42 protein-coding genes (1 of these 42 running past the window's edge) are annotated in these 57671 nt (G+C 59.8%); 18 read left to right on the forward strand and 24 right to left on the reverse strand.

The window, feature by feature from the left end; genetic code table 11:
* The first annotated feature begins 456 nt into the window (after positions 1-456).
* Together E4O98_RS09305 and E4O98_RS09310 are read left to right on the forward strand one after the other, a co-directional pair.
* The gene (locus tag E4O98_RS09305; protein WP_248134816.1) at positions 457-2487 is read left to right on the forward strand and encodes a HAMP domain-containing methyl-accepting chemotaxis protein; all 2031 of its coding nucleotides are present in this window, start codon (positions 457-459) and stop codon (positions 2485-2487) included.
* Between the two features lie 125 nt (positions 2488-2612).
* Positions 2613-3041, forward strand: a complete 429-nt coding sequence (locus E4O98_RS09310) for a hypothetical protein (RefSeq protein WP_032877832.1) — start codon at positions 2613-2615, stop codon at positions 3039-3041.
* Here the strand turns inward: E4O98_RS09310 and E4O98_RS09315 are convergent.
* Both E4O98_RS09315 and cra read right to left on the reverse strand, forming a co-directional pair.
* The gene (locus E4O98_RS09315) at positions 2988-3764 is read right to left on the reverse strand and encodes a TatD family hydrolase (RefSeq protein WP_032877831.1); all 777 of its coding nucleotides are present in this window, start codon (positions 3762-3764) and stop codon (positions 2988-2990) included. The genes E4O98_RS09310 and E4O98_RS09315 overlap by 54 nt on opposite strands.
* A 2-nt stretch (positions 3765-3766) precedes the next feature.
* Entirely contained in the window at positions 3767-4762 is a 996-nt protein-coding gene (cra, locus tag E4O98_RS09320; RefSeq protein WP_032877829.1) for a catabolite repressor/activator, read from the reverse strand.
* A gap of 293 nt (positions 4763-5055) precedes the next feature.
* Between cra and ptsP the strand changes: the two genes are divergently transcribed.
* The 4 genes from ptsP to E4O98_RS09340 all read left to right on the forward strand — a co-directional run bounded on the left by ptsP (position 5056) and on the right by E4O98_RS09340 (position 12238).
* Positions 5056-7914, forward strand: a complete 2859-nt coding sequence (gene ptsP / locus E4O98_RS09325; protein WP_228309336.1) for a phosphoenolpyruvate--protein phosphotransferase — start codon at positions 5056-5058, stop codon at positions 7912-7914.
* Positions 7915-8835, forward strand: a complete 921-nt coding sequence (gene pfkB, locus E4O98_RS09330; protein WP_223017578.1) for a 1-phosphofructokinase — start codon at positions 7915-7917, stop codon at positions 8833-8835.
* An 11-nt stretch (positions 8836-8846) separates the two neighbouring features.
* Positions 8847-10565 (forward strand): PTS fructose-like transporter subunit IIB, encoded by a 1719-nt coding sequence (locus E4O98_RS09335; protein ID WP_248134818.1) that lies wholly within the window; start codon positions 8847-8849, stop codon positions 10563-10565.
* 131 nt (positions 10566-10696) lie between these two features.
* A complete protein-coding gene (locus E4O98_RS09340) occupies positions 10697-12238 on the forward strand; it encodes an alkaline phosphatase D family protein (RefSeq protein ID WP_032877824.1) in 1542 nt (513 codons plus the stop codon).
* A 69-nt stretch (positions 12239-12307) separates the two neighbouring features.
* On the opposite strand, the gene E4O98_RS09345 is transcribed toward E4O98_RS09340, so the two are convergent.
* The gene (locus tag E4O98_RS09345; RefSeq protein ID WP_148853453.1) at positions 12308-14833 is read right to left on the reverse strand and encodes a sulfite reductase flavoprotein subunit alpha; all 2526 of its coding nucleotides are present in this window, start codon (positions 14831-14833) and stop codon (positions 12308-12310) included.
* Between the two features lie 136 nt (positions 14834-14969).
* Positions 14970-17255 (reverse strand): TonB-dependent siderophore receptor, encoded by a 2286-nt coding sequence (locus tag E4O98_RS09350; RefSeq protein ID WP_248134820.1) that lies wholly within the window; start codon positions 17253-17255, stop codon positions 14970-14972.
* Between the two features lie 205 nt (positions 17256-17460).
* On the opposite strand from E4O98_RS09350, the gene E4O98_RS09355 reads away from it, so the two are divergent.
* Both E4O98_RS09355 and E4O98_RS09360 read left to right on the forward strand, forming a co-directional pair.
* Positions 17461-18141 (forward strand): Fe2+-dependent dioxygenase, encoded by a 681-nt coding sequence (locus E4O98_RS09355; protein WP_032877821.1) that lies wholly within the window; start codon positions 17461-17463, stop codon positions 18139-18141.
* 1 nt (position 18142) lies between these two features.
* Complete coding sequence (locus E4O98_RS09360) at positions 18143-18892, forward strand: tetratricopeptide repeat protein (RefSeq protein ID WP_248134822.1); 750 nt, start codon at positions 18143-18145, stop codon at positions 18890-18892.
* 49 nt (positions 18893-18941) lie between these two features.
* On the opposite strand, the gene E4O98_RS09365 is transcribed toward E4O98_RS09360, so the two are convergent.
* The 5 genes from E4O98_RS09365 to E4O98_RS09385 form a co-directional block, all read right to left on the reverse strand.
* The gene (locus E4O98_RS09365) at positions 18942-20105 is read right to left on the reverse strand and encodes a type III PLP-dependent enzyme (RefSeq protein WP_005784717.1); all 1164 of its coding nucleotides are present in this window, start codon (positions 20103-20105) and stop codon (positions 18942-18944) included.
* Positions 20106-20579: 474 nt separating this feature from the next.
* Positions 20580-21737 carry an ABC transporter ATP-binding protein gene (locus E4O98_RS09370; RefSeq protein WP_005784718.1) on the reverse strand — a complete coding sequence of 386 codons (1158 nt, stop codon included), beginning with the start codon at positions 21735-21737 and terminating at the stop codon, positions 20580-20582.
* The gene (locus tag E4O98_RS09375; RefSeq protein ID WP_005784720.1) at positions 21734-22387 is read right to left on the reverse strand and encodes an ABC transporter permease; all 654 of its coding nucleotides are present in this window, start codon (positions 22385-22387) and stop codon (positions 21734-21736) included. The genes E4O98_RS09370 and E4O98_RS09375 overlap by 4 nt, the downstream gene beginning before the upstream one ends.
* A gap of 12 nt (positions 22388-22399) precedes the next feature.
* Positions 22400-23293 carry a glycine betaine ABC transporter substrate-binding protein gene (locus E4O98_RS09380; protein ID WP_032877818.1) on the reverse strand — a complete coding sequence of 298 codons (894 nt, stop codon included), beginning with the start codon at positions 23291-23293 and terminating at the stop codon, positions 22400-22402.
* A gap of 19 nt (positions 23294-23312) precedes the next feature.
* Entirely contained in the window at positions 23313-24029 is a 717-nt protein-coding gene (locus tag E4O98_RS09385) for an ABC transporter permease (protein ID WP_248134824.1), read from the reverse strand.
* Positions 24030-24360: 331 nt separating this feature from the next.
* Between E4O98_RS09385 and E4O98_RS09390 the strand changes: the two genes are divergently transcribed.
* Together E4O98_RS09390 and E4O98_RS09395 are read left to right on the forward strand one after the other, a co-directional pair.
* Entirely contained in the window at positions 24361-25944 is a 1584-nt protein-coding gene (locus E4O98_RS09390; RefSeq protein WP_005784726.1) for a peptide chain release factor 3, read from the forward strand.
* A 225-nt stretch (positions 25945-26169) separates the two neighbouring features.
* Positions 26170-26424 (forward strand): hypothetical protein, encoded by a 255-nt coding sequence (locus E4O98_RS09395; protein WP_032877817.1) that lies wholly within the window; start codon positions 26170-26172, stop codon positions 26422-26424.
* Positions 26425-26497: 73 nt separating this feature from the next.
* On the opposite strand, the gene E4O98_RS09400 is transcribed toward E4O98_RS09395, so the two are convergent.
* The 12 genes from E4O98_RS09400 to E4O98_RS09455 all read right to left on the reverse strand — a co-directional run bounded on the left by E4O98_RS09400 (position 26498) and on the right by E4O98_RS09455 (position 45671).
* The gene (locus E4O98_RS09400) at positions 26498-28756 is read right to left on the reverse strand and encodes a TonB-dependent siderophore receptor (RefSeq protein ID WP_248134826.1); all 2259 of its coding nucleotides are present in this window, start codon (positions 28754-28756) and stop codon (positions 26498-26500) included.
* A gap of 331 nt (positions 28757-29087) precedes the next feature.
* The gene (locus E4O98_RS09405) at positions 29088-30059 is read right to left on the reverse strand and encodes a peptide ABC transporter ATP-binding protein (RefSeq protein ID WP_005784734.1); all 972 of its coding nucleotides are present in this window, start codon (positions 30057-30059) and stop codon (positions 29088-29090) included.
* Positions 30059-31027: an ABC transporter ATP-binding protein gene (locus tag E4O98_RS09410; RefSeq protein WP_005784736.1), complete on the reverse strand. Its 969-nt coding sequence runs from the start codon at positions 31025-31027 to the stop codon at positions 30059-30061. Before E4O98_RS09410 ends, E4O98_RS09405 begins: the two co-directional genes overlap by 1 nt.
* A 10-nt stretch (positions 31028-31037) precedes the next feature.
* Positions 31038-31949, reverse strand: coding sequence for an ABC transporter permease subunit (locus tag E4O98_RS09415; protein WP_005784738.1), 912 nt, complete (start codon positions 31947-31949; stop codon positions 31038-31040).
* A gap of 10 nt (positions 31950-31959) precedes the next feature.
* A complete protein-coding gene (locus E4O98_RS09420; protein ID WP_003171721.1) occupies positions 31960-32970 on the reverse strand; it encodes an ABC transporter permease subunit in 1011 nt (336 codons plus the stop codon).
* A gap of 76 nt (positions 32971-33046) precedes the next feature.
* Positions 33047-34645, reverse strand: coding sequence for an ABC transporter substrate-binding protein (locus tag E4O98_RS09425; protein ID WP_032877815.1), 1599 nt, complete (start codon positions 34643-34645; stop codon positions 33047-33049).
* Positions 34646-34725: 80 nt separating this feature from the next.
* Positions 34726-36126, reverse strand: a complete 1401-nt coding sequence (locus E4O98_RS09430; RefSeq protein WP_032877814.1) for an OprD family outer membrane porin — start codon at positions 36124-36126, stop codon at positions 34726-34728.
* A 171-nt stretch (positions 36127-36297) separates the two neighbouring features.
* Positions 36298-37902, reverse strand: coding sequence for an ABC transporter substrate-binding protein (locus E4O98_RS09435; protein WP_032877813.1), 1605 nt, complete (start codon positions 37900-37902; stop codon positions 36298-36300).
* A 304-nt stretch (positions 37903-38206) separates the two neighbouring features.
* Positions 38207-39835 carry an ABC transporter substrate-binding protein gene (locus E4O98_RS09440; protein WP_005784750.1) on the reverse strand — a complete coding sequence of 543 codons (1629 nt, stop codon included), beginning with the start codon at positions 39833-39835 and terminating at the stop codon, positions 38207-38209.
* A gap of 258 nt (positions 39836-40093) precedes the next feature.
* On the reverse strand, positions 40094-41695 hold the full coding sequence (locus tag E4O98_RS09445; protein WP_032877812.1) for an ABC transporter substrate-binding protein: 1602 nt from the start codon (positions 41693-41695) through the stop codon (positions 40094-40096).
* A gap of 116 nt (positions 41696-41811) precedes the next feature.
* Complete coding sequence (locus E4O98_RS09450) at positions 41812-44610, reverse strand: hypothetical protein (RefSeq protein WP_248134828.1); 2799 nt, start codon at positions 44608-44610, stop codon at positions 41812-41814.
* A gap of 350 nt (positions 44611-44960) precedes the next feature.
* Positions 44961-45671, reverse strand: coding sequence for an SIMPL domain-containing protein (locus tag E4O98_RS09455; RefSeq protein WP_032877810.1), 711 nt, complete (start codon positions 45669-45671; stop codon positions 44961-44963).
* 205 nt (positions 45672-45876) lie between these two features.
* Here E4O98_RS09455 and E4O98_RS09460 point away from each other — a divergent pair, with 205 nt between their 5' ends.
* The 3 genes from E4O98_RS09460 (at position 45877) to E4O98_RS09470 (ending at position 49517) form a co-directional block, all read left to right on the forward strand.
* A complete protein-coding gene (locus tag E4O98_RS09460; RefSeq protein WP_032877809.1) occupies positions 45877-47139 on the forward strand; it encodes an ATP-binding protein in 1263 nt (420 codons plus the stop codon).
* A complete protein-coding gene (locus E4O98_RS09465; protein ID WP_003171731.1) occupies positions 47132-47692 on the forward strand; it encodes a response regulator transcription factor in 561 nt (186 codons plus the stop codon). Before E4O98_RS09460 ends, E4O98_RS09465 begins: the two co-directional genes overlap by 8 nt.
* Positions 47693-47792: 100 nt before the next feature.
* Complete coding sequence (locus E4O98_RS09470) at positions 47793-49517, forward strand: ABC transporter ATP-binding protein/permease (RefSeq protein WP_248134830.1); 1725 nt, start codon at positions 47793-47795, stop codon at positions 49515-49517.
* 191 nt (positions 49518-49708) lie between these two features.
* Here the strand turns inward: E4O98_RS09470 and E4O98_RS09475 are convergent, their stop codons facing one another.
* Positions 49709-50146 carry a DUF1043 family protein gene (locus E4O98_RS09475; protein WP_005784763.1) on the reverse strand — a complete coding sequence of 146 codons (438 nt, stop codon included), beginning with the start codon at positions 50144-50146 and terminating at the stop codon, positions 49709-49711.
* A 146-nt stretch (positions 50147-50292) separates the two neighbouring features.
* Here E4O98_RS09475 and E4O98_RS09480 point away from each other — a divergent pair, with 146 nt between their 5' ends.
* From E4O98_RS09480 to zapE, 3 genes are all read left to right on the forward strand, one after another.
* Positions 50293-50922 carry an alpha/beta fold hydrolase gene (locus E4O98_RS09480; RefSeq protein ID WP_248134832.1) on the forward strand — a complete coding sequence of 210 codons (630 nt, stop codon included), beginning with the start codon at positions 50293-50295 and terminating at the stop codon, positions 50920-50922.
* Between the two features lie 16 nt (positions 50923-50938).
* Entirely contained in the window at positions 50939-52294 is a 1356-nt protein-coding gene (locus E4O98_RS09485) for a tryptophan--tRNA ligase (protein ID WP_248131816.1), read from the forward strand.
* 79 nt (positions 52295-52373) lie between these two features.
* A complete protein-coding gene (zapE, locus tag E4O98_RS09490) occupies positions 52374-53468 on the forward strand; it encodes a cell division protein ZapE (protein ID WP_005784768.1) in 1095 nt (364 codons plus the stop codon).
* 152 nt (positions 53469-53620) lie between these two features.
* Here zapE and E4O98_RS09495 read toward each other — a convergent pair whose 3' ends face one another.
* Entirely contained in the window at positions 53621-54517 is an 897-nt protein-coding gene (locus tag E4O98_RS09495) for a GlxA family transcriptional regulator (RefSeq protein ID WP_177327423.1), read from the reverse strand.
* A gap of 244 nt (positions 54518-54761) precedes the next feature.
* Here E4O98_RS09495 and E4O98_RS09500 point away from each other — a divergent pair, with 244 nt between their 5' ends.
* Positions 54762-55898 (forward strand): acyl-CoA dehydrogenase family protein, encoded by a 1137-nt coding sequence (locus E4O98_RS09500; RefSeq protein WP_032877806.1) that lies wholly within the window; start codon positions 54762-54764, stop codon positions 55896-55898.
* Positions 55899-56011: 113 nt separating this feature from the next.
* Here the strand turns inward: E4O98_RS09500 and E4O98_RS09505 are convergent, their stop codons facing one another.
* Positions 56012-57052 (reverse strand): NADP(H)-dependent aldo-keto reductase, encoded by a 1041-nt coding sequence (locus tag E4O98_RS09505; protein ID WP_032877805.1) that lies wholly within the window; start codon positions 57050-57052, stop codon positions 56012-56014.
* 249 nt (positions 57053-57301) lie between these two features.
* On the opposite strand from E4O98_RS09505, the gene rplM reads away from it, so the two are divergent.
* Positions 57302-57671, forward strand: the 5' portion of a protein-coding gene (rplM, locus tag E4O98_RS09510) for a 50S ribosomal protein L13 (protein WP_003171742.1). It continues 59 nt past the right edge of the window; 370 of the gene's 429 nt are visible here — the first part of the coding sequence; the start codon lies at positions 57302-57304; its stop codon lies beyond the right edge, outside the window.

The following is a 57671-nucleotide window of genomic DNA, read 5'->3' on the forward strand; positions in this document are numbered from 1 at the left end:
ACGGTTGGTTCCGCTTTTACAGCGGGTCACTTTGGAAAAGAGCCCCAAAGTAACCAAAGGGCTCTTGCCCCACCACTCGGCACCTCGCTTAGGCTCGGTGTGCCCGTAATCCGACATTGATTTGGGGGGCCGCCGCCACGCGCCATCCATGGCGCGGGGCGGCTAAACCGGCATCCCTGCCGGTTTACCCCCCAAATCCATGTCGGATTCCGGCCAGCGTGGTTTAACGGGGCGCTTAAGATCAAGATCAAAAGCAGATCAAGATCAAGATCAAGAGCGGCTCGCTTCGCATCGTGGTTACGGGGGCAAGCCCTCCTACATGTGCTCTCCGGATCTGCCGTTAACCTTACGTTACAAAACTTCCCTTCGAATTGAGCTATACAGACAGAGCGCCAAATAGTGGCTATCTGCCGCCGCCCTGCGCCTCAATAACAATAAAAGAAGGGGAGATCACCTGTGATGAGCTTGCTCTATCCTGCCGTCGCGCTGATGAACCGCCTGAGCTTCGGCATGAAGTTCAGCCTGATCAGCGTACTGTTCCTGCTGCCGATGCTGGCGACCAACTATTACCTGGTGCGTGACTCGTGGCGCGAATTTCAGGGCACCCGTATCGAACTGCAAAGTCTCGACCTGCTTGGCAGCAGCCTGGCATTGCGTCGTGAATTGGAAACGCTCAACAACCAGGTGCAGATCAACGTCATCCTCGGACAGTCGGGCAAGGCGGCTGATCTTGAAGCGCAGATCACTGCCCTGGAGCAACGTGTGCTGGAGCGGTTGCAGGGGCTGCACGCCATGGCGACGCAGCCCGAGCAAGTCGAGGTTTTTGAAAACAAGCGCGACGAGCTGATCGCCGCGTTCAAGGCGCAGCAACAGGAAACCTCGTTGCTCAACAAAGCGGCGTTGATCGGCAAGTTACTCAACCAGGCCCAGATGCTCAGCCAAATCATCGCCAGCCAAGCCGGCTTGAGCCGTGATGTGCAGAGTGACCTGCGCCAACTCAGCGACCTGGTCACTGCGGTCACCCCACAGGTCACCCAACTACTCGGTGAGGGCCGCGCGATGGGCGCGTATTCCCTGGGCCAGGGCTTTATCAATTCCTCCTCCAGTACGCGCTTTGATGAGTTACTGCAACAGGTGGAAAAGCTCCAGGGCGAATACGGCTTGAAGCTGCAGGACGCGCTGGGCGCCAGCAACGCCGCGCACGCAGCACTCGATAGCTTGGCGCAAGCCAGCCAGGCCAGCCTCAAGCAAGGCAGTGAGTTGTTCGAAGAACAGGTGGTGATGGCCGAGACCCTGGATACACCGTGGCAAGGTTTTTACGACGGCGTCAGCCAACTGATGGCCAAGACCTATCAACTCGATGACGCCACTTTAGCGTTCATCGGCCAGCAACTGGAGCAGCGTCTGGCGCAAAACCGCCTGCACATGGTGTTGCTGGTCGCGGCCCTATTGGCAGTATTTGCGCTGATCTTCTACTTGTATGCAGGTTTCTTTGTCTCCACCCGCACTACCTTGCGCAGCCTGGGGGCGATGATGGACAAAGTCGCGGCCGGTGACATGACGGTCACTTTCGTCGCCCACAGCCGCGACGAGCTGGGAGACCTGGGCCAAGTATTCAATGGCACCGTGGCCAAGATCCACGACCTGATTGAGCGCGTCGGGCATACGGTCAGCCAGGTCGAGTTGCAGGCCAGCCAGGTGCAGACGATTTCGGCACAGAGTAACCAGGCGGTATCCGGCCAGCGCAGCCAGATCGAACAAGTGGCAACGGCGATGAACCAGATGTCTGCCACCGCACAGGAGGTGGCGCGCAGCGCGGCGGCGGCGGTCAACAGTGCACAGAGTGTCAATGATGAAACCGTCAGCGGACGGGCGCTGGTGCAATCTCAACAAAGCGGCATCGCACGCCTGGCTTTGGAGATCGATGAGTCGGTGCGGGTGATCAATCAGTTGGCGGCCGATAGCCAGTCCATCAGCAGCGTATTGGAGGTGATCAAGAGCATCGCCGAGCAAACCAATTTGCTGGCGCTCAACGCGGCCATCGAAGCTGCGCGTGCCGGTGAGCAAGGACGCGGTTTTGCCGTAGTGGCCGATGAGGTGCGCACCCTGGCCCGGCGTACCCAGCATTCCACCGGAGAAATCGAACAAATGATCAGCCGCTTGCACAGCGGCGTCGGCGCAGCGGTAAAGGCGATGGGCAGTAGCCATGAAATGGCGAGTGGCACGGTAGGGCAGTCGGAAAAGGTCCAGCACGCCCTGGAAAATATCCTCGGTGCCGTAGGCATGATTGTTGACCAGAACCAGCAGATCGCCGCTGCCGTGGAGCAGCAAACGGCGGTCGCTCACGACATCGACCAGAATATTGTCCAAATCAACCGCGCCGGTGAACATGCAGCACAAGGCGCCCAACAGACCGAAGCGGCCAGCCGGCAGTTGTCGGCGCAGGTCATTGAGCTGAAGCAATTGATTGGTGCGTTTCGGGTGTAAGAACTTTCTGTGGGACTGGGCCATGAATCACGTGGCATTTGTCCTGATTTGCCGGGCTGTGTTTTATCGCGACGTGAATGGGTGAGAATTTGTTTCATCAGTCACGGTCACGAGGGGATACGACGATGGCCGCTGCAATCGGCATCAAAGGGCATTGTGCCCAGTGCAACATGACGTTTGAACTCAAGCCTTGGCAACTGAACGCCATCGCCATGGAAGTACCGTTTGACTGTGCGTACTGCCACTCGGGCCTGCAGTTGTGCTGCCACAAGCAGTTGCGTCAGTTTCGCGCCCTGGACCAGTGGGCGCTGGTGCGGCCCGGCATGATCATGCTGACGTGCGCGACCTTGCTGATGGCGTTGTTCGCAGAGTGGTTGGGGCTGCTCAGCGTGATCGGGCAGCTGAACATTTCGCTGGTCGCGGTGTTGATTTATCTGCTGGTCGTGCGCTACGCCCGTTATCGGCAAAGGATGACCTTGAACTTGCAGGTCATCAGCCCGCTACCAGTTGAACAGCTCGCACGCATTGCGTGTGCTCGTCTCACCCAGCAATAAAGGGCTGATGCCCATACGCTCAGCCAGGGCGGTGCAGATATCCGGCAGGTGTTGCGGGCAATTGCGCTGGTTGGGATACATGGCCGGGGCCATGTCCGGCGAATCGGTTTCCAGTACCACGGCTTCAAGAGGCAATTGTGCCAGTACCTTGTGCATGCGCAGGGCCTGGGGCCAAGTGGCGGCGCCGCCCAGACCGAGTTTGAAGCCCAGTTTGATGTACTCGCGGGCCTCTTCAATGCTGCCGGCGAACGCATGAATGATCCCGCCCCTCGGTAGACGGATGCGCTTGAGCGTAGCAATCACGACGGCGTGGCTGCGGCGTACATGCAGCAAGGCGGGGAGTTGGAAATCCGCCGCGAGTTTCAGCTGGGCTTCGAACAGGCTTTGCTGGCGCTCGCGATCCAGGTGCTCAAGGAAGTAATCCAGACCGATTTCGCCCACGGCGCAGAGTTGCCGATGGCCGTGCAAGCGCGTCAACCAGTCACCCAGCTCCAGCAGGTCGGCAGGGCGATGCTCATCGAGATACACCGGGTGCAAACCAAAGGCAGCGAACAAACCGTCGTCCTGCTGCACCAGATCCCACAGCCGCTGCCAGTTTTTCTGATACACCCCCAGTACCACCAGACGCCGTACCCCGAGTTCACGGCTATGGGCGAGGACTTGCGGGCGGTCGTGATCGAAGTCCGCAAAGTCCAGGTGGGTGTGGGTGTCGATCAGCTCCACGTTCAGACCTCGTGAATGCGCTGCTTGAACGTGCGGCCAATCGCATGCACACCCGGTTGGTACTGTTCTTCTTCAATGGCCGCCAGGGCCAGGCGCAGAGCTGTCTCGGCGATCAGTTGATGTTGCTGGGCCATGGCGTTGACTGGCAGCGGCAGGAAGTCCAACAGTTGGGTGTCGCCAAAGGTGCCCAGGCGTAGCGGCCGCGACCGGAGCGGGAAGTCATGCAGCGCATCGAACACGCCTTGCAGCAGCACGTAGGAGGTAGTCACCAGCGCGTCAGGCAAATGCCCCAGGCGCTGCAGCAGTTGCTCCATCAGCTGTCGGCCACAGTCACGGCTGAAGGCTTCGCCCTGTTCGATGATCACTTCGCCGGTGAAGTCTTGCAGCGCTTCACGAAAACCCGCAGTACGTTCCTGGCTGATGCTCAGCTCGGGACGTGCGCCGATCAGCGCGATTTGCTTGGGCAGCGGTTGTAGCAGGCTGCTGGTGAGTTGCTGACAGGCCTGGTGATCATCGCTGACCACTGAGCAGAACTGGTCAGGCTCCATCACCCGGTCGATGGCAATCACCGGCAACCCCTTGGCTTGCAAGTCTCGATAGCTGTCATCGCTGGCCGGCAGGCAACTGGCGACGAACAACGCATCGCAACGCCGCGCACGGAACAGTTGCAGCAGTTGGCGTTCGCTGTCGGCTTCGTCATCGGAGCTGGCAATCAGCAACTGATAGCCCCGTGCCCGGGCGCCTTGCTCCAACAGTTTGGCAATGCGTGCGTAGCTGGGGTTTTCCAGGTCTGGCAGGATGAACCCCAGGGTGCGCGTATGCCGGCTGCGCAGCCCGGCGGCTTGAGGGTTGGGGGTAAAACCATGGGCCTGGACCACGGCACGCACACGCTCAACGGTTGCGTTGCTGATGCGCTGCTGTTCGGCCTTGCCATTGATGACATAGCTGGCGGTGGTCACGGACACACCGGCCAGACGTGCAATATCACTGAGTTTCAAACCGGGATTTCCTTGTTTTTTAGAGCGTGCCCCGACATTTTGTCCAATCGTAACCGATTCCAGCCCACGACCAATGTCCCACGACAGGTGCCGAGTGGTGCTTCAAGCTTGCGCAATTAACGCGTAATCTGCCATAAATTCTAGATTAAACGTTTCAGCAAGCGTATTTTTACGATGTTCGCCGCTGAGTGGCTACTGCCAATTGACCACTCAGTCAGTTATTTTTGAACGTCCCGCGCTGATTTATTCAAAACAATACCTAGTGCGCACATCGCACTAACTAGGAGAACGGCATGCTTGAGCTCACTGTAGAGCAGATATCCATGGGCCAGGTGGCTGTGGATAAATCTGCTGCCTTGCACCTGCTCGCTGACAAACTGGTGGCCGATGGCCTGGTTGCCGAGGGGTATCTGAGCGGCCTGCAAGCCCGTGAAGCCCAGGGTTCGACCTTTCTCGGCCAGGGCATCGCCATTCCCCACGGTACGCCAGAGACCCGCGACCAGGTGTTCACCACGGGTGTGCGCCTGCTGCAGTTCCCCGAAGGGGTGGACTGGGGCGATGGCCAGATCGTCTACCTGGCGATTGGCATCGCCGCCAAATCCGACGAACACCTGCGCTTGCTGCAACTGCTGACCCGTGCCCTCGGTGAAACCGACCTCGGCCAGGCGTTGCGCCGTGCCGGCAGTGCCGAAGCGTTGTTGAAGCTGTTGCAAGGTGCGCCCCAGGAACTGGCGCTGGATGCGCAGATGATCAGCCTGGGCGTGTCTGCCGATGATTTTGAAGAGTTGGTATGGAGGGGGGCGCGCCTGCTGCGCCAGGCCGACTGCGTGAGCAATGGTTTTGCTGCGGTGTTGCAACAGGTCGACGCGTTGCCCCTGGGCGATGGCCTGTGGTGGTTGCACAGTGAACAGACAGTCAAGCGTCCGGGCCTGGCGTTTGTCACGCCGGACAAACCCATGCGCTACCTCGGCCAGCCGCTGCACGGCCTGTTCTGCCTGGCGAGCCTGGGCGAAGCCCACCAAACCTTGCTTGAACGCTTGTGTGCCCTGTTGATTGAAGGGCGCGGCCAGGAATTGGGGCGTGCCACCAGCAGCCGTGCGGTGCTGGAAGTGCTGGGCGGCGAATTGCCACCGGACTGGCCCAGCGCCCGCATCAGCCTGGCCAACGCCCACGGCCTGCACGCCCGTCCGGCCAAGATCCTTGCGCAACTGGCGAAAAGTTTTGACGGCGATATCCGCGTGCGCATCGTTGATGGACCGGTGGGCGCGGTATCGGTCAAAAGTTTGAGCAAGTTGCTCAGCCTCGGTGCGCGTCGTGGCCAGGTGCTGGAGTTTGTCGCCGAGCCGACGATTGCCGGCGATGCACTGCCTGCACTGTTGGCCGCGGTCGAAGAGGGCCTTGGCGAAGAGGTCGAACCATTGCCGGCCCTGAGCGCCCAGCCTGCTCCTGTGGATATCGAGCCGGTGCTCAGCGCGCCATCGAGCGGCAGCCAGATCCAGGCCATCGCCGCCGCGCCGGGCATCGCCATCGGCCCGGCGCATATCCAGATTCCACAGCTGTTCGATTATCCCCTGCGCGGTGAGTCTGCCGCCACTGAACGCCAGCGCCTGCACGCCGCCCTGGGCGATGTGCGTAAGGATATCCAGGGCCTGATCGAGCGTAGCCAGGCCAAGGCCATCCGTGAGATTTTCATTACCCATCAGGAGATGCTCGACGACCCGGAACTGACCGACGAAGTCGATACCCGCCTCAAGCAGGGCGAAAGCGCCGAAGCTGCGTGGATGAGTGTGATCGAAGCCGCCGCCAAGCAGCAGGAAGCCTTGCAGGACGCCTTGCTGGCCGAGCGCGCCGCTGACCTGCGTGACATCGGCCGTCGCGTGCTGGCGCAGTTGTGCGGTGTCGAAACCGTCCAGGAACCCAGCGAGCCCTACATTCTGGTGATGGATGAAGTCGGCCCCTCGGACGTTGCGCGCCTGGACCCGGCCCGCGTAGCCGGCATTCTGACTGCCCGCGGTGGTGCCACCGCTCACAGCGCCATCGTCGCGCGCGCCCTGGGGATTCCCGCCTTGGTCGGTGCTGGTGCTGCGGTGCTGCTGCTGAGCGCCGGTACGCCACTGCTGCTCGACGGCCAGCGCGGTCGCCTGCATGTCGACCCGGACGCCGCTACCCTGCAACGCGCCACCGTGGAGCGCGACACCCGCGAACAACGCTTGCAAGCTGCCTCGGCTCAACGCCACGAGCCGGCGCTGACCCGTGACGGTCACGCCGTGGAAGTGTTCGCCAATATCGGTGAAAGCGCCGGTGTGGCGAGTGCGGTGGAGCAGGGCGCCGAAGGCATTGGCCTGCTGCGCACCGAACTGATTTTCATGGCCCACCCTCAGGCGCCGGACGAGGCTACCCAGGAAGCCGAGTACCGCCGCGTCCTCGATGGGCTCGGCGGTCGCCCGCTGGTGGTGCGCACCCTCGATGTAGGCGGCGACAAGCCCTTGCCCTATTGGCCCATCGCCCAGGAAGAAAACCCCTTCCTTGGCGTGCGCGGCATTCGCCTGACCTTGCAACGCCCGCAGATCATGGAAGCGCAATTGCGGGCACTGCTGCGTTCGGCGGATAACCGGCCGCTGCGCATCATGTTCCCCATGGTCGGCAGCGTGGATGAATGGCGCGCCGCCCGCGACATGACCGAGCGCCTGCGCCTGGAAATCCCGGTCGCCGATTTGCAACTGGGCATCATGATCGAAGTGCCGTCAGCCGCCTTGCTGGCGCCGGTACTGGCCAAGGAAGTCGACTTCTTCAGCGTCGGCACCAACGACCTGACCCAGTACACCCTGGCCATCGACCGCGGCCACCCGACCCTGTCGGCCCAGGCCGATGGCTTGCACCCAGCGGTCTTGCAACTGATCGACATCACCGTGCGCGCCGCCCATGCCCATGGCAAATGGGTCGGCGTATGCGGCGAGTTGGCGGCGGACCCGCTGGCGGTGCCGGTGCTGGTCGGCCTGGGGGTGGATGAGTTGAGCGTGTCGGCCCGCAGCATTCCTGAAGTGAAGGCGCGGGTGCGCGAATTCAGTCTGAGCGAGGCCCAGGGCCTGGCGCAACAAGCACTGGCGGTGGGTTCGCCCGCGCAAGTGCGTGCCCTAGTGGAGGCCGTGTAGATGGCGAAGATTCTGACCCTGACGCTGAACCCGGCGTTGGACCTGACGGTGCGCCTGGCGCGCCTGGAGCCCGGTGCAGTCAATCGCAGTGAGGCGATGTTGACCCACGCGGCCGGCAAGGGCGTGAATGTGGCGCAGGTGCTGGCCGACCTGGGCCACCACGTCAGCGTTGGAGGGTTTCTCGGTGACGCGAACCCTCAGGCTTTCGACGCGCTGATCGCCAGCCGCGGGTTTGGCGATGCGTTCGTCCGCGTGCCGGGCGAAACCCGCAGCAATATCAAGATTGCCGAACAGGACGGACGTGTCACCGATATCAATGCGCCGGGGCCGCTGGTGAGTGAAGCGGCGCAAACAGCGCTGCTTGAGATGATCGCGAAGAAGGGTGCGCAATTCGATGCGGTGGTGGTGGCCGGTAGCTTGCCGCGCGGCGTCAGCCCGCAGTGGTTTCAAGCACTGTTGGGTCAGTTGAAAGACCTCGGTTTGAAAGTCGCCCTGGACACCAGTGGTGAAGCGTTGCGCGCTGGTTTGCAGGCTGGCCCGTGGCTGGTCAAACCCAATACCGAAGAGCTGGCAGAGGCCCTGGATAATGCCACCGATGCCATCAGCCAATTGCATCAGCAAGGCGTCGAGCATGTGGTGGTCTCCGACGGCGCCGCAGGCGTGACCTGGTACCGCCCAGGCGCGGCTCTACACGCCACGCCACCCAAGGTGACGGTGGCCAGTACCGTGGGCGCTGGCGACTCGCTGCTGGCCGGGATGCTTCACGGTTTGCTCAGTGGCGATACGCCTGAGCACACTTTGCGCCGCGCCACGGCGATTGCCGCGATGGCCGTCACGCAGATCGGTTTTGGCATCAGCGATGACGCGCAGTTGGCGCGCCTGGAAAGCGGCGTCGATGTACGCGCGCTGACAGAACAATAAGAGGGTTTGTGATGAAGTTAGCCATTGTTACCGCCTGCCCCAACGGCATGGTCACCAGTGTGCTGTGCGCCCGCTTGTTGGACGCCGCCGCCCAGCGCATGGGCTTGCACACCAGTGTCGAGGTCGTTGATGTGCAGCGCCCGGAACGTCAGTTGTCCCAAGCCACGATCGATGATGCCGAGTGGGTACTGCTGGTCAGCAGCACGCCGGTGGATATGCAGCGTTTTGTCGGCAAACGCGTGTTTCAAACCACACCGGCCCAGGCGCTGGCAGATGTCGAAGGCGTATTGCGCCGGGGCGCTGAAGAGGCCCAGGTGTATGTCGCCAGTGACGCCCCGGTATCGGCGAAGAATGCGCCGCGTATCGTCGCGATTACTGCGTGCCCGACCGGGGTGGCCCACACCTTCATGGCCGCCGAAGCCTTGCAGCAGACCGCCAAGCGCTTGGGCTACGACTTGCAGGTCGAGACCCAAGGCTCGGTCGGCGCCCGCACACCGCTGAGCCCGCAAGCCATCGCCGAGGCCGACGTGGTGTTGCTGGCGGCGGATATTGAAGTCGCCACCGAGCGTTTTGCCGGCAAGAAAATTTACCGCTGTGGCACCGGCATCGCCCTCAAGCAATCCGAAGCCATCCTTAACAAAGCCCTGGCTGAAGGCGCGGTGGAAAACGCCGGCAGTGGCGCGCCGGCCAAGTCGGAGAAAACCGGGGTCTACAAGCACCTGCTCACTGGCGTGTCGTACATGTTGCCGATGGTGGTGGCGGGGGGCTTGTTGATCGCCTTGTCATTTGTGTTCGGCATCCATGCTTTCGAACAGCCAGGCACCTTGGCAGCGGCGCTGAAAAGCGTCGGTGACCAGGCATTCCTGCTGATGGTACCGCTGCTGGCGGGCTACATCGCCTACTCGATCGCCGACCGTCCTGGCCTGGCGCCGGGCATGATCGGCGGCTTGCTGGCGGGGACGCTGGGGGCTGGGTTTATCGGCGGCATCCTGGCCGGTTTCGTCGCGGGTTACTGCGTCAAGCTGATCAGCCGTGCGGTGCAATTGCCCCAGAGCCTGGAGGCGCTCAAGCCGATCCTGATCATCCCGTTGCTGGCCAGCCTGTTCACCGGCCTGGTGATGATCTACCTGGTGGGCCCGCCGGTCGCACGTTTGCTGACGGGTCTCACCGATTTTCTCAGCACCATGGGCACTACCAACGCAGTGCTGCTGGGCATTTTGCTCGGCGGCATGATGTGCGTGGATTTGGGCGGGCCGATCAACAAGGCGGCGTATGCGTTTTCCGTCGGCCTGCTGGCGGCGTCGAGCGGCGCACCGATGGCCGCGACCATGGCTGCCGGCATGGTGCCGCCGATTGGCATGGGCATCGCTACGTTATTGGCTCGGCGCAAGTTCGCCCAGACTGAACGCGAAGCCGGCAAGGCCGCGATGATCCTGGGCCTGTGCTTTATCTCCGAAGGCGCGATCCCGTTCGCGGCCAAAGACCCGCTGCGCGTGATCCCGGCCAGCATCGCCGGTGGCGCGCTGACCGGTGCGCTGTCGATGTACTTCGGCTGCAAGTTGGCCGCGCCCCATGGCGGGTTGTTTGTGCTGGTGATTCCGAATGCGATGAACCACGCGTTGTTGTACTTGCTGGCGATTGTGGCGGGCAGTGTGTTGACGGGGGTGGTGTATGCGCTGCTCAAGCGACCGGAAGCCGTGGAGCTGACGGTCACTGCTGCCAGGGGCTGATGGGATTCAGAATGTGGGAGGGAGCAAGCCCCCTCCCACATTTGGATCTCCATTGTTTGTAAGGCCGGTGTCATCTTCGTTTCATCCCATCATGCTTTAGTGGCCCTTTTGATACTCAAGAGGGCACCTGCATGAGCCACTTCGATCTCGGCCGCCGCCGCGTGATGCAAGCCGTGGGCGCCGGCCTGTTGTTGCCGGGCCTGGCCCCGGCGGTGATCGCTTCGGTGAAGGACCGGCCGCAACTCACCGATGGCGTGCAATCGGGCGACCTGCTCGGCGACCGTGCGATGATCTGGAGCCGCAGCGACCGCCCCGCGAAGATGGTGGTGGAGTGGGATACGCGCAGTGTGTTCAGCAACCCCCGCCGATTGGTTTCCCCGCTGGCCGACAGCCGCAGCGACTTTACTGCCCGTGTCGAGCTCACCGGTTTGCCGGTCGATCAGTCGATCTTCTACCGTGTTCACTTCGAAGACGCCCAGACCGGCGTCGCCAGTGAACCCTGGTTCGGTCACTTGCGCAGCGAGCCGCAACAGCGTCGCGATATCCGCTTTGTATGGAGCGGCGACACCGTTGGCCAAGGCTTCGGCATCAACCCGGAGATTGGCGGTATGCGTATCTACGAAGCCATGCGCCTACGCCTGCCAGACTTTTTTATCCACAGCGGCGACACCATCTACGCCGACGGCCCGGTGCCCGCGCAGTTGACCACCGAAGGCGGACGTATCTGGCGCAACATCACCACCGAGGCCAAGAGCAAAGTGGCGGAAACCCTCGATGAGTATCGCGGCAATTACCGCTACAACCTGCTGGATGAAAACGTGCGCCGCTTCAATGCCCAAGTGCCGCAGATCTGGCAGTGGGACGATCATGAGGTGATCAATAACTGGTCCTCCAGCAAGCAACTGGATGAGCGTTACCAGACCCGCGACATCAATACCCTGGTCGGCCGTGCGCGGCAGGCCTGGCTGGAATATTCACCGATGCGCCGCCAGAGTGCCGACGGCGGCGGGCGTATTTATCGCAAGCTCAGTTACGGGCCGCTGCTGGACGTGTTTGTGCTGGATATGCGCAGCTATCGTGGGCCGAATGATGACAACCTGGGCGGCGAAAAACCCTTCCTCGGTCGCCAGCAACTGGACTGGCTCAAGCGCGAACTCAAGGCGTCGCAGGCGCAATGGAAGGTGATCGCCGCCGACATGCCGATTGGCCTGGGCGTGCCCGACGGTGAAGTCAGCCCCGGCGTGGCGCGTTGGGAAGCCATCGCCAATGGCGACCCCGGTCCGGCGCAAGGGCGTGAGCTGGAGATTGCCGAACTGCTTGGCTTTCTGCGTGCGCAGAAGGTGCGCAACCATGTGTGGCTGACGGCCGATGTGCACTACTGCGCGGCGCACCACTACCACCCGGACCGGGCGGCGTTCCAGGATTTCGAGCCGTTTTGGGAGTTTGTGGCAGGGCCGCTGAATGCCGGCAGCTTCGGGCCGAATCCGTTGGATAAAACCTTTGGCCCGCAAGTGGTGTTCGAGAAAGCGCCGCCTGCGCAAAACACCTCGCCGTTTGCTGGCTTTCAGTTTTTTGGTGAAGTGCAGATTGATGGGCAGACGGGGGAGTTGACCGTCATTTTGCGCGATCTCGATGGCGTTTCGGTGTTTGAGCAAAAACTGCAACCTGCCTGATTGGAATGCAGTTAAAACTGTGGGAGGGAGCAAGCCCCCTCCCACAATTGATCTTCATTGCCTGACGGGTCAGTAGACATCCCGGCGATAGCGGCCCTGTTCAATCAAGCGCTCCACCGCCTCACTGCCCAGGATATCCACCAACGCCTGATCCGCCCCCGTCGCCATCCCTTGCAAACTGCCGCACACATAAATCGCCGCGCCGTCCGCCAGCCATTTGCGCAACACATCTGCCGATTCGCGCAGGCGATCCTGTACGTAGATCTTCTCTTCCTGGTCCCGCGAAAACGCCAGGTCCAGCAGCGCCAGGTCGCCACTGGCCAGCCAGCCTTGCAGTTCGTCCTGGCACAGATAATCGTGGGCGATATTGCGCTCGCCAAACAGCAACCAGTTACGCTGCTGGCCATCGGCAATACGCGCCTTGAGCAGGCTGCGCAGGCCCGCAAGGCCGGTACCGTTGCCCAGCAGGATCAACGGCACGGGAGCGTCCGGCAGGTGGAAGGCACTGTTGCGGCGCAGGCGCAGGCTGATACCCGAACCGATGGCGGCGTGTTCGGTCAGCCAGCCGGAGCCCAGGCCCAGGCTGCCGTCGGGGTGGCGCTCCTGGCGCACGATCAGTTCCAGCACGCCGTCGCTGGCAATCGAGGCGATGGAATATTCGCGCATACCCAGGGGCACCAGTGCGTCCACCAGGGCTTGGGCATGCAAGCCGACCAGGTGTGCACGGTTGTCCGGCAGTTGACGGTTGGCCAGGGCTTGATCGAGCGTTTGTGCCAAGCCGTCGATCAACACGCCGTCACTGCCGGCCAGGCCGAGGCCGTCGAGGAAATGCTCCACGGCCCACGGACAATTGCGCGGCAAGACCTCCACCAAGTCACCGGCGAGCCAGCTCTGAGGCGAGGGTGGAGTGAGACCTAGCAGGTAGACATCGGCCCCCGCGCTGCCGGGGTTGAGCAGGCGGCGTTGGCTCAACGTCCAGTTTTCGTACGGGTCTGCCTGCCAGGCTGCCGCGGATCCGTGACCGGTGAGCTGGCCCAGTTGCTGTTGCCAGGTGTGCAGGGCCACTGCGTCGCCGCTGTCGACTTCCACCGGGGCAAACAGCGGGTTGCCGCCCTGGTTGGTCAGCCAGAAATGCAGGCGCCGGGCGAAGCCACAGAAGTGTTCATACTGCCGATCACCCAGGGCCAGTACCGAGTAATTCAAGCCTTTGAGGGGCAGGTCCTGGCCGAGCACGCTGCGCTCGAAACCACGGGCGCTGTCGGGGGCTTCGCCATCGCCGAAGGTGCTGACCACAAACAGCGCATGTTGCGATTGGCTGAGGTCGTCGCGGCTGACGCTGCCCAGGGGCTGCACCTTGACCGCAACGCCGGCGGCCTGCAATTGCCCGGCAGTCTGCCAGGCCAACTGTTCGGCAAAGCCGCTTTGGCTGGCAAACCCGATCAGCCAGGCCGGCGCATCGCTGTGAGGGGCACTCAAACTTTGGCGGGCTTCGCGTACCTGGCGTTTCTTGCGACGACGGTCGAGGTACAACAGCCAGCCAGTGATGAAAAACAGGGGCATGAGCAGCGAGCTGACGGTGAGCACGATGCGTCCGATCAGGCCGAAATAACTGCCGGTGTGCAACGCATAGACGCTGGTCAGCAATTGAGCCTTGAGGCTCTTGCTGGCATAGCGATCATGGGATTTGACCTCGCCGGTGGCCGGGTCCAGGTTGATCTGGTTCAGCGCACGGTCATGGGGTGAATCCTTGAGCAGGTAGTACACGGTGGCCGGTTGCCCGGCGACGGCCGGCATACGGATATTGTAGGCACTCAGGTCGGGGCCGGCGTTGCTGTAGATGCTGCTCCAGATCGCGTCGTAGTTGGCTAGCGGAGCAGGGCCAGCAGGTGGCGGGCCGCGTTTACGCATCCGCTCGTTCTGCGGCGCATCGGAGAGCAGTTTGGTCACGCCCTGGTTGTACCAGTCGTAGGACCAATACAGCCCGGTCAGTGCCGCCAGCAGATAGAACAGCAGGCACCAGGTGCCGAACACCGAGTGCAGGTCCCAGTTGAAGCTGCGGCCCTTTTTGCGCCAGTCCAGGGTCAGCCACACGCGCCAGCTTTTTACCTGGCGCGGCCAGCGCAGGTACAAACCAGAGAGGCAGAAAAACACCAGGATCAGGGTGCAGGCGCCCGTGATATTGCGCCCAGTGTCGCCGATGGCGAGGAAGCGGTGCAGTTGCAGGATAAAGCCGAATACATCCTGGCCGACGGCGTCGCCCAGGTAGTCGCCGGTGTACGGGTCGAAGTAGCGCATCTGGCCACGACGCTCCCCCGGGGGCGGGGTAAAGGCGACCCGGCCGGCGTTGCCGCTGTCGCTTTCCACCCACAGCATCGCGACGCTCTTGCCTTCGGTGGCCTCCAGCTTGCGCACCAGCTCGGCAGGCGGCAGTACGCCGGCTTCGCGTTTCTGTACGTTCAATACTGTGGGGTTGAGGGCCCGCAGGATTTCATCCTGGAACGAGTACGCAGCCCCGGTGATCCCCATCAAGGCCAGCACCAGCCCGGCAGTGATGCCGAAGAACCAGTGCAACTGAAACAGGGTTTTCTTCAACACGTCGGAGCGCCTCGCTGATCTGGATATCGATGTCACGGCGCGCATTATGCCGTGGGTTATCGAGAAAAATTCTGTTTTACACACAAAAGCCCCACGCATCCGATACGTGGGGCCTTGGGTCGAGCATTGATTGCGTTTAGAAGTGGAAGCTGGTGGTCAACAGGGCGGTACGACCGGCCGCCTGGTTGGCGAAGTGAGTGGAGAAGGCCTTGTCGTAGTAGGTCTTGTCGGTCAGGTTCTGCACGTTAAGTTGCAGGTCGACGTTCTTGGTCAGCTTGTAGCTGGCCATGGCGTCGTAGCGAGTGTAGGAGGGTACGTACACGGTGTTGCCGACATCGCCGTAAACCTGATCGACATAAAAGGCGCCGCCGCCGATGGTCAGCTTGGGCGTGATGTCGTAGGTGGTCCACAGGCTGAAGGAGTTCTTCGGCGTGTTGGGCATCTGGTTGCCTTTGTTGGAGCCGGCACTCACTACACCGTTACGCCCGTTCAGGCCGGATTTGACCAGCTCGCTGTCCAGGTAGCTGTAGCCCGCAAACAACTGCCATTTATCTGTGATCTTGCCGCTGGCGGACAACTCGATGCCGTCGACCTGAGATTCACCGGCGTTCTGGTAGGTGAGAGCGTCCACCAGGATGCGGGTGTTTTTCTTCTCGGTGCGGAAGATAGCTGCGGTCAGAGACAGGCGATCGTGGAACAGGTCCCACTTGGTGCCCAGTTCATAGTTGACGGTTTCTTCGGGCTGCAAGTCGCTGGTGGCGGCACCGGCTGACAGTGGGTTGCCGTCGGAGCCTTCGCCGATCAGGCCACCGGCAGGCGTGGCCGAGGTCGCGTAGGACGCATAGATGCTGCCGTTCTCCAGCGGCTTCCACACCAGGCCGGCCTGCCAGTTGAAGAACTGGCTGTCGTCCTTGATCTTCGAGCGTCCGGCCACGGCGTTGCTGTTGGCCTCGGTATCGAAGGTGTCGTAGCGCAGGCCCACGTTCAGCAGCCATTTCGGATCAAGCTCGATGGTGTCGAACACATAGGCGGCGCGGCTGGTGGCCTTGGTGTTGGTGCCCATGTAGTTGCGCGCGACGCTGCCGTTCCAGGCGTCGTCCGGGTTCGGGTTGCTCAGTGAGGTGCACTGGCCGCCCAGGCTGCCCTTGGCCGGGTTGCACACCGGGTTGGCGTTGGGGCTGACGGTATAGCCGCTGACACGCGTTTCTTCACCGGTGAATTCCAGGCCGGTGGAATAAGTGTGCTTGAAGCCCAGGGCCTGGAAGCTGCCGAACAGGTCGGTCTGGTTGGTGGTTGTGGTCGTGGTGGAGACGCGGCTGTTGGCGCGACGCCAGACAGTGCCGTAGCGGTTGACGTTGAACTTGCTGTCATCCGGCTGGGTGAGCACATAGTCCTGGCCGGTGCTGCCATGGCGCAGGGTATTTTTCAGCGTCATGTTGTCGTTCAGGTCGTGCTCGATGGAGAACGTGCTGATGTCGGCGCGGGTCTTGCGGAAGTCGCGGCTTTTCAAACCGTAGAAATTGTTGCTGTCGCCGCCGTCGTTGGGTTTGTCGTGCGCGTGGGCGGTGGCGGTCGAGGAACCATAGCCATACGGAATCCCCGAATCCGGCAGGTCATCGCTTTCCATATGGTAATAGCTGAGGTTGACGCGGGTCGGCGTGCCCAGGCCAAACGTCAGCGACGGGGCTACACCCCAGCGGTCGTAGTTCACCGCATCGCGGCCTGCCACGTTTTGTTCGTGGCTCATCAGGTTCAGGCGGAAGGCGGCGCTGTCGTCGAGGAACTGGCGGTTCACGTCGAGCACGTAGCGGCGGGTCTGGTCGGAGCCGTAGGTAAAGCCGCCGTTGGTGAAGTCACGTGCTTGTGGGGTTTTGCTCACCAGGTTGAGGCTACCACCGGCCGAACCACGGCCGCCGAACGAGGAGTTCGGGCCCTTGCTGACTTCGATGGACTCGATATCGAAGATCTCGCGGCTCTGGCCGCCGGTGTCGCGCACGCCGTCCAGGTAAGTGTCGCCTTGGGCATCAAAACCACGAATGAACGGGCGATCGCCTTGGGGGTTGCCGCCTTCACCGGCGCCGAAGGTAATGCCCGGTACGGTGCGCAAGGCGTCCTGCAACGACGTGGCGGCAGTGTCCTTGAGTACTTGTTGCGGCACCACGGTGACCGAACGCGGTGTGTCCACCAGCGGCGCGGTGTATTTCTGCGACGAGGCTTTTTCCACCTGATAGGAGGTGTTGTCCTGGTCCTGGCCGGTAATGTTGGTGGCGCCGAGGGAGATAGGGTTGCGCTCGCCTTTTTGCTCGGTGTTTTCTGCTGCCTGCGCCAGGTGGGCGGCAGAGCTGGCGCTGAGGGCAACGCCGATGGCCGAGGCCAGCATACGTGGTGAACTGGCGGTTGTTATTAGCGTAGTGCGCGACATGACGTGTCCCTTCCCCAAGGATGTGAGGCCGCGGAATATAGGGCCAACAAGACTTTGTATCAATTGAGAGGTATTGCTATTCGCATCGAATTTACATTCTTTACACTTTTTCGTTACGGATTTTGCGTTCTCGTTCGTCCCCGGGTTTTACAGGGCGGATAAGAATCAATACCATTGGCGCCTCTCTGATCGCAGGTATTGCCTCATGTTGCTGCACATTCCCGACCTGTTCTCTCGCGAGGAGGTGCTGCGCATTCGCCAAGCCCTGGAAGAGGCCGAATGGGCCGATGGCAAAATCACTGCCGGGCATCAGTCCGCCAAAGCCAAGCACAACCTGCAATTGCCCGAAGGCCACCCATTGGCCAAGGAGATCGGCGCAGCCATGCTGGAGCGGTTGTGGAGCAACCCGCAGTTCATGTCGGCGGCGCTGCCGCACAAAGTCTTCCCGCCGCTGATCAACTGCTATACCGCAGGTGGCAGTTTTGACTTCCATATCGACAATGCGGTGCGCCAGCCCAAAGGCAGCCACGAGCGCGTGCGCACCGACCTGTCGTCCACGCTGTTCTTCAGCGATCCCGACGAGTACGACGGCGGCGAACTGGAGATCCAGGACACCTTCGGCCTGCAACGGGTCAAGCTCCCCGCCGGCGATCTGGTGCTGTACCCCGGCTCCAGCCTGCATAAAGTCAACGCCGTGACCCGTGGTGCTCGCTATGCCTCGTTCTTCTGGACCCAAAGCCTGGTGCGCGAAGACAGCCAGCGCACCTTGCTGTTCGAAATGGACGGCGCCATCCAGCAACTGAGCCGCGACGTGCCCGAGCACCCGGCGCTGATCCAGCTCACCGGCACCTATCACAACCTCCTGCGCCGCTGGGTCGAGGTCTGAGATGGGCTTTTTATTGCGTCGCCAGGAAGTGCTCAACGTCGAGCAATTGCAGTCCATGCTTGATGATTCCCCGGTGCGCACCGCCCAGGCGATTCTGATCGCAGCCAAGGAAGGCGTGGTCGATGCCCAGGCGTTGCTCGGGCAGATCCTGCTGGAAGGGCGCGGTATTGCACGCGATGAAGCGCTGGCGCTGCGCTGGTTCCAGATTGCGGCGCAGGGCGGGCACGTGATGGCGCGCAATATGGCCGGGCGTTGCCTGGAGCATGGTTGGGGTTGCGCCGTCGATGAAGCGGCAGCTGCGCGGCAATACCGGCTGGCAGCAGAGACCGGCCTGGATTGGGGCCAGTACAACTACGCCAACCTGCTGGCGACCGGCCGTGGCGTTGTGCAAGACCAGGCCCAGGCGCTGACGCTTTATCGCCAGGCGGCAGAGCAGGGCCACGCCAAGTCGATGAATCTGTTGGGGCGTTATCTGGAAGATGGGCAGTATTGCCCCAAGGATCTTGAGGCAGCCGTTGAATGGTACCGGCGCTCCGCCGAAGCCGGGGATTTTCGGGGGCAGTTCAGTTATGCGGCGGTGCTGGCGCACAGAGGCCAAATCGACGCTGCGCTGGAGTGGCTGCGCAAGGCGTTGGCGCATGGGAATCTCAAATTCCTGCGAACGGCGCACAAGGCGCTGGCGCTGGCCAATGAGCCGCAGATTCGCGCCATGGCCAATGCCTATCAACAGCGTGCCGCGACCTTTTCCTGAAGCCAAAAAAAACCCATGACTTGTCATGGGTTTTTTATATGCGGCGTTCTTACACGTAGAACGATTTCAACGGTGGGAACCCATTGAACTCAATCGCGCTGTAGCTGGTGGTGTACGCACCGGTCGACAGCCAGTACAAACGATCACCAATCGCCAGGTTCAGCGGTAGGCCGTACTTGTAGTTCTCGTACATGATGTCGGCGCTGTCGCAGGTTGGGCCGGCAATGACCACTTCTTCCATCTCGCCCTTCTTCTCGGTCCAGATCGGAAACTTGATGGCTTCGTCCATGGTTTCGATCAGGCCGGAGAACTTGCCCACATCCGTGTACACCCAACGCTCGACGGCGGTACGCGACTTACGGGCCACCAGCACCACTTCGCTCACCAGGATACCGGCGTTGGCGATCAGCGAACGGCCTGGCTCCAGGATGATTTCCGGCAGGTCGTCGCCGAAGTCTTCCTTGAGGAAGCGGATGATTTCTTCGGCGTAGGTTTCCAGGCTGTTGGTGCGGGTGATGTAGTTGGCCGGGAAGCCGCCGCCCATGTTGATCAGCTTCAGTTCGATGCCGTCTTCTTCTTTCAAACGCTCGAAGATCACCTTGACCTTGGCGATGGCCGCGTCCCACACGCTGATGTCGCGCTGTTGCGAGCCAACGTGGAACGAGATGCCGTAAGGCACCAGGCCCAGGTCGCGGGCGAGGATCAGCAGGTCCATGGCCATGTCGGTCTGGCAGCCGAATTTGCGCGACAAAGGCCAGTCGGCCGTGGTCGAGCCTTCGGTGAGGATGCGCACATACACTTTCGAGCCCGGCGCGGCCTTGGCGATGTTGCGCAGGTCGGCTTCGGAGTCGGTGGAGAACAGGCGCACGCCCTTCTCGTAGAAGTAGCGGATGTCCTTGGATTTCTTGATGGTGTTGCCGTAGCTGATACGGTCGGCGCTGACGCCGCGGTCCATGACCTTGTCCAGCTCGTAGATCGAGGCGATGTCGAAGCTCGAACCCTTGTCTTTCAACAGGTCGATGATCTCGACGGCCGGGTTGGCCTTGACGGCGTAATACACTTTGGCGAATTCGAAACCGGCGCGCAGGTCATCGTAGGCCTGGCTGATCATCGCGGTATCGATCACCACGAACGGGGTTTCTTGCTTGTCGGCGAACGCCTTCATTTTGTCAAAGGTGGCGCGCGCGAAATAATCTTCGACGTTGATCGACATGCTGGGGAACTCCTAAGGGCAAACTGTATTGATCAATGGGTGCAAATGAACGTCCTCCGTATCCCCACTTTGGTTCGCCTACTTCCCAAGGCATGTCGCCGAAAGCAAAAAGGCCACGGGATAAGCTTCCCTTGGCCTTGCTGTCTCGTCGTCAGTACTTGAGCCGGATGGATCGTTTCCAGCATGGACGTTCGGCGCGAACTTTAGGGCTTGATGGGCGTGGGATCAACTAAAAATGTCGCGTTTTTGCACGCGTTCGTCGCGGGACCCAGTCCAGCTACTTATGTAACCGACCGGTGTGACGGATTGATGTTCCCCGCTGAGTGGGAATTGAGGACATTTCCCTGACTCACCGAGGGGCAAATGTGGGAGGGGGCTTGCTCCCGATAGCGGTGTGTCAGTCACTTCTCAGTCACTGATTCACCGCTATCGGGAGCAAGCCCCCTCCCACATTTTTATCCCTGTTGTATCAGGTCAGGCCAGGGCGGTCTCGGCCGGCGAGACAATACTGGTCTTGCCCCCACGGGACTTGCCAGAGCTCAGGTACTCGGCAATCGACTCCTGAGTCACTTCACCCAGGAACACCCGCTCGGCATCCATCACCGGCAACCACGAGCGGTTGAACTCGTACATGCGCGACAGCAGGATGCGCAAATGCTCGTCGTAGGCAGCCGTGGCGTTGAACTCACGCAGGTACTGGCCGCAGGTACCGGTCTGACGGTGCAAATCGCGACGGCGCACATACCCCAGTGCCTTGTTCTCGGCACAGGTGACCACCACGTAGCGGCGGTCGTGCTCGTCCATCAGCTCCAGCGCATCGGCCACCGGCGTTTCCGGGCTCACCGACGGGGCGTTGTCCGCCGCGTCTTCGGCCTTCACCAATAGCAGGCGCTTGAGCGTGCTGTCCTGACCCACGAAGTTGCTCACGAACTCATCGGCCGGGTGCGCCAGCAGCGTGTCCGGGTGGTCGATCTGCAGCAGCTTGCCGGCACGGAAGATGGCGATCTTGTCACCCAGCTTGATGGCTTCGTCGATGTCGTGGCTGACCATGATCACGGTCTTGTTCAGCGCGCGCTGCATCTCGAAGAACTCGTTCTGGATCATCTCGCGGTTGATCGGGTCGACCGCGCCGAACGGCTCATCCATCAGCAACAGCGGCGCATCGGCCGCCAGCGCACGGATCACGCCGATACGCTGTTGCTGGCCACCGGACAGTTCACGCGGGTAGCGATGCAGGTACTGCTTGGGTTCCAGCTTGATCATGCTCATCAGTTCGCGGGCGCGATCGTGGCATTTTTGCTTGTCCCAACCGAGCAGCTTGGGCACGACCACGATGTTTTCCTCGATGGTCATGTTGGGAAACAGGCCGATCTGCTGGATTACATAGCCGATGTTGCGACGCAGGGTCACTTCGTCCAGGTCAGTGGTGTCTTCACCGTTGATCAGGATCTTGCCCGAGGAGGGCTTGATCAGGCGGTTGATCATCTTCAGCGTGGTGCTCTTGCCGCAGCCCGAGGGCCCCAGGAATACGCAAATTTCGCCTTCGTTGACGGTCAGGCTTACATCGTTGACGGCGGTGACAGTCTTGCCGTTGCTTTGAAAAGTCTTGGACAGGTTTTGAAGTTCGATCATTTGAGCAATCCTTTTGGAGTCAGCGAGCGTTGCAGCCATTGCAGAAGCAGGTCGGCGAAGATGGCCAGGAGACTGACCAGCACGGCGCCGACAATCAGCATCGACATATCGCTGCGGCTGATGGAAGCCAGAATAAGTACACCCAGGCCACCGGCACCGATGGTGGCGGCGATGGTCATCACACCGATATTCATCACGACGGCGGTGCGCACGCCAGCGAGGATCACCGGCACGGCAATCGGCAGTTCGACCATGCGCAGGCGCTGGCCGAAGGTCATGCCGATGCCTTTGGCGGCCTCGCGAATGCCTGGCTCAACGCCGGTGAGGGCCAGGTAGGTGTTACGCATGATTGGCAGCAGGGAGTACAGGAACACGGCGGTGATCGCCGGCATCGGCCCCAGGCCCTGGCCGAACTTGGAGTAGAACGGCAACAGCAGCCCGAACAGCGCAATGGATGGCACGGTCAGCAACACCGTGGCGCTGGCTTGCAAGGGACCTGCGAGGGTTGGGAAGCGCGTCATCAGAATACCCAGGGGCACGCCGATAAAGATCGCGAGGATCACGGCGATGCCGACCAGGGTGATGTGCTGCCAGGTCAGGTGCAGGACTTGGGCCCAATCAAGATGGGAAAAGGCGTTCAAAAATTCCATGTCTTCTCCTTCTTAGTTGATCGGATGTTGGCGCAGGAAATCGGCGGCGACAGCGGACGGGCTTTCGTGGTCGACGTCGACCCGCGCATTCAGCTCGCGCATGGTTGCGTCGTCGAACAGCTCGGCCAAGGGCTTGAGCTCTGCGGCCAATTGAGGATGCTGGTCGAGATATTCCTGACGGATCACCGGAGCTGCGGTGTAGTCCGGGAAGTAATGCTTGTCGTCGGCCAGCAGCTTCAATTTGAACGCGTTCAGGCGGCCATCGGTGGTGTAGACCAGACCGGCAAACACCTGGCCATTACGCAGGGCGGTGTAGACCAGGCCAGCGTCCATCTGTCGGGTGTTTTTGCGCGTGAGGTTCATGTCATACAACTTGACCATGCCGCCCATGCCGTCGGAACGGTTGGCGAACTCGGTGTCGAGGGCCACCAGGCGGTTTTCCTTGGTGTCCTCGGCCAGGGCTTTGGTCAGGTCGCTGATGCTGTTGATCTGCGGAAATTCCTTGGCCACGTTTTCCGGCAGTGCCAGCGCGTAGGTGTTGCTGAATTTCGACGGCGAGAGCCAGACCAAGCCTTTTTTCGCGTCGAGTTCTTTCACCCGGGCGTAGGACTGCTCGCTGTCGAGCTTCTCGTCGATGTGGTTATAGGCCACCAGCGATACGCCGGTGTATTCCCAGATCAGATCCAGTTGCCCGCTTTCCTGGGCACTGCGTGCCAGGTTGCTGCCCAGGCCACCCGTCACACGGGCGTCGTAACCCTTGGTGCGCAGGTACTGGGAGGTGATTTCGGCGAGCAGGGTCTGCTCGGTGAACACCCGGGCGCCAATGCGAATCACCGGTTTTTCAGCGGCTTGCGCAATACCTGCAAACAGCAGGACGCAGCCTAATATCAAGCTTAGTTTTTTCATGTCGATTCCTTTCCTGGCGTTAAGACGGGCGCAACCCGCGTTCCAGCCAGAGGCGGCTGGCCATGGTCACCAGGCCGTCAAGCAGCAATGCCAGCAGCGCGGTGCATGCAGCGCCGAGCAGCAGTTGCGGCTGGTTGTTCAGGGCAATGCCGGGGAAGATCAGGCTGCCCAGGCTGTTGGCACCAATCAGGAACGCCAGTGGCGCGGTGCCGACGTTGATCGCCAGGGCCACACGTACACCGCCGATGATGATCGGCACGGCGTTGGGCAGTTCCACGCGAAACAGCACCTGGCGCGGCGTCATGCCGATGCCGGTGGCGGCTTCCTTGAGGGAACCCTGGACGTTTTTCAAGCCTTCGTAGGTGTTACGCACGATGGGCAGGAGGGAAGCGAGAAACAGCGCCAAGATGGCCGGGCCGCTGCCGATGCCGAGGACGCCGAGGGCGATGGCCAGTACAGCCAGGGGAGGGACGGTGTTGCCGATGTTGAAGATCTGCATGAAACGTTCTGCACGCCCGACCATGTTGGGTCGGCTGAGCAGGATACCAGCGGGGATGCCCACAATCAGGGCTGCCAGCATGGAGACTAGGACAAGAATCAGGTGAGCTTGCAGGTAAAACAACAAATCGTCGCGGTACAGTTCGATCGTGTTGATGCCGATCCAGTGGACCAGCAGGGCCAGGAGCGCGACGACAACCGCGCCTCCTATCAGCCCTTTGCCATAGCGAATAGCCACAGGCGGACTCCTTTTTTCTTTTGTCGGCGAACACATTCTCCGGCGGCAATGCCATTCCTGGCTGTCGGCGAATAGGTTCGCGAAAAGCAGCTCGCCGATACTGGCAATGCAGTATGCGATCAAGCCATGAGCGCAGCCTCGTCAGGCTAACTTGCTGATATTTCAGCCCCTGTTCCGAGTGCGGTAGCAGGGGAGTGGACGTCTCGACCTTTTAAAAGGTTCCACACTTGGGCGCATTTAGCCACCCCCAATGGGCTCAACGGTGGTCCGTACCCCCTCGTTTGCGCTATACTCGCCGCCCTTTTTTGACTCACCTGCCAGGCGATTTCCCATGACCCACCAGGCCGCCGAAGTCGCGAAACGCCGCACTTTCGCCATTATTTCCCACCCCGATGCCGGTAAAACCACCATCACCGAAAAGCTGTTGCTGATGGGCAAGGCGATCGCGGTAGCCGGCACGGTGAAATCGCGCAAATCCGACCGCCATGCCACATCCGACTGGATGGAGATGGAAAAACAACGGGGTATTTCCATTACCACGTCGGTCATGCAATTCCCGTATCGCGACCACATGGTCAACCTGCTCGACACCCCGGGCCACGAAGACTTCTCCGAAGATACCTACCGCACCCTGACGGCGGTGGACTCGGCATTGATGGTCCTCGACGGCGGTAAGGGCGTTGAGCCACGTACCATTGCGCTGATGGACGTTTGCCGCCTGCGTGACACGCCGATCGTCAGCTTCATCAACAAACTCGACCGTGATATCCGCGACCCGATCGAGTTGCTGGATGAAATCGAAGCCGTCCTGAAGATCAAGGCCGCGCCGATCACCTGGCCGATTGGTTGCTACCGCGACTTCAAGGGCGTGTACCACCTGGCCGACGACTACATCATTGTCTACACCGCCGGCCATGGTCACGAACGTACCGAAACCAAGATCATCGAAAAGCTCGACTCCGACGAAGCCCGCGCCCATCTGGGTGACGAGTACGACCGTTTCGTCGACCAGCTGGAACTGGTGCAGGGCGCCTGCCATGAGTTCAACCAGCAGGAATTCCTCGACGGCCAGTTGACCCCGGTGTTCTTCGGTACCGCCCTGGGCAACTTCGGCGTCGACCACGTGCTCGACGCGGTAGTGGATTGGGCCCCACGCCCGCTGGCCCGTGTCGCCAACGAGCGTACCGTGGAACCGGTGGAAGAGAAATTCACCGGCTTCGTGTTCAAGATCCAGGCGAACATGGACCCGAAACACCGTGACCGTATTGCCTTCATGCGCATCTGCTCCGGCAAATACGAAAAAGGCATGAAGATGCGCCACGTGCGTACCGGTAAGGACGTGCGCATCGGCGACGCCCTGACGTTCTTCTCCTCCGAGCGTGAACAGCTCGAAGAAGCCTACGCCGGCGACATCATCGGCCTGCACAACCACGGCACCATCCAGATCGGTGACACCTTCACCGAAGGCGAAGCGCTGGGCTTTACCGGTATCCCGCACTTCGCCCCGGAACTGTTCCGCCGCGTGCGCCTGCGCGACCCGCTCAAGTCCAAGCAACTGCGCCAAGGCTTGCAGCAATTGGCCGAAGAAGGTGCCACCCAGGTGTTCTTCCCCGAGCGCAGCAACGACATCATCCTCGGCGCCGTGGGTGTGCTGCAGTTCGACGTGGTCGCCAGTCGCTTGAAGGAGGAATACAAAGTGGAGTGCTCCTACGAGCCGATCACCGTGTATTCGGCGCGCTGGATCGAGTGCAGCGATAAGAAGAAGCTGGAAGAGTTCTCCAACAAGGCGGTGGAAAACCTCGCGGTCGACGGCGGTGGTCACCTGACCTACCTGGCGCCGACCCGGGTCAACCTGGCGTTGATGGAAGAGCGCTGGCCGGATGTGAAATTCCGCGCGACCCGCGAACACCACTAAGGTCTGAGCGTTTCAGAGAATGTGGGAGGGGGCTTGCCCCCGATAGCGGTGTGTCAGCCAGTGTATTGGGCTCTGACACTCCGCAATCGGGAGCAAGCCCCTCCCACATTTTGATCTCCAAAAGGCTGGAGATTGGCGGTAATCCGGCATCGCGACTAGCGTAAACGCTGGTGGCAGTTAATGACTGCCGTGCGGGTCTTATTTACTGACTGGACGGAATCAACCATGAGTATTTTTCAACGCGTAGTGCTGTTGATGAAGGTGCTGGTGCTGTTGTCGTTGGGGATGTCGACGGCCTGGGCGCATAACCCGGTGCAGAGCGTAGGGGTGGTGACGAGTGGCCAGGCATCGGACTTGCAGTTGGCCAAGTCCGAAGCCGAACCAGGCGATCAAGGCCAGGGCGGCAGCGAGGGTGATGATGACTCGACTACCGACGAGCCTGACAGCGACGACGCAGATGAAGGCGACAGCCAGACGTAGGCTTGCTGAAAAGAACGCGCCTCCCGTCAGGCTATAGCTGGCGGAAGGCGCTTTTCAGACCTCCGGCGGTGACTTAGAACGAGGTGGTCACCGACGCGAAATAAGCCCGGCCCGGCTCGTTATAGGTCTGTGCACCGGCATCCTCGGCATTGCCTTTGCGCGACAGGCGCTTGTCCAGCAGGTTGTTGATACCGACACGCACGCTCAAGTTTTTGCTGAACTCATAACCACTGCTCAGTCCCATCAGCCCATACGGGTCGACATCCTGCTGGGCGCTGCGGTCATAGCTGTTGGCACTGCGTGAGTTGAGTGTCGGCGCTTCCTGCTTGCCGTAGTAGGTGCCGCTGACCTGGAAGGACAGCTTGTCGGTGGCTTGCCAGTCCAGCGTGGTGTTGACGGTGTACTTGGGGATGATGCTCAACGGCTCGCCGGTGTCTTTGTCCTTGGAGTCGATCATGTAGGTCAGGTTGGTGTTCCAGTCCAGATCGCTGCGCAGGCTTACGAACAGGTTGCCTTCAACCCCCTGGACCAACGCGGGCCCGCTGTTTTCCCACTCCAGTACGCGGCGACCATTGCCCAGGCGGAAAGCCGCCTCGTTACTGGCATTGATCTTGTTCTTGTAGTCATTACGGAAGTACGTCGCGCTGGTACGCCAGGTACCCTTGTCGAAGGCCAGGCCGATTTCCTTGTTGACGCTGATTTCCGGCTTCAGGTCGCGATTACCCACCAGGTAACAACCGCCCATATTGGCTTCGCTGGCGTTGCAGCCATTGCCACGGCTGTACAGCAAGTAGTTCGGGTTGGACTGGTACAGGTTGGGGGTCTTGTAGGCACGGGCGATACCGCCCTTGAGGCTCAGTTCATCGGTCAACTGGTGCGAGGCGTTGAAGCTGGGGCTCCAGTTGCCGCCGAATTCTTCATGGTCGTCGTAGCGCAGGCCAGGGGTGATGATGGTCTTGCTGCCCAGTTCGATGTTGTCCTCGGCAAACAAGGCATAGCTCGATGCGGTGGTCTTGGTGCTGTTGCGGCTGACGCCGGGGATGGCGGGGACGCCGCCGGTGCCCGGGTCATAAGTTTGCGGGCGCAACGAGCCTGGATCGTTCATCGACTCGTAGAGGTATTCGCTGCCCAGGGTCAGGACCTGTTCGGCACCGAAGCTCAGGGGCAGGTTGACCTCGGCGGTGGCCCGGGTGTTACGCAGGCGTGATTCGAAACGCCCGGCGCTGGCCGAAGGCGTGCCCTCGCCGGATCCGGCCAGGCCTTCGTTGAGACGCTCATTGCGGGTCAGGTCGTGGGTCAGCGAGGCCAGGGTCGAGCCCCAGTCAAATTCACCACGGTGGGTTGCAGAGAAGCTGCTGCGTTGAATCACACTGGTTTCCTTGCCCACCAGGCTTTCAACGAATGCGCCACCGCCGTTGAGCATGGTATCGCCGGCAAAAATATTACCCTGGCGGCTGTAGCTGGCTTCCAGGTCGAGTGTTTGCTCGGGGGTGAATTGCCAGCTCAGCAAGCCATTGCCGTCTTTATTGCGCACGCCTTCGCGGCCAGCGACCAAAGAATCAGGCGTCGCTTGAGCTGCGCGGTTGATGTCGGCGTCATCCGCGTCGGTCTTGTTCAGGCCGCCATAGACGCGGAATGCCAGAGTGTCGGTCAACGGGCCGCTGAGGTTGAAGTTGGTGCGCTTGCTCGCGCCTTCGGCATCGTTTTCGGGGAAGGCGGTGTAGGCGGTCAGCGAACCGTGCAATTGATCGGTCGGGCGTTTGGTGATGATGTTGATCACCCCGCCCATGGCCCCGGAGCCATAACGAGCGGCGGCCGGGCCGCGCAGGATTTCAATGCGCTCGACTTCTTCGGCCGGCACCCAGTTGGTTTCGCCACGGGTATCACGGTCACCGCTCCAGCCATAACGCACGGCGTTGCGCGAGGTGGAGGGTTTGCCATCGATCAGGATCAGGGTGTTTTCCGGGCCCATTCCGCGTAGGTCGATCTGACGGTTATTGCCACGGCTGCCGCTGGAACTGTTGCCGGTCAGGTTGACGCCTGGCTCGCGGCGGATGATCTCCGACAGGTCGTTGCTGGGCGGGCGTTTCTTGATGTCTTCGGCGGTGATGATCGACACGCCGGGCGCTTGCTTGAGTTCTTCGGCAGCGGTGCCCAAAACACGCGTCTCGCCCAACACCAAGGCTTGGGAGGTGCCATCTACAGGCAGGTCCGTTGCCTGGATCGGTACTTTATCGCGCTCTTTTTCCACACTCTCCGCCAGCAGCGCGGGAGACGAAAGGGTAGCGATAAACGCCAGCGATAGATGGCTGAGCCTGAATTGAGACGACATGTCCACAAAGTCCTTTACGAGGGGCGATTGAACGAGAGGCGTCTGAATTTTTCGCGTAGCCAACCGTGGCTTGGCAGCCAGTATCCAGCGCCCTCTTTGCGTCGTGATGGTATTGATTCTCAAACAAAAGTAAATTTCATTTACAATCTATACACTTTCCAGAGGGCTCTGGCGCAATGTTTTCAAGGCCGGAGGCATTGAAAGGCGCAGGTCCATCTGTATTTTCTTTGCTACAAATGCGCAAAAAAAAGCCCCTCCGGCCAGACTGATGCGCAATCTGGCGGGAAGGGCGATGGAACTCATTGAAGCTGCAGTTCCTACAAGGGAGGCGTCAGGCCACGAATTGCTCCGCGTAGTGGCAAGCCACCTGCCGATTATCCAATGGTCGCAACAGCGGCTCCTCGCTGCTGCAGCGCTCGGTCGCATACGGGCAGCGCTTGTGGAACGCGCAGCCAGGTGGCGGGTTCAGCGGGTTAGGCAGTTCGCCGACGATTTTGATCTTCGGCTTGTTCGGATCCGGGTGAATGGTCGGTGTGGCCGACAGCAGCGCCTGCGTGTACGGGTGCAGCGGGCGGGCGTAGATGTCTTCCTTGGGGCCTACTTCCACCGGGCGGCCGAGGTACATCACCATCACGTCGTCGGCGACGTGTTGCACCACTGCCAGGTTGTGGGAGATGAACACGTAGGCGGTGTTGAATTCCTGCTGCAAATCCATGAACAGGTTGAGCACCTGGGCCTGGATCGACACGTCCAGCGCCGAGGTCGGTTCGTCCGCCACCAACACTTTGGGTTGCAGCATCATCGCCCTGGCCAGTGCGATACGTTGGCGCTGACCACCGGAGAACATGTGCGGGTAGCGCTGATAATGCTCAGGGCGCAGGCCCACTTGCTTCATCATCGCCTGGACTTTTTCGCGGCGCTCGGCGGCGGACAGGTTGGTGTTGATCAGCAACGGCTCCGCCAGTTGATCACCGACTTTCTGGCGTGGGTTCAACGACGCATACGGGCTTTGGAAAACCATCTGCACGTCTTTACGCAATTGCTTGCGCTGGGCCTTGTCGGCACCGGCCACTTCCTGACCGGCAATTTTCAAGGAGCCCGAGGACGGCTCTTCAATCAACGTGAGGGCACGGGCCAGGGTGGATTTGCCGCAACCCGACTCGCCCACAACCGCGAGGGTCTTGCCGGCTTCCAGCTCAAAGGACACGCCATTGAGAGCACGCACGGTGGCGTGGCCCTTGAACAGGCCACGGGACACTTCATAGTGACGGGTGAGGTCGCGGGCGGTAAGTACGACGGCCATTACGCCACCTCCTGGTTCAGCGGGTAGAAGCAGCGGGCGAGGCTGTTGCTTTTCGGATCAAGGCTTGGACGCTGGGCGCGGCAGGAGTCCTGGACATACGGGCAGCGCGGTGACAGCAAGCAGCCCTGCGGACGGTCATAGCGGCCGGGAACGATGCCCGGCAGCGTGGCCAGGCGCGTGGCGCCGAGGCTGTGCTCCGGGATCGCCTTGAGCAGCGCTTCGCTGTACGGGTGCGCCGGAATGTCGAACAGTTGCGGCACCTGGCCGACTTCCACCGCTTGGCCTGCGTACATCACGCATACGCGCTGGGCGGTTTCAGCCACTACCGCGAGGTCGTGAGTGATCAGCACCAGGCCCATGTTCTGCTCTTTTTGCAGGGCCAGCAGCAGTTCCATGATCTGCGCCTGGATGGTCACGTCCAACGCAGTGGTCGGTTCATCGGCGATCAGCAACTTGGGCTCGCCGGCAATCGCCATGGCGATTGCCACGCGTTGGCTCATACCGCCGGACAATTGGTGCGGGTAGGCATCCATACGGCTGGCGGCGCCTGGGATCTCGACTTTTTCCAGCAGTTCGATAGCCCGCTTGCGCGCTTGTTTGCCGGACATTTTCAAATGCAAGCGCAGCACTTCTTCAATCTGGAAACCCACGGTGTAGCTGGGGTTCAGCGCGGTCATCGGGTCCTGGAACACCATCGCCAGGTCTTTGCCGACGATCTGGCGGCGCTGGCGGTTGCTCAGCTTGAGCATGTCCTTGCCGTCGAAGTTCAGGGCGTCGGCGGTGACGATGCCGGGGTGCTCGATCAGGCCCATCAGCGCCATCATGGTCACGGATTTACCCGAACCCGACTCGCCAACAATCGCCAGTACTTCGCCTTTGTCGACGGAGATGTCGAGGCCATCGACCACCGGCACGGCAGTCTTGTCGCCGAAGCGGACGTTGAGATTCTTGATTTCTAACAGTGACATGGGAATCTCCTCAGGCGGCGTTCTTGAGTTTCGGGTCCAGCGCATCGCGCAGGCCGTCACCCATCAAGTTGATTGCCAGCACGCTGAGCAAAATGGTCAAACCAGGCAGGCTCACGACCCACCAGGCGCGTTCGATGTAGTCACGGGCCGAAGCCAGCATGGTGCCCCACTCAGGGGTTGGCGGTTGTACGCCAAGGCCGAGGAAGCCCAGGGCCGCGGCATCGAGAATCGCCGAGGAAAAGCTCAAGGTCGCTTGTACGATCAGCGGCGCCATGCAGTTAGGCAGCACGGTGATGAACATCAGGCGTGGCAGGCCGGCGCCGGCAAGGCGGGCGGCGGTCACGTAGTCGCGGTTCAGTTCGCCCATTACCGCGGCGCGGGTCAGGCGCACGTAGGACGGCAGCGACACGATAGCGATGGCGATCACGGTGTTGATCAGGCCAGGGCCGAGGATGGCGACAATCGCCACGGCCAGCAGCAGCGACGGCAGGGCCAGCATGATGTCCATCAGACGCATGATGGTCGGGCCGAGCAAACGCGGGAAAAAACCGGCGAACAGGCCCAGCAGGATGCCCGGGATCAGCGACATCACCACCGACGACAAGCCGATCAGCAATGACAGGCGCGAACCCTGGATCAGGCGCGAGAGCAAGTCACGCCCCAGTTCGTCGGTGCCGAGCAGGAACTGCATCTGCCCACCTTCCAGCCAGGCGGGCGGGGTCAGCAGGAAGTCACGGTATTGCTCGCTGGGGTTATGCGGGGCAACCCAGGGGGCGAAGATCGCGCAGAACACGATTAGCAACATGAACAGCAGGCCGGCAACCGCGCCTTTGTTCTTGGAGAAGGCTTGCCAGAATTCTTTGTACGGGGACGGGTACAGCAGGCTCTGATCGACTGCTGACACTGGAGTAGAGGTAGTCATGGTCATGATCTCAGCGCTGGTGACGGATGCGTGGGTTGGCGAAGCCGTAGAGGATATCCACCACGAAGTTCACCAGGATCACCAGGCAGGCGATCAGCAGAATGCCGTTTTGCACCACCGGGTAGTCCCGCGCGCCAATGGCTTCGATCAGCCATTTGCCGATGCCGGGCCACGAGAAGATGGTTTCGGTCAGTACCGCACCGGCCAGCAGCGTGCCGACTTGCAGGCCGACCACGGTCAGTACCGGGATCAGCGCGTTGCGCAGGCCGTGCACGAATACCACGCGCGCCGGCGACAGGCCCTTGGCCTTGGCGGTGCGGATGTAGTCCTCGCGCAGTACTTCAAGCATCGATGAGCGGGTCATCCGTGCGATCACCGCCAGCGGGATGGTGCCCAGCACGATAGCCGGCAGGATCAGGTGGTGCAGGGCGTCCCAGAACGCGTCCGGCTCGTCGGCCAGCAGGGTGTCGATCAACATGAAACCGGTGCGCGGCTCGATGTCGTAGAGCAGGTCGATACGCCCGGAAACCGGGGTCCAGCCCAGGCTCACCGAGAAGAACATGATCAGGATCAGGCCCCACCAGAAGATCGGCATCGAATAGCCCGCCAGGGAGATGCCCATCACCCCATGGTCGAACAGGGATCCTCGTTTGAGTGCCGCGATCACCCCGGCCAACAGGCCCAGGATACCGGCGAACAACAGGGCGGCCATGGACAGTTCCAGGGTCGCAGGGAAAAGGGCGGTGAACTCGGTCCACACGCTGGTGCGGGTGCGCAGCGATTCGCCAAGGTCGCCCTGGGCGAGCTTGCCGACGTAATCCAGGTATTGCGCATACAGCGGCTTGTTAAGGCCAAGGCGCTCCATTGCCTGGGCGTGCATTTCGGGGTCAACCCGCCGCTCGCCCATCATGACTTCTACGGGGTCGCCTGGAATCATGCGAATCAACGCAAAGGTCAGCAACGTGATGCCGAAGAACGTGGGGATCAATAACCCCAATCGGCGGGCAATAAAACTAAACATCTTGGTGTGTACCTCAATCAGCCGGTTAGGCAGGTTCGGCACCGTCAATGTCGACGGTGCCGAGCGTTTTTCTTATTTACTTCACCTGGGTGGTGGCGAAGTTATTTGTACCCAGAGGGCTTTGGGTGAAGCCTTCTACGTTCTTGCGCAGGGCGGTGAACAGTTTCGGGTAAGCCATGGGAAGCCAGGGTTGGTCTTTCTCGAACACATCCTGTGCTTGTTCATAGAGCGCGGCCCGTTCGGCCGGTTCCGCGATTGCACGGGCTTTGTCGATCAAGTCCTGAAACTCTTTGTTACACCAGCGGGCGTAGTTTTCGCCGTTTTTGGCTGCATCGCAACTCAGGTTTGGCGTCAGGAAGTTATCCGGGTCGCCGTTATCACCGACCCAGCCCGCCGAAACCATATCGTGCTCGCCGTTTTTGGCACGCTTGAGCATCTCGCCCCATTCCATGACCTTGATATTGATCTTCAAGCCAATCTGGGCCAGGTCTGCTTGCATACGCTGGGCGCCGAGCATCGGGTTGGGGTTGGTCGGGCCGCCGCCGTTACGGGTGAACAGTGTGAATTCGGTGCCTTCCGGCACGCCGGCTTCCTTGAGCAGGGCACGGGCCTTGTCCAGGTCGCGTGCTGGGTTTTTCAGCTTTTCACTGAAACCCAGCAATGTCGGTGGATAAGGGCCGGTGCCCACGACTGCATTGCCTTTTCCGAACAGCGCTTCGGTATAGCCGGCCTTGTCGAACGCGATGTTGATAGCGTGGCGTACCCGCGCATCGCTCATGTATTTGCGGGTGGTGTTCAATGCGGTGTAGCTGGTGGTCATCGCCGCCAGTTCATCGACTTTCAGGTTCGGGTCTTTCTTGATGCTTGGGATGTCATCCGGCTTGGGGAACAACGCGATCTGACATTCGTTGGCCTTGAGCTTCTGCAGGCGCACGTTGTTATCGACGGTAATAGCCAGAATCAGCGGATCGACCGCCGGTTTGCCGCGGAAGTAGTCGGGGTTGGCCTTGAAGCGTGCCTGGGCGTCTTTCTGATAACGGGTGAAGATGAACGGACCAGTGCCGATGGGCTTGGCATTGAGGTCTTCGGTCTTGCCGGATTTGAGCAACTGGTCGGCGTATTCCTTCGAATGGATTGAAGAGAACGCCATGCCCAGGTCAGCCAGGAACGGAGCTTCAGGACGGGTCAGGGTAAAGACGACAGTATGATCGTCGATCTTCTCTACGCTCTTGAGCAGTTCCTTGAACCCCATGCTTTCGAAGTACGGGTAACCCACGAGGGACTTTTTATGCCATGGATGATTCGGGTCCAGCTGGCGCTGGAAGCTCCAAAGCACATCGTCGGCGTTCAGGTTGCGCGTGGGTTTGAAATAGTCGGTGGTGTGGAACTTGATGTCGTCACGCAGGTGGAAGGTGTAGGTCAGGCCATCGGCGCTGATTTCCGGCAGGTCTTTAGCCAGGGCGGGAACCACTTCGGTGGTGCCGGGCTTGAAATCCACCAGACGGTTGAACATGGTTTCAGCGGCGGCATCGGCGGTCACGGCGGTGGTGTACAGGACCGGGTCGAAACCTTCCGGGCTGGCTTCGGTGCACACCACCAGCGGTTTGGCCGAAACGCCGATCGCCACGCTCAACAGCGCGGCAGCCATGGCGGCTTGTAGCGGGAGCATTTTCATTCAGAGCCCTCTGCAATCGATGGAACCAGAAAAGCGTAGACGGCGAACTCGTCCTGAGTCCGCCGCCTGCCTGGCGCTAATTAAAGGATGTTGAATGGGATGGTGGTGACCAGACGGAACTCTTTGATGCTGCCGTCGGATTGGAACTCGCTGCCACGGTGTTCAACGTAGGTGGCACGAATTGCGGTGGCCTTGAGCGGGCCGCTCTGGACCGCGTAGGAAGCGCCGATACCGTATTCCTGGTGCTTCTCGCCGTCCTGGGACTGGATGCCGTCGTAACCTTTGCCGACTACACCGCGGTTACCGGTGTAGTGGGTGCCGTCGATGCCCCAGCCGCGAGCGGAGTAGGCGTTGAACTTAAGGCCTGGCACGCCGTATTCGGCCATATTGATGGCGTAGGCGATCTGGAACGATTTCTCGTTCGGGCCGTTGAAGTCGGACGTCAGGGAGTTGGCCAGGTAGATACCGTTGGTTTCGTGCAGGTAGTCGAAGTACTCGTTACCGTTCACGGCCTGGTAGGCGAAGGTCAGGCTGTGGGCCTGGTGAGTCAGGCCAAAAGACAGGGAGTAGGTATCGTTGTCGATATCCCCCATCAGCTTTTTGCCTTCATCGACGGTCTTGTAGTAGTTGAAACCGGTGGTCAGCGCCAGTTGCTGGCTGTCACCCAGTTCATGGGTAGCGCCGAAGTAGTACTGGTTCCAGAAATCCTTGACGTTGGCGCCGAAGAAGCTGGTCTTCAGGCTCTTGAATGGCTGGTAGTTGGCGCCCAGGGTATAGACCTTGTCGGTTTCAACCTTTGCGCTGTTGGTGTATTCGGAGCGGAATTTCGACAGGCTCTGTTCGCTACGTGGCGAAACGCGGTCAAACACGCCGCCCTGGAACGACAGGTTGCTGAACTCTTCGCTGTTGAAGCTCACACCCTGGAAGCTTGAAGGCAGGGCACGGTTGCCGATGGTGTCGACGATGCCGCTGCTGAAGTTCTGGCGACCGGCGGTCAAGGTGGTGTTGGACACGCGGAACTGCACGTTGGCCAGGCCCAGTTTGCTCCACTGGTCTACGGCGTCACCGTTGGAGTCCGCCAGGGTACGGTTGGAGCCGCCCTTGATATCACGCTTGCTGCGGTCCAGTACCAGAGCGTTGTAAACCGCTACTTCGGTCTTGACGCCGACGGTGCCCTGGGTGAAACCCGAGCTGGCTTTGAGGATGGTGCCCTGTACCCAGTTGGTACGGTTACGGTCGGTCAGGGTCTGGCCATGCTTCTGGTACGCGAAGGTGCCCCCACGGTATTTGCTTTCATGGGAGTACCAGTTACGTGTGGTGCCGCCAAGGCTGAAGTCTTCAACGAAGCCTTTAGCCTCGCTTTGGGCGCTGGTGCCGGCCAACGTGGTAGGAACGAAGTCCTGGCTTTGCGTTTCAGCGTAGGCGGTTGCCGTGATGCTGCTGATGGCCAGGGCCAGAAGCGCTTTGCTGCTCAGTTTCATGGGTGAAGCTCCTTTGGTTCTCTTTTTTAATGCCGGTCTTTTTAGGTGAACCGGCTATTGGGTGTGGAACTCGTTCAAGCCTGTGCAAACGTTTGGCGTAGGAATTTTCCCAACAAAAGCCTGCGCGTTTGCCGGGAAGCGAACTTCGCTCCCCGCAATCCGGTTATTTTCTTATGGGGTAATGCTGACGCCCGAGAACACGTTGCGGCCGAAGGGGCTCACCTTGAAACCTTCGACTTTGGCGCTTAACGGCTGGTTGACCGTCGAGTGGGCGACTGGCGTGATCGGCACCTGCTGCTTGAGCAGTTGCTGCGCCTGTTTGTATAGAACAGTCCTTTGTTCGCGGTCGGTCACGACCTTGGCTTGCTTGATCAGCTTGTCGTACGCCGGGTCACACCACATGGAGTAGTTGTTCCCGCCGATGGCGTCGCAGCTGTAGAGGGTGCCCAACCAGTTGTCCGGATCACCGTTGTCGCCGGTCCAGCCAATCAGGCTGACATCATGCTCACCGTTCTTGGTGCGCTTGATGTACTCGCCCCATTCGTAGCTGACGATTTTGACTTTCAGGCCGATCTTGGCCCAATCGTTCTGCAGCATCTCGGCCATCAGCTTGGCGTTGGGGTTGTACGGACGTTGTACCGGCATCGCCCACAGGGTGATCTCGGTGCCTTCCTTGACGCCGGCGGCCTTGAGCAGCTCCTTGGCTTTTTCCGGGTTGTAGGCGGCGTCCTTGATGCTGTCGTCGTAGGACCACTGTGTCGGCGGCATGGCGTTGACCGCCAGTTGCCCTGCGCCCTGGTACACAGCGTTGAGGATGCTCTGCTTGTTCACCGCCATGTCCAGCGCCTGGCGCACTTCAAGCTGGTCGAACGGCTTGTGGCGCACGTTGTAGGCGATGTAGCCGAGGTTGAAGCCAGGCTTGGTCAGCAGTTGCAGGTTCGGGTCGGCCTTCAGCGCGTCTACATCGGCGGGGCGCGGATGCAGGGTGACCTGGCATTCGCCGGCCTTGAGCTTCTGCACCCGTACCGAGGCGTCGGTGTTGATGGCGAAGATCAGTTGGTCCAGCTTGACGCGGCTCGGGTCCCAGTACTGTTTGTTGCCCACGTAACGTATCTGCGAGTCTTTCTGGTAACGCTGGAACACAAATGGGCCAGTGCCGATCGGCTTCTGGTTGATGTCGCTGGGCTTGCCTTGCTTGAGCAACTGCTCGGCGTATTCGGCGGACAGGATTGCAGCGAAACTCATGGCGATGTTCTGTACGAACGCGGCATCGACCGTGTTCAAGGTCATCACCACCGTGTGCGGGTCGGTTTTTTCGACCTTGGCGATATTCTTGTTCAGGCTCATCCCGTTGAAGTACGGAAACTCGGTAGGGTAGGCCTTGCGGAATGGATGCTCGGGGTCAAGCATGCGGTTGAAGGTGAACAGCACGTCGTCGGCGTTGAAGTCGCGCGTCGGCTTGAATTCCTTGTTGCTGTGGAACTTCACCCCCTCACGCAGGTGGAAGGTGTAGGTCAGGCCATCTGGCGAAATATCCCATTTGGTCGCCAGCCCAGGTACTACGTCGGTCGCGCCTTTTTCGAATTCAACCAGGCGATTGTACAAAGGCTCTGCCGCATCGTTGTCGGTGGCCGTGGTGTATTGCGCAGTGTCAAACCCTGCCGGGCTGCCTTCGGAGCAGAACACCAGGCTCTTCTTTTCGGCGGCCTGGCCCATCGTGGCCACGGCCAGCAGGCTGGTGGCAAACATCGCGGATAGAACAGTGGTATGGCGCATGACGATCCCGATCCTTGTTTGTAGTTATCAACAGCAACCCTCCCGCTGGCCATGGCCAGGAAGACATCACTGATCCCACGCACAGCAAGTGCCATTTCCCAGAGTGATGCCTCTGCTGTCCTACGACGTTATGGGACGCGGACCTTGCAGTAAATGCGCCAATTCTGACTGGACTTGTAGGTAACGGAGACACAAGGCGCAGTTCGTTGCTGTAGGACGGCAACGCTTACAAATGTGGTCTGTTTCCTATGGCCCTGGCGGATGGAATAACGGCGACGTTGTGAAACGTCGCCGTTATTGATCCTTACTTGCCGCTTACGCTAACGCCGTAGAAGGAGTTCAAGCCAAATGGGCTGATTTTGAAGTCCTGTACGGTATTACGCATGGGTTGATACACCGTCGAGTGCGCGATAGGTGTCATCGGGACTGCATCTTTGAGGATATGTTGCGCCTGCTTGTACAGCTCGGTGCGTTTGGCGACATCCGATGTGGCCTTGGCTTCTTTCACGATGCCGTCGAATTTCTTGTCGCACCACTTGGAGAAGTTGTTGCCCGACAGCGAGTCGCAGCCGAACAGCACGTTCAGCCAGTTGTCCGGGTCACCATTGTCGCCGCTCCAGCCAATGATCATGGCCTGGTTCTCGCCGCCTTTGGAACGCTTGATGTACTCGCCCCATTCGTAGCTGGTGATCTTGACCTTCAGGCCGATCTTGGACCAGTCGTTCTGCAGCATCTCAGCCATCAGCTTGGCGTTCGGGTTGTACGGACGCTGAACCGGCATGGCCCACAGGACGATTTCGGTACCTTCCTTGACGCCGGCTTCCTTGAGCAGCGCCTTGGCTTTCTCTGGGTCGTACTTAGCGTCCTTGATGCTGGTGTCGTAGGACCATTGGGTCGGCGGCATGGCGTTGACGGCCAGTTGGCCGGCGCCCTGGTACACGGAGTCAATGATCTGCTGCTTGTTCACCGCCATGTCCAGCGCCTGGCGTACGCGCAGGTCAGCCAGCGGGTTAGGCTGGTCGCTGCCCTTGACCTTGTCCATCACGTTGTAGGCCACATAGCCCAGGTTGAAACCGGCCTGGTGCGGCAGCTTCAGGTCTTTGTCTTCGCCCAGCGCCTTTAGGTCGGCCGGACGTGGGAACAGAGTGATCTGGCATTCGTTTTTCTTGAGCTTCTGGATACGCACCGACGGGTCAGTGGTGATGGCGAAGATCAGGTTGTCGATCTTCACGTCTTCAGGTTTCCAGTAGTCCTTGTTGCCGGTGTAACGAATGTTCGAATCTTTCTGGTAGCTCTTGAACACGAACGGGCCAGTGCCGACCGGCTTCTGGTTGATGTCGGCGGGTTTGCCTTCCTTCAACAATTGCGCGGCATATTCAGCGGACTGGATCGAAGCAAAGCTCATGGCCAGGTTCTGGATGAAAGCCGCGTCCACGGTGCCAAGGGTGAACTTGACGGTGTGATCATCGACTTTCTCGATGTTCTTGATGTTGGTGTCCATCCCCATGTCCGTGAAGTACGGGAACTCGGTGGGGTAGGCCTTACGGAACGGATCGTCTTTGTTGATCATCCGGTTGAAGGTGAACAGTACGTCGTCAGCCGAGAATTCACGAGTAGGCTTGAAGTACGGGGTGGTGTGGAACTTGACGCCTTCGCGCAGGTGGAAGGTATACGTCAGGCCGTCCGGCGACACATCCCAGCTGGTGGCCAGGCCAGGAACGACGGCGGTGCCGCCACGCTCGAACTGGCTCAGACGGTTGAACATGGTTTCGGCCGAGGCATCGAAGTCTGTTCCGGTGGTGTACTGGCCTGGGTCGAAACCGGCCGGGCTCCCTTCGGAGCAGAACACCAGGTTAGTTGCCGCCAGGGCTACGGGGGCTGCGGCCATAAGGCCAGCGCTCACTAATAACGGAAGGACTGCGTGTTTAAGCATGTTGGCCTCATGATTTGTTGTCATTTTTGGTGGTGAGGGCGACCTCGTGAGTCGGCCTGCGGATACTTATGCAGGCGCCATACCCAATGCAAGATGCTGAACGGTTACGAGCGGTAAACAGTGGTACGAACGTACAGGAATGTCGCAATTATGAAAGTTTTGCCATAAATGCGTCGATTTGATGGTTTTTTTCGGTGCAATGTGCGCACCAAAAAAGCCCAGCCGAGGCGTCTAGCGCACTCGGTTGGGGCGTCGATGTTACTTATCTAGACTCACGCCGTAGAAGGGCGTCAGTCCAAACGGGCTGATCTTGAAGTCGCGCACTTCCTTGCGCAGGGGCTGGAAAACCGTCGAGTTTGCAATAGGCGTTATAGGTACCTGTTCCTTAAGGATTTTCTGCGCCTGTTGATACCACTTGATGCGCTGCTCGCGATCATTGCTGACCTTGGCTTGCTGCACCAGCTTGTCGTAGGCCGGGTTACACCATTTGGCATAGTTGCTGCCCTTGACTGCGGCACAACTGTAGAGCACGCCGAGCCAGTTGTCCGGGTCGCCGTTGTCGCCGGTCCAGCCGTAAATCATTGCGTCGTGTTCGCCATTTTTAGCGCGTTTGATGTACTCGCCCCACTCATAGCTGACGATGTTGGCTTTGATGCCGACCTTGGCCCAATCCTGTTGGATCATTTGTGCGGACATCCGCGCATTGGGGTTGGAGGCGCGTTGCACGGTCATCGCCCACAGATTGATGGTGGTACCTGGTGCAACCCCTGCTTCTTTTAGTAGCAACCGGGCTTTGGTCGGATCGTAGGGGGCATCCTTGATGCCTGGGTCATAAGACCACTGCGCCGGCGGCAATGCGTTCTGCGCCAATTGTCCGGCGCTCTGGTAAACGGCCTTGATGATTGCTGGTTTGTCGATCGCCATGTCCAGCGCCTGGCGCACCTTGAGTTGGTCCAGCGGCGGGTGCGTTACGTTGTAGGCCAGGAAGCCCAGATTGAAACCCGCTTGTTGCAGCACGCGCAGATTGGGATCTTGCTTCATCACGTCGATGTCGGCAGGACGTGGGTAACCGCTGACCTGGCATTCACCGGCCTTTAGTTTTTGCAGGCGCGCAGCGGCGTCCGGGGTGATCGCAAATACCAGGTTATCGAGCTTTACGTCCTCGGGCTTCCAGTATTGTGTGTTGGCCACATACCGGATCTGCGCATCTTTCTGGTAACGCTTGAACACAAACGGCCCGGTGCCGATGGGCTTTTGATTGATTTGCTCGGCCTTGCCCTCTTTCAACAGCTGGGCGGCGTATTCGGCCGATTGCACCGAGGCGAAACTCATCGCCAGGTTCTGTACGAATGAAGCATCGACATTGTTCAGGTTGAAACGCACGGTGTGTTCGTCGAGTTTGTCGACGCTCTTGATCGTGGCGTTCAAGCCCATGTCAGTGAAGTAGGGCGATTCGGAGGGGTAGGCCTTGCGAAACGGGCTGTCGGCATCGAGCAAGCGATTGAAGGTGAACAACACATCATCGGCGTTGAAATCACGGGTCGGGGTGAAGAAGTCGGTGGTGTGGAACTTGACGCCATCGCGCAGGTGGAAGGTATAGGTCAGGCCGTCCTTGGATACATCCCAGTTCGTGGCCAGACCCGGTTCTACCTCGGTGCCACCGCGCTTGAACTGAGTCAGACGGTTGAACACGGTTTCGGCGGACGCGTCAAAATCGGTGCCGCTGGTGTACTGGCTGGGATCGAACCCGGCGGGGCTGGCTTCGGAGCAGTAGACCAGGGTGGTTGCGGCCTGGGCCATCGGCATAAAAGCCAGTAGGCTTGCGGCGAGGAGCAGTGGCTTGACGGCGATTCTTTCCATGGAGACCCCTGAAATGGCAGGCAGACCAAAGCTGCCTAAACGAAAACGGCGGTCACCGAGGTTACCGCCGTTCTGGTTACTCAGGTAGGGACATCTGCATCAAAGGGGAGACTTGATTACTGAGGGAGATCATCGGGGATCGAGACTTCCAGTTGAGTGGGAGCGTAATCGTCAATCGTGTAAAGGTCGCCGGACACATCATTGTTCTCGCGAATGGTGAAGGTTCTGACGGTGGTTGCTTCTAAATCCGGAATCACTTTTGGAACGTGATCGCTGACATCGCTTACAAACCACGTGGTGACGACTTTGACTCGGGCTTCACTGTTTATCGGGTCGTAATCAATAAAGTAAGAAGTATTGCTTGCTGTGACGCCGTAGCCTTCTTTCAAGCTTTGGAGCAACTCCCAATTGGCGGGAAATACTGATCCTTGATGGGCAACCTCGGAGATACGGGATCGCAGTTGTGCATCGGGAATCTCTTTCTCGAATTGCTTTAGACGGCTCAGTCTTGTCGCTTCGGGTGTGTCTGCACGGGCGTCCAACGGCACCTCGATATCGCCGCCTTTTGAGCTTTTGATGACCGTGTAGTTGTTACGATTCAGGTCGGGAAGAAAGTTCTCTGAATAATTGGTCTCGCTCAGAGGCGTAGGAGCCGCTCGCTCCGAGGGCAATACTTCGAACTTCTCCTTGGGGGCCTCCCAGCCAATATTCAGCTTTCTTTTAACAACGCCGTTTTCTTCATAGCCGCGGGTCGATACGGCGTAAGGTCTGGTCTCATCCACTTTCATGAATTGGTCGAATCTGTCGGCTCGTGCCACGGCCTGTTGATCGACATCGGCGAACAGGTCCGAAAAATGGGGGGTCAGATTTTCACTAGGTGTTGGCGATGGTGAGCGCTGCCACGGCCACCTCACCCCCCCATTGGCTGCATTGCGAACCCAGTTTCCGTCACCGGCTGAATGCACGGTCAATACAATCTTTCCGGAGCGATCAATAATCTGCACGTAGTCATTGCTAGGTTTGAAGTTGCTTTTTATTTCATATACGCCAGGGACGCCTGTCCCATCGGTGTAGCGGATAAACCAGTGATCTTCGCCGGTGGCGGTGTTCTTGAGCTGATAGATGCCCTTCTGGTTGTGCGTGGCCTTTTCAATCAACTGCTCGCCGTCAGGGATGGCATGTTCGCTGATCATCCCCGCGTGACTGGGCCGCAACGGGTTCACTTGGGGCGTCGAGTGATTTGCAACCGGGTTGATATCACTCTCGCTCAACGCGTTTGGCGTGCGCACGAGTTCAAGATCGCTAGTGTCCTGACTGAATCGCCAGCTGTAGGGTTTTGCGCTGGGAGCGCCAGGTGTCAAAACCGCCTCCCCAAGTCCGGCTTCCACTCCAATGGGGGCAATCTCGTGCGCCAGTTGCAGGCTGGAAATTACCGCCGCGGCGTTACCTGCGACACGATCATCGGCCGTCTTGCCGTAGAGGCCATCGTGTACGCCGAAGACAATGTTGCCCACATTGCCTACGATCGGTAAGTAACCAAACGTGTTACCCCAAAACTCTTTGGCTGCTTTCCAACTTTGTTGGGAGGCGCCAAAGACCTCGGTTTGATCGGTCCAGCGTGCATTCTTGGCATTTATCGCCTGGTAGTGGGGGGCAATACCGTTTTTAAGGTCGCCAAATTTCAAGTAGTAATCGCTGTCTCGCGATTGTGTGTAATTGAATGTCTCCCGGACCGGTACGGCCTGATCTGTGAACGGGCCTTTTCTTCCTGGAAACGTAGAACGGTTATCCTGAATCAATGCATTGAGTACATACCCGGCCCCTACCCAGTGAGCATCATGACCGCCTTGCCTGTCACGAGCGTTGAAGCGGCTAACCAATTGAGCCTGATTGTTTTTAGCCCAACTGGCAAAGTCGTCATCACCGTGTATTTCACGGGCGGAGCCATTCTTTAAGTCAATCATCAGTCCCTTATTCGGGCGGTGGTCATAATCACCGTGATAATTGATATAAGGAATAAATGCATAACCCTCTAAGGGATAGCCATATATGTTGGGGATTACCGCGTTTCCGTCTTCTTCAAGTGTGCGGACAATGGCGGCCCGCGCAGCGGGGGTTAGGTGTTTGTTACTGGAATTGTCGTCATGCAGACTTTGTAATATTCCTCGCAACACATAGGCATCCGCTTTGCCCGATCGCTTCGCCAGTTGCCCCGAGGCGTCGCGCATGGGCGCCGCTATTTCATTTTCCCAATGGCCTTGGAGTTGGCTGCCCAAGGATTCCAGTTCGTGAAGCTTGTTTTTATCTTGCGGGTTGATGTGCATGCCCTGGAAGTTCAACGGGCCGCCCCTTGACACCTTGTCGTGCGCAAGAGCGCCGGCTGCAATCTCCCATGCAAAATAGGTGCGCACCTCCTTGTTGGTTTCCTCCTGGGGCTTGCCCATTCCTACATAGGAGTGGAAGGTCACCGAGATTTTTTCATGGGGATCGTAGCCGGCTGCTAGCAACCCGCCGCTGAAGTAACCTGCGGGTTCAAGAAACAGGCGAGTTTGCTGGAACTTGATATTGCGTTCTGCGTCGCTGCCATTTTCGATGTGTTGAATGTGCGCGACGACTCGACCGGCATAGGCATCGATACGATGCATTCGCTCTTGCTGTGTATAACCCGCGTTTGGCGGAATAACGTTGACTGACCCATAGATGATGCTTTTGGAAGCATCGAGCTCATGGGCGGGTGTAGGCAAGGGGAACGGGGGTTGGTCGAGCAATTTTTTTGGATGTTTTGAAGAGGTTTCTTCTGCCTGCTGCCGGGTTTGCGTTGCGGGCAAATCATCAAGCGCTCGACGCTGGCGATAGTGTGTGGGAGGGAAAGAGGGAACGACGGGTGTGGGAGCGAGAGACGGTGTTATATTCATTATCGACTCACATTAATTATTGGATAAATAACTGCCGTTCATCGAGAAACAAAGAAATCGATATGTGTGATGTTCTGTTGTCAGTACGTCCGTGTGTGGCAAATAACCTGTTCGATGTTCTGATTCAAGATGATGTGCATGGCAACCCTGGGTGGGAAGTTGAGTGTCGTAAGTTCCAGGCCTGCATTCGTAATGTTTGACGAGTGGTGTCGTGAGGGCGAGGTTTAGATAGATTAGAGTAAGGCTGTAGTATCAAGTTACTTGGTGTGTGGTAGCGGTCTGAGTGTTCCGTGGGCGGCAACACCACAGCGTAACCGGTGAAGGTTACGCCGTGTTGGTCTCGCGAAGACTTACGGTAAAACTTCGATCACTCCATCGGCGCTCATGCTCACTTGGCTGGTGCCCGCTTCAACGTCAGGCGTCGGTGCAGAATCTGCCATGGCCGCCTTCATCATCATGCCGCCACGGGCATAAGGCATCGGGTAACCATTGGTGTTGAAGTTCAGATTGACGATCTTGTAACCCTTGCCGCCCAGTGCATCGGTAGCCAGTTGCGCACGGGCCTTGAACGCAGTAACCGCGTCCTTGAGCAACGCATCTTCGCTGGCCTTGCGCGTGGCATCGGCGATGGCGAAGTCCATGTTTTCCATTTTCAGCGTGTTCAACAGCTCGCCGGTGAGCTTGGACAGCGCCGGGAAGTCCGCGCTTTCCAGGCGCAGTTCGGCGCGCTCACGCCAGCCGGTGATCTTCTGGTTCTTGTTGTCGTAGATCGGGTAGCTGTTACGGCTGCCCTGGCGCAGGGTCACGCCTTTGACTTCGCGGGCCTGGCCTAAGGCTGTGTTCATGGTGGTGGTGATTTCAGCGGCAAGCTTGGCCGGGTCGGCGTTTTGCGACTCGGTATAGAGGGTGACGATCATCTTGTCGCGGGCTACTTCCTGGCTGACTTCGGCGCGCAGGGAGATCTGGTTGTAGTTCAGTGCATCGGCGGCCATGGCCGGCAGGCTGGCAATGGCGCTGGCGCTGAGAGTGATGATGGCTGCACTGCGAATGAAACGAGACATGGAAGCTCCTTGAGGTAGTCGTGCTCGGTATGACTGTAGACGCTGGCATAGGGTTCTTCGGGTTTACACATTACCAACAAGTTATGCGGGCGCCGACGAACGGTCATTTAGCCGGCCTGCGTCAAAGAGCCACACGCGCCGTGCCAGCAGGTCCGCTTCGTTTATACTCGTGCCGATCCGCCTGCAGCGCTCATCGGGAGAGCTCATGCTCGCCGCCGTAAAACTGACTTCCGCCACTCGCCAGAACCTCTGGCGCCTGACGTTCATTCGCACCCTGGTATTGGCCGCACAGGCCGGTTCCGTCGGGCTTGCCTATTGGTTCGACCTGCTGCCGCTGCCCTGGCTGCAACTGGCTGTGACCCTGGGTTTTTCCACCGTGTTGTGTGCATTTACCGCCATACGGCTGCGCACCACCTGGCCGGTGACCGAGTTGGAATATGCCCTGCAACTGGCTTGCGACCTGTTTATCCACAGCGTGTTGCTGTACTTCTCCGGTGGGTCCACCAACCCGTTCGTTTCGTATTACCTGGTGCCACTGACCATCGCTGCGGTGACGTTGCCATGGCGCTACTCGGTGGTGCTTTCGGGGATCGCGCTGACGCTGTACACCCTGTTGCTGGCTCAGTTCTACCCGTTGCAGACCTTCCCTATCGCCCGGGAAAACCTGCAAATCTACGGGATGTGGTTGAGTTTTGCCCTGTCTGCCGCCGTCATTACCTTTTTCGCCGCACGTATGGCCGAAGAGCTGCGTCGCCAGGAAGAGCTGCGCGCCATTCGCCGCGAAGAAGGGCTGCGCGACCAGCAATTGCTGGCCGTTGCCACCCAGGCTGCCGGTGCCGCCCATGAATTGGGCACGCCGTTGGCGACCATGAGCGTGCTGCTCAAGGAAATGACCCAGGACCATCACGACCCCGCGCTGCAAGACGACTTGAGCGTGCTGCAGGAACAGGTCAAGCAATGCAAGCTGACGCTGCAGCAACTGGTGCGTGCCGCCGAAGCCAATCGCCGCCTCGCGGTTGAAATGCAGGATGTGACCCAATGGCTCGATGAAGCCCTGAACCGTTGGCACCTGATGCGCCCCGAGGCCAGTTACCGCTTCAACCTGTTGGGCCAAGGCAGCGTGCCGCGCCTGGCGCCACCGCCAGACCTGACCCAGGCGCTGCTCAACTTGCTGAACAACGCCGCTGACGCCTGCCCTGAAGGGCTCGGTGTACAGTTGGACTGGGACGCCGAAAACATCACCATCAGCATTCGTGACCACGGCGCGGGCGTGCCGCTGGCCATTGCCGAGCAGATCGGCAAACCCTTCTTTACCACCAAGGGCAAAGGCTTCGGCCTGGGCCTGTTTTTGAGCAAGGCCAGCGTGACCCGCGCGGGCGGCTCAGTGAAGCTCTATAGTCATGAGGAAGGTGGCACGCTCACCGAGCTGCGCCTGCCCCGTGTCGCACGAGGAGATATCGATGAGTGACGAGATCCAAGTCGAAGGCGAAGAACTGCCGCACCTGTTGCTGGTAGATGACGATGCCACCTTTACCCGCGTGATGGCGCGCGCCATGAGCCGTCGCGGTTTTCGCGTCAGCACCGCAGGGTCTGCCGAAGAAGGCCTGACCATCGCCCAGGCCGACCTGCCCGACTACGCCGCCCTCGACCTGAAAATGGACGGCGACTCCGGCCTGGTGCTGCTGCCCAAGCTGCTGGAGCTCGACCCCGAAATGCGCGTGGTGATCCTCACCGGTTACTCCAGCATCGCCACCGCTGTCGAGGCGATCAAGCGCGGCGCCTGCAACTACCTGTGCAAGCCGGCGGACGCCGACGACGTGCTGGCCGCTCTGCTTTCCGAGCACGCCGACCTCGACACCCTGGTACCGGAAAACCCGATGTCGGTGGACCGCCTGCAATGGGAGCATATCCAGCGCGTGCTGACCGAGCACGAAGGCAATATCTCCGCCACTGCCCGTGCTTTAGGCATGCACCGCCGTACCTTGCAGCGCAAGTTGCAGAAGCGCCCGGTACGACGCTGAACGAACACTGAACAACCTGCTTCAGGCTGCACGGATGCGCGAACCGATCACCTATGATCGGTTCAAACGCCTGTGATGTTTTTCCTGCCGAGCCTGAACAATGAACCAGAACGCTGAGTACTCCGCGATCAACGACGCGGTGCGGGGGCAATTCTTCCGCCGAACCTGGGCCATGATCACACCGTATTGGCGTAGCGAAGAGAAGGGCAGGGCCTGGCTGTTGCTGGCTGCAGTGATTGGCCTGTCGCTGTTCAGCGTGGCGATTTCCGTGTGGATCAATCACTGGTACAAGGATTTCTACAACGCCCTGGAGAAGAAGGACACCGCCGCCTTCTGGCAACTGATAGGTTATTTCGGCGGCATTGCGGCGGTGGCGATTCTCGGCGCGGTCTACCGTCTCTATCTGACCCAGATGCTGACGATCCGCTGGCGCGCCTGGCTCACCGAAAAACACTTCACCCGGTGGCTGGCCCACAAGAATTACTACCAGCTGGAACAGGGTGGTTATACCGACAACCCAGACCAGCGGATTTCCGAAGACCTCAACAACTTCACCTCCGGCACCTTGAGCCTCGGCCTTGGGTTGCTGCGTAATGTGGTCAGCCTGGTGTCGTTCTCGATCATCCTGTGGGGCGTATCGGGCAGCATCGAAGTGTTTGGCATCACCATCCCCGGCTATATGTTCTGGTGCGCGCTGCTGTACGCCACCGTGGGCAGTTGGCTGACGCACCTGATCGGCCGACGCTTGATCGGCCTGAGCAACCAACAGCAACGCTTCGAGGCAGACCTGCGTTTTTCCATGGTGCGGGTGCGTGAGAATGCCGAGAGCATTGCCCTGTACAACGGCGAGCCCAATGAAGGACAACGCCTGAGTACGCGCTTCGGCAAGGTCTGGCACAACTTCTGGGACATCATGAAAGTGTCCAAGCGCCTGACCTTTTTCACCGCCGGCTACAGCCAGATTGCGATCATCTTCCCGTTTATCGTGGCCGCGCCGCGCTACTTCACCGGAAAAATCGAGCTGGGCGAGCTGATGCAAATCAACTCGGCGTTTGGCAACGTGCAGGAAAACTTCAGCTGGTTTATCAACGCCTACTCGGAACTGGCGACATGGCGCGCCACCAGTGATCGCCTGCTGAGTTTCCAGCAAGCCATGAGCGACAACGAGCAGCGAGCCCCGGCCATCGATGTGCGCCCTGACGGCGAGCGCCTGGTGATCACGGATCTGGGCATGGACCTGGCCGACGGCCGTCACCTGCTCACCGACGCCGACATGACCGTGGAGCCTGGCCAGCGCGTGATGCTCAGCGGGCGTTCCGGTAGCGGCAAGAGCACCTTGTTGCGGGCGATGGGCCATCTTTGGCCCGCAGGTCATGGCAGCATTCGGTTGCCGGCGACGCGCTACCTGTTCCTGCCGCAGAAGCCTTACCTGCCGATTGGTACGCTCAAGGCGGTGCTGAGTTATCCACAAGACGACAGCGTCTATCCGGCAGAACGTTATGCACAGGTCCTGCAAACCTGCCGCCTGCCGCACCTGCTCAATCGTCTGGATGAAGCCAACCACTGGCAACGCATGCTTTCGCCGGGTGAGCAACAGCGCCTGGCCTTTGCCCGTGCGTTGTTGTTCGCACCGCAGTGGCTGTATATGGATGAAGCCACTTCGGCGATGGATGAAGAGGATGAGGCAACGTTGTACCAGGCATTGATCGATGAATTGCCGGGATTGAGCATCGTCAGCGTCGGCCACCGCAGCAGCCTCAAGCGTTTCCATGGGCGGCATGTACGCATCGAGGGTGGGCGGTTGCAGGAGCAACAACTCACTTGAGCTCATCCTCGGTGAGTGTGGGAGGGGGCTTGCTCCCGATGGCAGCCTGTCAGTAACAGATGCATTGGCTGATCCACCGCTATCGGGAGCAAGCCCCCTCCCACATTGATCTGCATTGTTCTTGAAGTGGCGCCCAAAAAAAGCCCGGCTGATCATTGATCAGCCGGGCTTTTTTAATGCTCGAAGATGACTTACTTCTTCAAGCCGTAATGCTCATCCAGCATTCCTGGGGCGTTCGGCGTTTTTGGCGCGTAGTCCCGTGGTGGCTCCTGGTTTTCCCGAGGCGGGGTCAGGCGTTCCCGTGGGGTTTGCGGTGCATCGGAATGCAGCGCAGCCAGCAGGCGCTGGCGGGTGATGTCGTCGAGGGCCAGGCGATTAGCGCCTTCGGCGAGGTGATCCTGTACTTCCTGGTAGCTCTGGGTGAGCTTCTTGACCAGGGTCGCGGTGCTGTTGAAGTGGGTAACAACCTCGTTCTGATAACTGTCAAAACGTTCCTGAATGTCATCCAGCTGACGCTGCGTGCGGTTAGGCGCGGCATTCGGCAGCAGGCGGGCAACCAGGAATCCAATGGCGACACCGGCAACCAGGGCAAGAGTCGGCAACAACCAAACTAAGAGCGAGTGTTCCACGAGTCCTTCCTCTATAAACGGCTTTGCTTTACGTTAACGGCTCAAACCTGCGCTGTATACCGCGATTAAGCTCGCAATGATGCCATGCACAGACTTTTAGCTAGACGAGTCGACCCCTTGAGAGGTCACGGAGTTCATCCTTGCTCATGCGTGAAACCCCCGTTTTGATCGATGGCCCGGTGGGCCAATTGGAAGCCTTGTACCTGGATCACCCCGAACCACGTGGCCTGGCGCTGATCTGCCACCCTAACCCGGTGCAGGGTGGGACCATGCTCAATAAAGTGGTGTCGACCCTGCAACGCACTGCGCGCGATGCCGGTTTGATTACTTTGCGTTTCAATTATCGTGGCGTCGGTGCCAGCGCCGGTTCACACGATATGGCCAGTGGTGAGGTCGACGATGCCGAAGCGGCCGTCACCTGGCTGCGGGCAAAACATCCCGAACTGCCGATCACCTTGTTGGGTTTTTCCTTCGGTGGCTATGTCGCGGCCAGTCTCGGCGGCCGTCTGGAAGCCAAGGGTGAAAAGCTTGCGCACCTGTTTATGGTGGCTGCCGCCGTGATGCGCCTTGGCGATGCAGATGTGTTGCCCCAAGGCTGCCCGTTGACCCTGATCCAACCGGAAAGCGATGAAGTGGTCGACCCGCAATTGGTCTACGACTGGTCCGCCGCCCTGAAACGCCCCCATGAGTTGCTGAAAGTGGCAGAATGCGGACACTTTTTTCATGGCAAGCTGACCGATCTCAAGGATCTGGTGCTGCCACGCCTTTCGAATTGATGACAAGCGATCACCCATGACGACCCGTACCCGAATCCTCACCGGCATTACCACCACCGGCACGCCGCACCTGGGCAACTACGCCGGTGCGATTCGCCCCGCGATCCTCGCCAGCGAAGACGCGAATGCCGACTCCTTCTACTTCCTGGCCGACTACCACGCGCTGATCAAGTGCGACGACCCGCAGCGCATCCAGCGCTCGCGCATGGAAATCGCCGCGACCTGGCTGGCCGGTGGCCTGGATGTGAACCGTGTGACCTTCTATCGCCAGTCGGACATCCCGGAGATTCCCGAGCTGACCTGGCTGCTGACCTGCGTTGCCGCCAAGGGCCTGCTCAACCGCGCCCATGCGTACAAGGCGTCGGTGGACAAGAACGTGGAAAACGGCGAAGACCCGGATGCGGGCATCAGCATGGGCCTGTACAGCTACCCGGTGCTGATGGCCGCTGACATCCTGATGTTCAACGCGCACAAGGTGCCAGTCGGTCGCGACCAGATCCAGCACGTGGAAATGGCTCGCGACATCGGCCAGCGTTTCAACCACTTGTTCGGCAACGGTAAAGAGTTCTTCACCATGCCCGAGGCGCTGATCGAAGAAAGCGTTGCCACCTTGCCGGGCCTGGATGGCCGCAAGATGTCCAAGAGCTACGACAACACCATCCCGTTGTTCACCAGCGCCAAGGACATGAAAGACGCGATCTCGCGGATCGTGACCGACTCGCGTGCGCCGGGCGAAGCCAAGGACCCGGACAATTCGCACCTGTTCACCCTGTACCAGGCGTTCGCGACCAAGGCGCAGGAAGAAGAATTCCGTGGCGAGCTGCTGCAAGGCCTGGGCTGGGGCGAGGCGAAGAATCGTCTGTTCCAACTGCTCGACGGCCAACTTGGTGAAGCGCGCGAGCGTTACCACCAACTGATGTCGCGCCCCTCTGATATGGAAGACCTGCTGCTGGTCGGCGCCAAGAAAGCCCGTGCCGTGGCCGCGCCATTCCTCGCCGAGTTGCGTGAGGCGGTGGGCCTGCGTTCGTTCGTTAACCAGGCTGCGGCGCCGGTCGCAACCAAGAAAAAAGCGGCGAAGGCTGCGCGTTTTGTGAGTTTTCGTGAAGACGATGGCAGCTTCCGCTTCCGCCTGCTGGCCGCTGATGGTGAGCAACTGTTGCTGTCGCGCAACTTTGCCGATGGCAAAGCGGCTGGCGCTGTGACCAAACAATTGCAAAGTGGTGATGCGCTGGACGTGCGTGCGCAGGCTCTGAGCTTCAGCGTATGGCTGGACGGCGCCGCCGTGGCTGACAGTGCCGAGTACGCCGATCAAGCATCGCGTGACGCGGCCATCGAAGCCTTGCGCGCTGCGTTGGCCCCAATCGAGGATTAACCCGACCAAGGGTTGATTGCCATTCTCCAGGGCCGTCGTTACAGTGTCGGCCCGTTTTTGTTGCCTTGCTAACGAAATTATGACGCCCCTAGAACGATATCAAGCTGATCTGAAACGCCCTGAATTCTTCCATGACGCAGCCCAGGAAAATGCTGTGCGTCATTTGCAGCGCCTGTACGACGATCTGGTCGCGGCCTCGCAAAGCAAACCAGGGATGTTCAGCAAGCTGTTTGGCAAGAAAGATCACACGCCGGTCAAGGGCCTGTACTTCTGGGGTGGCGTCGGCCGGGGCAAGACTTATCTGGTAGACACCTTCTTTGAAGCGCTGCCATTCAAGGAAAAGGTCCGTACTCACTTCCACCGCTTCATGAAGCGCGTGCACGAAGAGATGAAAACCCTGCCGGGCGAGAAAAACCCGCTGACCATCATCGCCAAGCGCTTCTCCCAAGAAGCGCGGGTGATCTGCTTCGATGAGTTCTTCGTCTCCGACATCACCGACGCCATGATCCTTGGCACGCTGATGGAAGAGCTGTTCAAGAACGGTGTGACCCTGGTGGCCACGTCGAACATTGTGCCTGACGGCCTGTATAAGGACGGCCTGCAGCGTGCGCGCTTCCTGCCGGCCATTGCGCTGATCAAGCAGAACACCGATATCGTCAACGTCGACAGCGGCGTCGATTACCGCCTGCGCCACCTGGAGCAAGCCGAGCTGTTCCACTTCCCGCTGAACCAAGCGGCGCACGACAGCCTGAAAAAAAGCTTCCGCGCCCTGACGCCGGAATGCACCCAGGCGGTGGAAAACGACAAGCTGATGATCGAGAACCGCGAAATCATCGCCTTGCGCACCTGCGATGACGTGGCCTGGTTCGAGTTCCGCCAGCTGTGCGACGGCCCGCGCAGCCAGAACGACTACATTGAGCTGGGCAAGATCTTCCACGCGGTGATCTTGAGCGGCGTCGAGCAGATGGGCGTGACCACCGACGATATTGCGCGGCGGTTTATCAACATGGTCGACGAATTCTACGACCGTAACGTCAAGTTGATCATCTCGGCGGAAGTCGAGCTCAAGGACCTGTACACCGGCGGTCGCTTGAACTTCGAATTCCAGCGCACCTTGAGCCGCCTGCTTGAAATGCAGTCCCACGAGTTCCTGTCGCGCGGACACAAGCCTTAATCAATCTCCAGCTCAATGGAGATCCAATGTGGGAGGGGGCTTGCTCCCGATTTCGGAGTGTCAGTCACTGTAGATGTGACTGACCCAGCGCAATCGGGAGCAAGTCGAATCGTCGCACCGCCCCTCCCACTTTGTTTTCTGTGTTCCTTCAGTTAGGCGGCTTGCTGAAATTGCTGGCGATACTGGTTCGGCGACAACTCCGTGTGCTGCCTGAACAACCGCGCAAAGAAACTCGCATCGTCGTAACCCACCTCATAACTGATGGTCTTGATGCTCTTGCGGCTGCCTGAGAGCAGGCCCTTTGCCGTCTCGATGCGCAACCGTTGCAGGTAATGCAGCGGCTTGTCACCGGTGGCGGTCTGGAAGCGCCGCATGAAGTTGCGGATGCTCATGCCGTGTTCCCGGGCGACGTCTTCGAAGCGGAACTTGTCGGCGAAGTGTTCTTCGAGCCAGTGCTGGATCTGCAGGATGATCACGTCCTGGTGCAGCTTCTGGCCGCCAAAACCGATACGCCCCGGCGAATAGCTGCGCTGCACCTCATAGAGGATGTCGCGGGCCACGGCCTGGGCGATGTTGGCGCCGCAGAAGCGTTCGATCAGGTAGATGTAGAGGTCACAGGCCGAGGTGGTGCCGCCGGCGCAATACAGGTTATCGGCATCGGTCAGGTGCTTGTCCTGGTTGAGCTGCACCTTGGGGAAGCGCTCGCTGAAAGCATTGAAGAACCGCCAGTAGGTGGTCGCCTCCTTGCCATCGAGCAGCCCGGCTTCGGCCAGCCAGAACACCCCGGTGGCTTCACCGCACAGCACGGCGCCGCGGGCATGTTGTTCGCGTAGCCACGGCAACACTTGCGGGTAGCGGGTGCACAGGGCGTCGAAGTCGTCCCAGAAGGCCGGCAGCACGATGATATCGGCATCCTCCAGGCCGCCGTCCACCGGCATGATCACATCGCTGAAGCTGCGCACCGACTGCCCGTCGGGGCTGACCAGGCGCGTATCGAACCCTGGGGTCAAGCCCAGGCCCTGCTGTTTACCGTAACGCAGGCTGGCCAGATGGAAGAAGTCCTTGGCTTGCATGAGGGTGGAAGCGAATACCCGATCAATGGCCAAAATGCTGACGCGCCGCAGGGGCGTGGAGATTTGGTTAGACATAATTTCATTTATTCTTATAGGGGAAAGTGGTCACCAGACGGCTGGATCGTCTTATTTTTTGTCGCATGTGTCCAGTGTCCCGTGACGCCATCGGGGCATAGGCTCTGTGGGCTCGTCCTTGTCCGACAATCCACGCAGGTGACCCATGATCCCCAGAACCTTGTTCAGCTCGGAGCACGAACTCTTCCGCGAGAGCGTGCGCACCTTCCTCGAAAAACACGCCGCGCCCTTTCATGGGCAATGGGAAAAGCAGGGCTATATCGACCGGAGCCTGTGGAACCAGGCGGGGGAGGCGGGCATGTTGTGTTCCCACCTGCCGGAGGAATATGGCGGCCTGGGCGCAGATTTCCTCTACAGCGCGGTGGTGATCGAAGAAGTCAGCCGCCTGGGGTTGACCGGCATCGGCTTTTCTCTGCACTCGGATATCGTCGCGCCCTACATCCTGCATTACGGCAGTGAAGCGCTTAAGCACAAATACCTGCCCAAGTTGATCTGCGGGGAGATGGTCACGGCAATTGCCATGACCGAGCCGGGCGCCGGTTCCGACCTGCAAGGGGTCAAGACCACGGCAGTGCTGGACGGCGATGAGTACGTCATCAACGGCTCCAAGACCTTTATCACCAACGGTTACTTGGCCGATCTGGTGATCGTAGTCGCCAAGACCGATCCCAAGGCCGGCGCCAAGGGCACCAGCCTGTTTCTGGTGGAGGCTGGCACGCCCGGTTTCGACAAGGGCAAGCGCCTGGAGAAAGTCGGCATGAAGGCCCAGGACACCTCGGAGTTGTTTTTCCAGGACGTGCGGGTGCCCAAGGAAAACTTGCTGGGCCAGGCCGGTATGGGCTTCGCATACCTGATGCAGGAACTGCCTCAAGAGCGTTTGACCGTAGCGATAGGCGCACTGTCTTCAGCCGAAGCGGCATTGCAATGGACCCTGGATTACACCCGCGAGCGCAAGGCGTTCGGCAAGGCGATTGCCGACTTCCAGAACACCCGATTCAAGCTGGCCGAGATGGCCACCGAGATTCAGATCGGCCGTGTGTTTGTCGACAAATGCATGGCGTTGCACCTAGAGGGCAAGCTGGACGTGCCGACAGCGGCGATGGCCAAGTACTGGGCCACGGACCTGCAATGCAAGGTGCTCGATGAGTGCGTGCAGTTGCACGGCGGCTACGGCTTCATGTGGGAATACCCGATTGCCCGGGCCTGGGCGGATGCGCGGGTGCAGCGCATTTATGCGGGAACCAATGAGATCATGAAGGAGATTATTGCGCGGGCACTTTGATTGTCTGGTGCTCTTGATGGCCTCATCGCAGGCAAGCCAGCTCCCACATTTGACGGTATTCACAGATCAACATGTGGGAGCTGGCTTGCCTGCGATGGCGGTCTGAAGGTCAATCAAGGCGCGGGGTTTGGATGATCCTTTTGAATCGCCTCAATCCCTTCCAACACCTCTTTCGACAGTTTCAACTCGGCACTGGCAATGTTGCTATCCAACTGTTCCAGCGACGTAGCCCCAATGATATTGCTGGTCACAAACGGCTGCTGCGTCACAAACGCCAGGGCCATCTGCGCCGGGTCCAGGCCATGTTCCCGCGCCAATGCCACATAGCGGCTGCACGCCGCCTCCGACTGCGGGTTGAAGTAACGGCTGAACCGGCTGTACTCGGTCAGGCGTGCCTTGGCCGGCCGTGCGCCGCCTTCGTACTTGCCGCTGAGCATGCCGAACGCCAGTGGTGAGTAGGCCAGCAAGCCGCACTGCTCACGGATGGCGATTTCTGCCAGGCCCACTTCAAAGCTGCGGTTGAGCAGGTTGTATGGGTTCTGGATCGACACCGCGCGTGGCCAGCCACGGGCTTCGGCCAGGGCGAGGAACTTCATGGTGCCCCATGGGGTTTCGTTGGACAGGCCGATGTGGCGGATCTTGCCGGCCTTGACCTGTTCATCCAGGGCTTCGAGGGTTTCTTCCAGGGGGGTGAGGTCGTCTTCGTCCTTGTGCTTGTAGCTCAGTTGGCCGAAGAAATTAGTGCTGCGTTCCGGCCAGTGCAGTTGGTAGAGGTCGATCCAGTCGGTCTGCAGGCGCTTGAGGCTGGCGTCGAGCGCCTGGGTGATGTGCTTGCGGTTGTGACGCAGGTAGCCATCGCGGATGTAGTCGATGGTGTTGCCGGGGCCGGCGATCTTGCTGGCGAGGATCCAGTCGGCGCGGTCGCCACGGCTTTTGAAATAGTTGCCGATGTAGCGTTCGGTGGTGGCATAGGTGTCGGCCTTGGGCGGTACCGGGTACATTTCTGCGGTATCGAGGAAGTTGATCCCCGCGCCCTTTGCCCGTTCGATCTGCGCGAAAGCCTCTGCCTCGCTGTTCTGCTCGCCCCAGGTCATGGTGCCCAACGCGATGGCGCTGACGTTCAGATCGGTGCGGCCCAGCTGTCGGTAATCCATCGGGTACTCCTTCGGGGGAAAACAATCATAAAAGCAGGTTGAATTTTTTTTCGCAATCTGCATAATTGCCCACCTCTTTCTGCAGTGGAAGTGATGCGCCGCCTGCCGAAGAATCTTGCCGTTGAACGGACGCGCCGACCCGAGCCCCCGATAGCGTCTGTATCCGGCTGCCTTTGACTTGTCAAAGTACGCACTATTCAGTAAGATCCGCCGTCTAATTTACAGGGCGGCCCCTGAGGCTATTAAAGAATGACAACTTTTACTGCAAAACCGGAAACAGTTCAGCGCGACTGGTTTGTCGTCGACGCCGCTGGTCAGACCCTGGGTCGTCTGGCCACTGAAGTCGCCAGCCGTCTGCGTGGCAAGCACAAGCCTGAATACACCCCGCACGTTGATACCGGTGACTACATCGTGATCATCAACGCTGAGCAGGTACGTGTTACCGGCAACAAAGCGCAAGACAAAATGTACTACCGTCACTCCGGTTTCCCAGGCGGTATCAAGTCTTCAAACTTTGAAGGCCTGATCTCCAAGAAGCCTGAAGCCCCGATCGAAATCGCGGTCAAAGGCATGCTGCCGAAGGGCCCACTGGGTCGCGATATGTTTCGCAAGCTGAAAG

The organism is Pseudomonas sp. W2Jun17 (assembly GCF_023127795.1).
Lineage (GTDB): Bacteria > Pseudomonadota > Gammaproteobacteria > Pseudomonadales > Pseudomonadaceae > Aquipseudomonas > Aquipseudomonas synxantha_A.

Bases quoted from the DNA above. Each gene is read 5' to 3' on its own strand.
- zapE (WP_005784768.1), top strand. From the start codon at position 52,374: ATGACGCCCCTAGAACGATATCAAGCTGATCTGAAACGCCCTGAATTC.
- E4O98_RS09430 (WP_032877814.1), bottom strand. From the start codon at position 36,126: ATGAAACTGAGCAGCAAAGCGCTTCTGGCCCTGGCCATCAGCAGCATC.
- E4O98_RS09505 (WP_032877805.1), bottom strand. From the start codon at position 57,052: ATGGATTACCGACAGCTGGGCCGCACCGATCTGAACGTCAGCGCCATC.
- E4O98_RS09340 (WP_032877824.1), top strand. From the start codon at position 10,697: ATGAGCCACTTCGATCTCGGCCGCCGCCGCGTGATGCAAGCCGTGGGC.
- E4O98_RS09375 (WP_005784720.1), bottom strand. From the start codon at position 22,387: ATGGAATTTTTGAACGCCTTTTCCCATCTTGATTGGGCCCAAGTCCTG.
- E4O98_RS09460 (WP_032877809.1), top strand. From the start codon at position 45,877: ATGCTCGCCGCCGTAAAACTGACTTCCGCCACTCGCCAGAACCTCTGG.
- E4O98_RS09465 (WP_003171731.1), top strand. From the start codon at position 47,132: ATGAGTGACGAGATCCAAGTCGAAGGCGAAGAACTGCCGCACCTGTTG.
- pfkB (WP_223017578.1), top strand. From the start codon at position 7,915: ATGGCGAAGATTCTGACCCTGACGCTGAACCCGGCGTTGGACCTGACG.
- E4O98_RS09350 (WP_248134820.1), bottom strand. From the start codon at position 17,255: ATGTCGCGCACTACGCTAATAACAACCGCCAGTTCACCACGTATGCTG.
- E4O98_RS09415 (WP_005784738.1), bottom strand. From the start codon at position 31,949: ATGACTACCTCTACTCCAGTGTCAGCAGTCGATCAGAGCCTGCTGTAC.
- E4O98_RS09395 (WP_032877817.1), top strand. From the start codon at position 26,170: ATGAGTATTTTTCAACGCGTAGTGCTGTTGATGAAGGTGCTGGTGCTG.
- E4O98_RS09380 (WP_032877818.1), bottom strand. From the start codon at position 23,293: ATGAAAAAACTAAGCTTGATATTAGGCTGCGTCCTGCTGTTTGCAGGT.
- E4O98_RS09445 (WP_032877812.1), bottom strand. From the start codon at position 41,695: ATGGAAAGAATCGCCGTCAAGCCACTGCTCCTCGCCGCAAGCCTACTG.
- E4O98_RS09355 (WP_032877821.1), top strand. From the start codon at position 17,461: ATGTTGCTGCACATTCCCGACCTGTTCTCTCGCGAGGAGGTGCTGCGC.
- E4O98_RS09455 (WP_032877810.1), bottom strand. From the start codon at position 45,671: ATGTCTCGTTTCATTCGCAGTGCAGCCATCATCACTCTCAGCGCCAGC.
- E4O98_RS09420 (WP_003171721.1), bottom strand. From the start codon at position 32,970: ATGTTTAGTTTTATTGCCCGCCGATTGGGGTTATTGATCCCCACGTTC.
- E4O98_RS09500 (WP_032877806.1), top strand. From the start codon at position 54,762: ATGATCCCCAGAACCTTGTTCAGCTCGGAGCACGAACTCTTCCGCGAG.
- E4O98_RS09470 (WP_248134830.1), top strand. From the start codon at position 47,793: ATGAACCAGAACGCTGAGTACTCCGCGATCAACGACGCGGTGCGGGGG.
- E4O98_RS09480 (WP_248134832.1), top strand. From the start codon at position 50,293: ATGCGTGAAACCCCCGTTTTGATCGATGGCCCGGTGGGCCAATTGGAA.
- E4O98_RS09365 (WP_005784717.1), bottom strand. From the start codon at position 20,105: ATGTCGATCAACGTCGAAGATTATTTCGCGCGCGCCACCTTTGACAAA.
- E4O98_RS09440 (WP_005784750.1), bottom strand. From the start codon at position 39,835: ATGCTTAAACACGCAGTCCTTCCGTTATTAGTGAGCGCTGGCCTTATG.
- E4O98_RS09390 (WP_005784726.1), top strand. From the start codon at position 24,361: ATGACCCACCAGGCCGCCGAAGTCGCGAAACGCCGCACTTTCGCCATT.
- E4O98_RS09485 (WP_248131816.1), top strand. From the start codon at position 50,939: ATGACGACCCGTACCCGAATCCTCACCGGCATTACCACCACCGGCACG.
- ptsP (WP_228309336.1), top strand. From the start codon at position 5,056: ATGCTTGAGCTCACTGTAGAGCAGATATCCATGGGCCAGGTGGCTGTG.
- E4O98_RS09400 (WP_248134826.1), bottom strand. From the start codon at position 28,756: ATGTCGTCTCAATTCAGGCTCAGCCATCTATCGCTGGCGTTTATCGCT.
- E4O98_RS09425 (WP_032877815.1), bottom strand. From the start codon at position 34,645: ATGAAAATGCTCCCGCTACAAGCCGCCATGGCTGCCGCGCTGTTGAGC.
- E4O98_RS09405 (WP_005784734.1), bottom strand. From the start codon at position 30,059: ATGGCCGTCGTACTTACCGCCCGCGACCTCACCCGTCACTATGAAGTG.
- E4O98_RS09435 (WP_032877813.1), bottom strand. From the start codon at position 37,902: ATGCGCCATACCACTGTTCTATCCGCGATGTTTGCCACCAGCCTGCTG.
- E4O98_RS09450 (WP_248134828.1), bottom strand. From the start codon at position 44,610: ATGAATATAACACCGTCTCTCGCTCCCACACCCGTCGTTCCCTCTTTC.
- E4O98_RS09360 (WP_248134822.1), top strand. From the start codon at position 18,143: ATGGGCTTTTTATTGCGTCGCCAGGAAGTGCTCAACGTCGAGCAATTG.
- E4O98_RS09310 (WP_032877832.1), top strand. From the start codon at position 2,613: ATGGCCGCTGCAATCGGCATCAAAGGGCATTGTGCCCAGTGCAACATG.
- E4O98_RS09370 (WP_005784718.1), bottom strand. From the start codon at position 21,737: ATGATCGAACTTCAAAACCTGTCCAAGACTTTTCAAAGCAACGGCAAG.
- E4O98_RS09410 (WP_005784736.1), bottom strand. From the start codon at position 31,027: ATGTCACTGTTAGAAATCAAGAATCTCAACGTCCGCTTCGGCGACAAG.
- E4O98_RS09335 (WP_248134818.1), top strand. From the start codon at position 8,847: ATGAAGTTAGCCATTGTTACCGCCTGCCCCAACGGCATGGTCACCAGT.